The organism is Acidovorax temperans, from assembly GCF_006716905.1.
In the GTDB taxonomy this organism is placed as follows: domain Bacteria; phylum Pseudomonadota; class Gammaproteobacteria; order Burkholderiales; family Burkholderiaceae_C; genus Acidovorax; species Acidovorax temperans.
On record NZ_VFPV01000004.1, the window covers coordinates 389,027 to 446,277 of the forward strand.

Sequence of the window (57,251 nt, forward strand, 5' to 3'; positions counted from 1 at the left end):
AGTAATTAGGTCTCAGGCAACGAAGAGAGTCAACCGTCATGTTCGCGTTCATACTGAAACGTATGGCAGCCGCGCTGCCAGTGATGGCTGTGGTGGCAGCCGTTGTTTTCGCCATCCTCCGGCTCACCCCCGGAGATCCAGCCGCGATCCTGGCGGGCGACTCCGCCACGCCCGAGCAGCTCGATGCGATTCGCAAGAATCTGGGCCTTGATCAGCCGATCTATCTGCAGTTCATTCAATGGGTCGGGCATATGCTGCAAGGGGATTTCGGCACGTCACTGCTGTCGGGAACACCGGTGATGGAGATGATCAGCCAGCGCATGGGTCCGTCGATTGCGCTGTGCATCAGCACCATCATCGTGGCGATCGTGGTAGCCATCCCGCTCGGTGTGCTGGCCGCCTGGCGTCAGGGCAAGCTGCTCGATCGCATGGTGATGGCCGCCTCGGTGCTGGGGTTTTCCATCCCAGTGTTCGTCACGGGCTATGTGCTAATCCTGATGTTCTCGCTGGGGCTCGGCTGGTTCCCGGTGCAGGGCTACAAGCCGCTGGAAGAGGGCATCCTGCCGTTTCTGCGGTCCATTACCTTGCCAACATTGGCGTTGAGTACGGTCTACATCGCGCTCATCGCCCGTATCACCCGAACCAGCGTGATCGAGGTGATGAACGAGGACTTCATCCGCACGGCAAGGGCCAAAGGGCTGAGTGAACGCGCGGTGCTGCTGGGCCATGCGCTGCGCAATGCGGCGGTGCCCATTGTCACCATCATCGGCGTGGGCGTTGCCATGCTGATCGGCGGCGTGGTGGTGACCGAGTCGGTCTTCAATCTTCCCGGGCTCGGTCGCTTGGTGGTAGAGGCCGTGCTGGCGCGCGACTACCCCGTCATCCAGGGCCTGATCCTGCTGTTTGCTTTGGTCTATGTGCTGATCAATCTGCTGGTGGACGTGTCGTACACCATCTTCGATCCACGGATTCGTTATTGAGGTGCTTCAGCATGTCCCAAGTTTCTTTGTCTCCTGCTGCGGCACCTGAATCTACGGCCGATTCGAGCGCTTCTCCGACGCGCGCGCATCTCATCGCCACGCTCAAGAGTTGGCCAGTGATGCTGTCGCTGGTGGTGTTGATCGGTCTGGTGCTGGTTGCCATCTGTGCGCCGCTGCTCAGTTCCATCGATCCCACCGCGATCAATCCGGCCCAGCGTCTCAAACCCATCACGGCCGAGCATTGGCTTGGGACCGATGCTTTCGGTCGCGACGTTTACACACGCATTCTGTATGGCGCACGGGTGTCGTTGCTGGTGGGCTTGGGAGTGGCCGCCTTCAGTCTGGTCGTCGGCTTGTTCGTGGGGGTGCTGGCCGGATATTTCCGCTGGGTCGATGCCATCGTCATGCGCGTCATGGACGGGCTGATGGCGATTCCCGGCATTCTGCTCGCGATTGCGCTGGTGTCGCTGTCGGGCTCCAGTCTGCTCACGGTGCTCATCGCCATCACGGTTCCCGAGGTGCCGCGCGTGGTGCGTCTGGTGCGTGGCGTGATTCTGAGCGTGCGCAACGAATCCTATGTGGAGGCCGCGCAGACACTGGGCACGCCGCTGCCCACGCTGATGATGCGCCACCTCGTGCCCAACACCATCGCACCGTTGATCGTGCAGTGCACCTACATCTTCGCGTCGGCCATTCTGACCGAAGCCATTCTGAGTTTTCTGGGCGCTGGCGTGCCGCCGGAAACATCGTCCTGGGGCAACATCATGGCGGAGGGGCGCTCCTACTTCCAGCTCTTCCCCGGCTTGGTGCTGTATCCCGGCGTGCTGCTTTCTCTGACTGTGCTGAGCGTGAACCTGCTTGGCGATGCCTTGCGCGATTCGCTGGATCCGCGCATGGCCAAACGCATGTGACTTCGTTCAAGGTTCAGGTTCAGTTCAGGGGATAAGGCAATGAATACGCAAGAGCAAACGGCAAGTAAGGTGGTTCTTTCCGTCAAGGATCTGAACATTCAGCTCAAGGGCAGCACGGACGGGACCGGACAGCCCAAGCTGCTGGTGAAGGGCCTGAATCTTCAGGTGCGCGCGGGCGAGACACTGTGCATCGTGGGCGAGTCTGGATCCGGCAAGTCGCTGACATCGCTTGCCATCATGGGTCTGCTCCCGGCCGACAGCCTGCAGGTGTCATCGGGCGCGATCGATCTGGACGGCAGGAATCTTCTACAGCTCAACTCAGGACAGATGCGCGCGTTGCGTGCGTCGCAGTTGGCCATGGTATTTCAGGAGCCGATGACGGCGCTGAACCCCGTGCATCGCGTGGGCAAGCAGATCGAGGAAGTGCTCAAACTGCACACCAACCTGAGCCCGGCGCAGCGCCGAGCAAGGGTGCTGGAGATGCTGGAGGCGGTGCATCTGCCGGACATCCAGCGCATCTACGAGTCGTTCCCGCATCAGCTGTCGGGTGGGCAGCGCCAGCGCATCGTGATCGCGATGGCCCTGATTCTGAAGCCGCGTTTGCTGGTCGCCGACGAGCCGACAACGGCCCTTGATGTGACCACGCAAAAGCAGATTCTGGCGCTGATCAGCGAGCTGCAGCATAAGCATGGCACAGCGGTGATCTTCATCACGCACGACTTCGGCGTAGTGGCCGAGATTGCGGATCGCATTCTGGTCATGAACAAGGGCAAGGTGGTCGAAACGGGCTCGCGCGATCAGATTCTGGCCGCTCCAGAGCAGGAATACACCCGCATGCTGGTGTCGTCCGTGCCCAGCCTGGTGCCGCACTCCCGTGCGCAGCCGCAGTCCGACGCGGTGTTGGAAGTGAAAGCGCTGGAAAAGCTCTATCCCAAGGCCAAGGGCTTTCTGCGCAAACCGGAAATGGTGCATGCCGCCAACGATGTGGCGCTGACCCTGCGACGCGGTGAGATTCTCGGCATCGTGGGCGAGTCGGGGTCCGGCAAATCGACGGTGGCGCGTTGCATCGTGCGACTCATCGATCCGAGCTCCGGCGAAATTCGCCTCAAGGGCGACGACATCACTACGCTCGGACGCCGTGCCTTGCTGCCACTTCGCAAGCGTATCCAGATTGTTTTTCAGGACCCGTATCGCAGCCTGAATCCACGCCGCCGCATTGGCGATTCGGTGATCGAAGGGCTCGTCAACTATGGCATGCCACGCGAAGAAGCGCTGGAAAAAGCCCGGCAGGCAATGGACATGGTAGGTTTGCCAAGGCAGGCACTTGATCGTTATCCGCACCAGTTTTCGGGCGGACAGCGCCAGCGCATCTGCATCGCCCGCGCACTGGTGATGGAGCCGGATGTGTTGGTGGCCGACGAAGCAGTATCCGCACTGGATGTGTCGGTGCAGGCGCAGGTGCTGGGCTTGCTCGAAGAGGTGCGTTCGCGGGTGGGAGTGGGCGTGCTGTTCATCACGCATGACCTGCGTGTGGCCGCACAGATCTGCGACTCCATCATCGTGATGAAGAGCGGGCGCATCGTCGAGTCGGGAGCCGTGCAGCAGGTGCTGGGCAAGCCCGAGCATGCCTACACGCAAGCCCTGATCGACGCGGCACCCGGTCGACATTGGGATTTTCAGAACTTCCGCGCGTTTGGGTCTGAACAGGCGGCGCTGGCAGGTTGATTTCGTTGATGTCACAGCATTTGTGACGCTCCATTTTTCCAAACAGAGAGGACACCATGGCGAAAATTGTGTACGGCGGTTTCCAGCACGAGACCAACACCTTTGCTCCGGATCTGGCGGACTGGGCCGCTTTCCAGGCAGGCGGCGGTTGGCCCGGAATGGTCTCCGGCGACAAGCTCTGGGACGCTATTCGCGGCTCCAACATCCCGGCGGCAGGCTTTGTCGAAAAAGCCCTCGCAGCCGGTGACGAAGTGGTCCCCACCACTTGGTGCGCAGCCAGTCCGTCCGCTCATGTCGAGCGCGAGACCTATGAACGTATCGCGCAGATGATTCTGAGCGGCATCGAAGCGGCCTTGCCGGTGGATGCCGTCTACCTCGATCTGCACGGTGCCATGGTGGCACAGCATTTCGACGATGGCGAAGGCGAATTGCTGCGCCGAGTGCGTGCTCTTGTGGGTGACAAAGTGGCTGTGGTTGCGAGTCTCGACCTGCATGCCAACGTTACCACGCAGATGCTTGAATGCGCGGACATTCTGGTTGCCTATAGAACCTATCCGCACGTCGACATGTTCGATACCGGCGTGCGTGCCTACGAGCTACTGACACGCCGTCTGAAGACCGGTCACCGGCCCGCGCTGGCGTTTAAGCGCCTGCCTTATCTGGTGCCCATCTGCTGGCAATGCACCGACATCGAACCGGCCCGCAGCCTGTATCGTCAAATGGAGCAGACGGAAACTCCAGATACCCATCTGTCGTTTGCCACAGGTTTCCCTGCAGCGGATTTTCTGGAATGCTCGCCCGTGCTCTGGGCTTACGCGGACACTAGGGCCGAGGCCGAAGCGTTGCTCACGCCGGTCGCTCAGGCCGCGCTAGACGCCGAATCACGTTTTGCGGGTAAGCTCTTCGATCCAGAAGAGGCTGTGCGCTACGCCCAATCCTATGCAGGCAGTGGCAAACCCACGATCATTGCGGATGCGCAGGACAACCCCGGCGCCGGCAGCAACTCGGACTCCACCGGCATGCTGCGCGCGCTGGTCGCCTGCAAGGCCGTCAATGCAGCCATCGGCCTGATCGTCGACGCGGACTCCGCTGCCAAGGCGCATCAAGCAGGCGAGGGCAATCGCGTGCGACTCGCGCTGGGCGGCAAGTCCGGCATTGTGGACGACACCCCCTTCGAATCAGAGTTCGTGGTCGAAAAGCTCTCGGATGGACACGTCAATGCGACCGGTCCATATTACCGAGGATTCAAGCTGTATCTGGGACTTTCCGCCTGCCTGCGCATCGATGGCGTGCGCATCGTCGTGGCATCCCAGAAGGTACAGATGGCAGACCAGGCCATGTTTCGCTTCGTCGGCATCGAGCCCACAGCGCAGGACATTCTTATTGTGAAGAGCGCAGTGCATTTTCGTGCGGACTACACGCCCATCGGCCGCGAGATCATCGTCGCCGCAGCGCCTGGGTCCATGCCTATGGTTTTGGAGAACCTGCCATGGACCAAGCTCGCGCGGGGGATTCGCATTGATCCTTGCGGGAAGGTATTTGAGCCTGCGGAAGTGTGATGACCCAGTTAAGGAAGACTTGGATTCACATGCTCCCTTGATCTCGCCTTTTGCATGGCGTCGGAGCGTATCAGTTCGGTGAACCCATATTGAATTGAGGGCGGTAATCGAGGATCGCTTCCACGAAGGAGATCGTGGAGACGATGGAACGATTGATCAATCGAGTGCGCTGGCTGCGGCGCGGTATCCGTCCGGCCACCCCATCTACCCCGAATGAGCAATTGCAAGCACCATCGTGTCCACGCAAACCATCGTGCACACCATGTCTCAAGAGATTCCCCATTCGCGCTCCTGTGTCCCCCGCACGCGCCGGGCCTACAGCGCGCAATTCAAGGCTGAACTGATCGCCGCGTGCCAGCAGCCCGGCGCATCGATTGCCGCCACGGCGCGTGAACATGGCATGAATGCCAACGTGCTCCCTTGCCGGATCTGCAATCAAATCCAAGTGCCAGCAAGATTCGTTCGACTTGGGCTGCGGTGAGAACCGGGATTCCAGCTCCCATCGTCAAGCCACCATCAATGAAGTGGTTGCGATGAACTCGCTTTCTGGCTCCAAGGCACCCTGCGATTGCAAAAGCTCGATCACTTCCGCAAGGTTAGCGCGGACCTCTTCAATCGTCTCGCCCTGAGTATGCGCCCCCGGTATGCCAGGAACTCTACCCACGAGCAAGCCCGTTTCAAGATCACGTTCAATGACTGCGTTGAAGTTCATGCTTGGAAGGATACTCACCAGCAAAGAACCTGTCACTCCGTGTGTTGATGTGTGCATTTCCCGTTTCCTTTTTGAAAGAAGACGGACACCGGCCCAAGCGGGCAACAGGTGCCCGTCTGGGTTAGTGGTTGACTACTCAGTGGTAGTCGCTTTCTCTCTGGTGCCGAATGGCGCCGATATGGACTCGACCAGCAGCCTTGATTTCAAACAGCACGACATATCCGGCTGCACCAAAAGGCACAATCAACTCTCGTACAAATGGCCCATCATCTGCTTTGCGGCAACTAAACGGGCTAATGGCCAAAAATTGGCACGCCTGTCGTATTGCCTCAATCGCATTAGTTGGATTATCAAGATCACCAGTTGGACTGTTTAGTTCTCGCTCAAAAGCGAAATCAAACAATCTTTCAAGATCCTCTTCGGCCTCGCGGCTGAAAACGATCTGATACTTCACTTGCTAAGACCCCCTTGCCGCTTTCGCGCAGCAGCAACCTTTGCCTCAAGTTTGGCCAAAACGGTCTCAGCTGGAATCCAGTCGCCTTCCGCCTCAGACCGCGCAATTGAAGCCAAGCCACGACGCACGAACTCGGTTTGATCGCGGCGACGAGACACCTCTGTTCTTACCGCACTTTCGACCAACGAAGCCATGGTTTCGCCATCGCCAAGCGCTTGCTCGATCTCTTGGCGAAATGCTGACTCGATGCGAATTGGTGGGATTGTTGCTGCTTTCATGATCTGACTGTATCGCGCTTGCGATACATAGTCAATTTGCATTTTCCGCTTCCTTTTCAAAGAAGACGGACACCGGCCCGAGGGAAAGACTAGGACAGTGGGTTGGCCATGCACAAGAAGCTCAGTGAGCAAACGGGGATTGCCGTGTACTTCTGCGATCCGCACAGCCCCTGGCAAAGAGGCTCCAACGAGAACATGAATAGCCTGGTGCGCCAGTACCTGCCCAAGGGGACGGATCTGAGCATCTACAGCCAGGAGCAACTCGATGCCATTGCCGATGAAATCAACAACCGACCAAGGAAAGGGCTGGGAGTACGATCACCGCTGGCGGTCTACCGCGAACTGCTTGTGAATAGCCCGCGGCACTCCACTCTCATTCACTGAAATCCAGGGTGCTGCACTTCACTTTTGCATCCGCCCTGCATAACAGGCCGGATATAAGACTGCAGCCCTGCCTCCTGAATCTTCACACAAACGAGTTCTTGCAATCTGGGAGGCGCCCATATAAGCGTAGCCTTAGCAGGCTGCTGAAATACTCCCCACCGACAGTCCGCGACAGCCGCCCAGCCGCGACAATCAAGCCCCCCACTGACCAGATAGACGAGCCATCCATGCGCGGAGCCGACACCTTCACCGAGAGCCTGTTCACGATGCGCCATCTCGATGACTTCGTGCCCCTTGATCACCCCCTGCGGGTGATCCGCATCATGGTCAACAAGGCCCTGGCGAACATGGACAACCTGTTTGGTCAGATGTATGCGGCTGACATCAAAGGCGGGCGTCCCAGCATTGCCCCCGAGAAGCTGCTGCGCGCCATGCTCATCCAGGTGCTCTACAGCGTGCGCTCGGAGCGCCAGCTCATGGAGCAGACCCAGTACAACCTTCTGTTTCGCTGGTTCATTGGCCTGGCCATGGACGATGCCGTTTGGGTGCCCACCGTCTTCAGCAAGAACCGCGAACGTCTGATCGAGCACGATGCGGTCATCGAGTTCTTCAATCAGATCGTGCAACAAGCCCAGGAGCAGGAACTGCTCTCGGGCGAGCACTTCAGCGTGGATGGCACCCTGATCCATGCCTGGGCGGGCCACAAGAGTTTTGTGCGCAAAGACCGCCAGGGCGACGACGATACCGACGCGGGGAACTTCAAAGACCAAAAGCGCAGCAACGACACCCACGAGTCCACAACGGACGCGGATGCAAGGCTGTACCGCAAGGGCAAGACGGCCAGTGAGTTGCGCTTCATGGGCCACACACTCACCGACAACCGCCACGGGCTGGTGGTCAGCGCCGTGGTCACACAGGCCGACGGATATGCAGAGCGCGAAGCGGCCAAGGCCATGATCAACGATGCGCGACAGGCACTGCCCGGCGATGACCCCATCACGATCACGCTGGGCGCAGACAAGGGTTACGACGCCAGGGAGTTCATCGACGCGCTGCAAGAGATGAACGTGCTGCCCCATGTGGCGCAGAACAAATCAGGGCGTCAATCGGCGGTGCCTGACAGGATCGCGGGCAGCGAAGGCTACGCCATCTCCCAGCAAAAGAGAAAGCTGATCGAACAAGGCTTTGGCTGGGCCAAGACGGTGGGGCACATGCGCCAGGTGCTGGTGCGCGGGATCAAGAAGGTTGATCAGCTGTTTGTGCTGACGATGGCGGGCTACAACCTCACGCGACTGCGCAGCTTGGGGCAAATCCGTCTGCAGGGGCAGGTGTAAAGGGAAAAGGATCAGAAACCCGTGCTGTACGGCTGAAAACACGCAGGTTTTCGGGCTGACTTCCAGCATACGGAAAGCTGCTGCGAAAAATGCGCTTGCCGCCGCTGAGCAGGTTCGGACCCACGGGAGTATTTCAGCAGCCTGTTAGTGGGGCTCAGAGCTGAACCTGCGCCTCACCAATGCCTTCAAAGACGGCGCGCACGGCATCGCCCTTTTGTGCCAACGGTAGGCCACACCAGGTGCCGGTGGTGACCACCGTGCCTGCCGGCAGCACTATGCCTTCGCGCGTGGCGTGGCGCAGCCAATGGGGCAGCAGCCAGGTCGGGTCACCCAGCGGATGGGTGCCGGTGAACAACAGTCGTTGCGTTCCGATTTGCAGCTCGCATCGCTGGCTGGCCCAATCAACCGCGCGTATGGGTTGCCAGTCACCCAGCACCAGCGCGCCGTGCGACTGCAAGTCGGCCAGCTTGTGCAAGGCTGGTGCCTCCCACCCCTGCTCCCAGCGTGAATCGACGATCTCGATGCAGACAGCCATCATGTCGATCAGCGCTGTCGCCGATGCGGGCTCAAGCCGCAGCGCCATCGATGCGTTCACCGACTGGCCCAGTCGCAAGGCGATTTCGGCTTCGATTCCGCGCCAATGAAATGGCCAGGTGCGAGCATCGGCAGGGCTCTCCCACACACCGGCAGTGGGCAAGGGCGCGTGGGTTAGCGTGGCTTCGCGCCCAGGTCCACCGGATTTCCAATATCGCGACGGTGTGCCGTCGTACCAGCCAAGGGCTTGAGCCACCAGAGCTTGAACGCGGTAGGCCTGGGCGGCATCGTGCACGGTAACGCCGGCTGCGTCGACCACCTGCCCGCTGCGTCGGGCCTGAATCAGGGCCCTGGCCACGGCCTGTGCGGCGGATTCTGAAGAAGGTGTAAGGGTAAGGGTCATGTTATTGCTTCTTGGGGGTCATGCGCCAGCCAGTGGCGCGCAATGTCTTCGCGCCGGGCCACCCAGATGTGGGGCTGGTGCCGTGCGACATGATTCATCACCGCGTCCAGCCCGCCAATGCGGGCCGGCCGGCCGATGATGCGGGTATGTAGGCCCACGGTCAGCATGCGTGCGTTGCCCGTGCCCGGAGCACTTTCGGCCAGCAGCGTATCGATGGCTGCGATCACGTAATCGGCAAAATCTCGCGCCTGCACGAAGCTGGAGCGGTCAAAAAAGCGCATGTCGTTGGTATCGAAGGCGTAGGGCAGCACCACATGCCGACCACCGTTCTTGCGAGGCAGGGTGTAAGGCAGGTCGTCGCCGTAGTCGTCGCTGTCGTAGCTAAAACCGAGGTCCTGCAACAAGCAGCGGGTGTGCACCGACCTCGAGGACTTGCAGTGCCAGCCCGCAGGGGCGCGGCCCCATAGCCGGGTGATGGTGGCCACGGTGCGTTCGATCTGCGCGCGCTCGGTTGCCTCGTCCATATGGGCGGGTGACTCCCAGCGCCAGCCGTGGCCGCACAGTTCGTGACCATGGGTCAGCGCGTCGTCGGCTACCCAGGCAGTGTGCTCCAGTGCGCGGCCACACACGTTCAATGTCAATGGCCAGCGCCGCTGTGCAAAGCGCTGGATCACGCGGTCGTAACCACAGCGCGCGCCGTACTCAAAGTGGGTTTCCATGCAGAAGTCGGGTACGCCGTGCAGGACGTTGACCACTTCGTGGACGCCCTCGTTGTGGTCGTCACCTGAAGTGATGGCGTGTTCGGCGCCCTCCTCGATGTTGAGCACAAATGACAGCGCGAGTCCGGCGCCACCGGGCCAGCGCCAGTCGGGCGGCAGCGCTGGGCGGCGTTGGAAACGGCGGGCAGTGAGGATGGGGGTGTTGGTGTTCACAGCGGCGGCCAGCGGTCAGACCAGGGGTTGTGAGCCTCGTAGGCCTGGGCCAGCGTCAGCACCACATCGTCTGCCCCGTAGGGGCCAATCAGTTGCAGACCGATCGGCATTCCGTTCGGAGTGGGTGCGGTGGGCACTGACACCGCCGGCAGCCCGGCCGCATTCACCCAGCCAGTGAATACGGCGTGGCCGCGCGGCCCCACGGGGTGGCCATCGATCACTGGCGGAAATGCCTCTTGTGCGGACCAAGGCAGTGCTGCGGCCGCTGGAATGGTGATGATGTCGAAGCGCTGGAACAACGCGGCACAGTCGCGGCGCAGCCGCTCCACCTTGTCCAGCAGTTGCCACAACGCGGGCGCGCCCAGCGCCGCGCCCTGGTCGGCCATGGCCTGGTACTTGGCCGACGCGGAACTGCGCCACTCGGGGTGCTGCGTGAACAGCGCGGCCAACCCGATTTGCCCGACCTGCGGCCACTGGGCGGTCAAGGCCGCGATGTCCAGGTCCAGCGTGCCGATGTCTACCGTGTGGCCCAGCGCGCGCAAACCCAACGCGGCGGCCTCACAGGACCGGGCGATGCTCGGGTCGACCGGGGCGTCCGCCAGTGTGGGCACATACAGCACCCGCAGTGCCCGCGGCGTTGCGGGTGCTCCGGCCAAGGTGGCGCAGGCCAGCGAGGTGCGATCGCGCGGGTCGGGGCCACGCAGGGCCTCGAACAACAGGCGTACATCCGATACGGTACGCCCCATCGGACCAACCACCTCAAAGTCGAGCAACAAGCTGGGCAGACCGTGACCCCGGGCAATGGCACCAACGGAAGGCTTGAAGCCCACCAGCCCACAGTGCGAGGCCGGCCGGCGGATGGAGCCGCCGCCATCGGTGCCCAGGGCCAGCGGCGTGCAGCCAGCCGCCACACTCGCCACCGCGCCGCCGCTGGAGCCGCCGGGCGTGAGCGCCGTGTTCCATGGGTTGCGTGTCGGCCCGAACACCGGGTTGTCGGTGTAGCCTTCCAGGGTGAACTCGGGCACATTCGTCTTGCCCACGATCAGTGCGCCACTGGCTCGCAGCCGTGCTACCGGCCACTCGTCGCCGGCGGCAGGTGGGTAGGCGCGCAGCGCCGGGCTGCCCCAGACGGTGGGCAGGTCCGCCATGCACAGGTTGTCCTTGACCGAGATCGGCACGCCGTCCAATGGCGACAGCGGCTGCCCGCTGCGGTATCGCTCGGTGCTGGCCTCGGCCTCGGCCCACACCACATCTCGCATGGCCACGAAGGCGTTGAGGGTGGGTTGCACCTGATCGATGCGCGTCAGACAGGCACGCAGCACATCCACCGGGCTGAGTCGGCCGCTGCAGTAGGCCGTGGCCAGCTCGGTGGCTGGCCACTGCCACAGCAGAGGGCGTTCAACGGCTCTCACATCTGCCCCGGCAGCCACGTGACGATGGCAGGAAAGGCGATCAGCAGGATGGTGAAGCCCAGCAGGATGAACACGTACGGCAGGGCTCCCACGATGGCGTCGCGGATCGATCCCCCGTCCGGGCGAATGCCTTGCACTACAAACAGGTTCATTCCCACCGGCGGTGTGATCAACCCGAGTTCACACATCAGCACGATGAAGATGCCGAACCACACTGGGTCGATGCCCAGCGCCACCACGATGGGGAAGGTGATGGGAATAGTGGCTACCATCATGGACAAAACGTCCATAAACATGCCCAGCAACAGGTAGAACAGGATCAGGATGAACAGCATCTGGGTGCCGGACAAGCCGAACGAGGTGACCCACTGCGTCATCATTTCAGCCACGCCGGTCAGGCTGACCGCCAGGTTGAGGATGAATGCGGCCGTGATAATGAGCAAGATCATGCCGCTGGTTTTGGCGGTTTGCACAAAGCAGTTCTGCAGCAGCGCCCAACTCAGCTTGCGGCTGTGCCACGCAAAAGCCAGCGACGCCACTACGCCCAGCGCGGCCGATTCGGTGGTGGTGGCAATGCCGCTGTAGAGGCTGCCCATCACGATCAGGAACACCACACCTGGCGGCACCAGGTCCTTGAGCAGGCGCAGTCGCTCGTTCAGCGGCACCTTGGCCTCGCGCCGGCCTTCACCGGTCAGCAGCGCATGCGCCATGATGAAGGCCATGAACAGCCCCGTCAACAGCAGGCCTGGCACGATGCCGGCGATGAACAGCTTGCCGATCGAGGTGTCGGTCAGTGAGCCGTAGACGATCATGTTGACCGACGGCGGGATCAGAATACCCAGTGTGCCGCCAGCTGCGATGGAGCCCAGTGACATCTGCATCGAGTAGCCGCGCTTGTGCAGCGAAGGCAGGGCCACAGTGCCTACTGTGGCGGCCGTGGCCACCGACGAACCAGAGGTGGCGGCAAACAGCGCGCTACAGCCCACGTTGGTGTGCAGCAGACCACCTGGCAAGCGACCCAGCCATGCGGCCAGGGCGCCAAACATGCGGTCGGCAATGCCCGAGCGCAGCAGCAACTCGCCCATCAACACAAACAGTGGAATGGAGGTGAGCATGTTGTCGTTGTGCACGCCCCAGACTACCGGGGCGATGGAGTTGATAAAGGGGGCGCCGTATGCGAACAGTCCGCCAACAATCCCCACCATCGCCATCGAAGTAGCGATTGGCAGGCCGATCAGCATCATGCCCAGCATGGCAAAAAAGCCTATGGCAACAAATGTGAGATTCATGCGGCACCTGCTTGGATAGATGGAGCGTGGTTGGAGGTCGGCAAGGTGTCGGCCGCGGTGCCGCGCTGCTGAAGGTCGTCCAGCTCTTCCTTGATCTCTTCGCGGGTGGAGCGCGGGTGCAGCATGGTGTTGAGCGCATCGCTGCGCCCGCTCAGAAGTTGCCAGGTGGCCACGGCGGCAATACCAACGGCCAGAGCGCCAAAGAGGATCAGCCCGATCAGCCAGACGGTTTGGGGGTAGACCAATGGCGTAGCCCAAGGGGTTTGCGACACGCTTTGGTAGGCGCGCGAATCCTGGATCACGTACCAGGCGAGCCAGGCCATCAGCGCCGCAAAACTGGCCATCGACACCGCCGACAGCCAGTTCAACACGGTTTGCAGCCGTCGCGGCAAGTGTTCATGAAACACGTCCACCCGGATGTGGTTGCGCCCGAGCAGGGCGAGGCTGAAGGCGATGGTGGCGCCCACGGCCAGGGCATAGCCGCCCAGTTCATCGGCGCCCTGCAGCGAAATGTTGAACAGCTTGCGCATTGCTGTTTCCACCGCCACCAGCAGCGACAGGGCCACAAAGACCAGGCCAAACACAGTGCCCAGCCAACGTTCGAGGGTGTCTTTCATGAGGACCTCCGGTCTAATTTTTTTGCAGAGAGCGCCCCGATTCGGGTCTGCACGCCCCAAGTACTCACTTAATACCCACGACCTTGCCAACGGTCGTCTTCCAGGCGGCCGAGCAGCCGGGGTTGGACTTGTCGCAGATCTCGGCCCAGGTAGGCACCGAGATGCTGGCCACCGCATTGCGCAGGGTGGCCAGGTCAGCCGGCTGCACCTGCACGTCCACCAGGTTGTACTTCTTGCCGGTAGTGCATGGTTCCTTGCCGGTGTTGCAGTTCATCGCATCTTTGGTAAGTTGTTCGGAATAGACCCAGATGTCGTCGGTCAGTGCCTTGAATGCAGTCTGCATCTTGGCTTTCTGGTCGGTGCTCAGGCGGTTCCACGCTTTCAGGGTGATGGCGTAGCCGTTGACCGCCATCTGAAAGCCGATGGGGTACTGGTGGGTGGTAACTTCAGGCCAGCCCGAGCTGTTGGCGGAGCTGGGGCCGGTAATGGCGCAATCGACCACGCCCAGCGACAGCGACTGGTGCACTTCGGTGAACGACAACGGCACCGGCACGCCACCCACGGTCTCGATGAATTTGGCCAGGTTCTGGTCGTACACCCGCACCTTCATGCCCTTGAGGTCGGCCAGCTTGCTGATGGGTTTTTTGCAGAACAGGATCTGCGGCCCAAACGGCCAGGCGCCCAACAGCTTGACCTGGAACTGCTTTTGCAGGCGCTGGTCCAGGGTGTCGAAATAAGCCTCGTACACCTTGCGCGCGGTTTCGTAGTTGGGCGCCGCGCCTACCAGATCCAGGCCCAGCAGCGTAGGTTCGTCGCGCGAGTTTTGTGACACCCGCAGCGAGACGATGTCGAACAAGCCAGCCTTCATCACCCGCAGTTGTTCGGTGTCTTTGATGCCGAGCTGGTCGATGGCTTTGTAGTCGGCGTCAATGGGCAAGCCGGTGCGCTTGGCGAATTCGTCAAAGAAGGGCTTCTCCTTGTTTTTCTGCAGCATGCCGGTGGCTGCGGGCTGACCGATCACCTTGAACGTGATGCGTTCCTGCGCTTGGGCGGCAGTGCCCAACAACAGTGTGGCGGCAGAAGCCAACGGCAGCAGGCAGCGAGAGAGGGTGCGGGTGATGCTCATGGTGAAATTCCTTGGGGAATGGAACAAAGACAGAAGGACAATGGGATAGAAGAAAACACTTGAGTTCAGCGGCGCGGCCACAGGCTGGGTGCGCCGCATGCTTGAAATCGGCCTTGACCTGGGCGGGGATGAAATTGGCCATCCCATACCACGTCGCCGCCAATCAGGGTGACGGCGGGCCAGGCGCGTAGCCGGCGGCCCTCGTAGGGTGTGTGGTCGACCGCGTGGTGCAGGTCGGCATTGCGGATGACGCGTTCGCCTTCGTCCCAGATCACCAGGTCGGCATCGGCTCCCACTGCGATCGTGCCTTTGCGCGGGTGCAGGCCGTAGGCCTTGGCGGGGTGGGTGGCGGTGAGTTCAACAAATTTTTCCAGCGTGATCCGACCGCCCAGCACGCCTTCGGAATACAGCAAGGCCATACGGGTTTCAAGCCCAGGAATGCCGTTGGGAATGTGGCGAAACGGTTGTTCTGCGCCTCCCGGCTTCTTGCCCTCCGTGCCGTCATAGTTGAAGGGCGCGTGGTCGGACGAGAACACGGTGAACAGGCCGTCGCGCAGCCCGTTCCATATCACCTCCTGGTTGGAGCGGTCGCGCGGCGGCGGGCTGCACACGCAGCGTGCGCCGTGGTAGCCGTCGTCCAGGCCCAGGTCCTCGGCAGTCAGGAACAGGTATTGGGGGCAGGTCTCCGCGTAAATCTGCAGGCCCTGCGCCCGCGCCCAGCGAATCTGCTCCACCGCTTCGCGCCCCGACACGTGCACAATCAGGATGGGCACGTCAACCAACTCGGCCAGCGAGATGGCGCGGTGCGTGGCCTCACGCTCCACCAGCATGGGACGCGACAGCGCGTGAAAACGTGGCGCTGTGCGGCCGGCGGCCTCCAGTCGCTTGGTCAGCCACTCGATACAGTCGGCGTTCTCGGCGTGGATCATGGCCATCGCACCGTGCGCGCGCGCCACCGACAGGACGTCGAGGATCTGACCGTCGTCGAGCTTGAGATCGTCGTAAGTCATGTAGATTTTGAACGAGGTGTAGCCCTCGGCAATCAGCGCGGGCAATTCGTGCTGCAGTACCTCGGGCGTGGGGTCGCTCACGATCAGATGGAAGGCGTAGTCGACATGGGCCTTGCCAGCGGCGCGGCGGTGGTAGTCGTCCACCGCCGCGCGTAGCGACTGGCCTTTTTCCTGCGCCGCAAACGGAATCACCGTGGTGGTGCCACCGCACGCTGCCGAGCGGGTGCCGGTGTCAAAGTCGTCGGCCATGCGAACCGGAGGGGCCATCGGTTGGTCCAGGTGGCAGTGGGCATCCACGCCGCCTGGGGTTACCACCCGACCAGCGGCGTCGATCTCGTGCACGCCTTTGGGTAACGATGCACCAATTTGGATGATGCGACCGGCCTGGATGCCGATGTCGGCGTTAAAACAGTCGCTGGCGGTGGCCACCCGGGCGTTGCGCAGTACAAGATCGAAAGGACCGCTCATGGTTGGCCGCCTTCTGCGTTGACGTCTGTGTCTACAAAATGGTGCATTACTGTTTGCATAGGTGTTGAAATGCAATCTGCATGCCAGGTCAACATCAGGCACGACATATGCTTGTAATTGGATATGTCATCTTTCGCCTCATTTTTCGATAATGATGGAAACACTTATGCCGACAATATGTAGATTTGCAGTCAACAATATCCGTCAACAATCAAGAACTCTATGAGCCCCACCGTTCGCCTGGGCGTGCTGACGCCCTCTTCCAACACCGCGCTGGAGCCGCTGACCAGCGCCATCGTGGCCAGCCTACCGGGCGTTAGCGCTCATTTCTCGCGCTTCAGGGTCACTGAAATCTCGCTCAGGGAGCAGGCACTGAACCAGTTCGATGACAGTCCCATCCTGGCGGCGGCCGAGCTGTTGGCCGACGCGAAGGTGGATGTGATCGGCTGGAGCGGTACCGCCGCCGGCTGGATGGGCTTTGAGCGCGACCAGCGACTGGTGGAGCGCATCCGCGAACGCACCGGGATCAACGCCACCACCGCCGTGCTGGCGCTCAATGAGCTCATCGCGCTGCAAGACATCCGCCGCCTGGCCCTGGTGTCGCCTTACACCAGTGACGTGCAACAGCGCATCGTGGCCCATTACGCCGCCATCGGCGTGGAGGTGGTGGCCGAGCGCCACCTGGGCATTTGCGTGAACCACGATTTCGGTCTGGTGCCTGAAGCCAATATCGACGCCATGCTCGACGAAGTGGCGCTCGCCCAGCCTCAGGCCGTAGCCACCTATTGCACCAACTTGCACGCCGCGCGGCTGGCGCCAGGCTTTGAGTCCCGAAGTGGCATCATCTTGCTAGACACGGTGAGCACCACCGTATGGGGCATGTTGAGAGCGGCCGGCCGCTCACCCGCACAGGTACAGGGCTGGGGGAGGTTGTATGGCTGGTGAGTGCGCCCACCGGCATGGGCTTGTCGACGAAGGGATCAAGGGGTACGTCGATAGAATCGTTGACAGCCCCAATGCGTTGACAATCCACCAGGCGCCTCCCATGCCCCGTAAAGACCGCTCCGAGCCGATTGGCCTGTTGGCCCGCGAGAACGCCAACGACGAGATCTATGAGCGCATCTGCATCGCCATACTGGAGCACCGTTTGCACCCCGGCACCAAGCTGGGCGAGGACCGGCTGGCCAAGATCTTCCACGTCAGCCGGGCCCGGGTGCGCGAGGTGCTCAACCGCCTGGCGCATGAGCAGATGGTCGAGCTGTACCCCCAGCGCGGTGCCTTTGTGGCCAAGCCCACACCCCAGCAGGCGATGGACGTGTTCGAGGCGCGGCGGCTGATCGAGCCGGCCATCTTGAAGCGCCTGATCTCGCACCTCACCCCCGACAAGGTCGCGCGCCTGCGCCAGCACCAGGAGCTGGAGCTGGACGCGCGCCGCCGCGACGACCGGCGCGCCGTGGTGCGCCTCTCAGGAGAATTCCATGTGCTGGTGGCCGAACTCGCTGGCAATGGCGCGCTTCTGCGCATCCTGCGCGAGCTGTCATCGCTCACGTGTCTCATCATTATTTTGTATGACACTCCCACCGCGATCAGTTGCCGCGCCGACGAGCATTCCGACATCATCGACGCCATCGCCAAACGCGATGCAGCCCGGGCTGAAAAGCTGATGATGGTCCACCTGAACCATATCGAAAGCAGCCTCACGCTCGACAGCACGGCCGAAGAAGTGGACCTGGAAACGGTCTTCAAGTGAGCACCGCGCCTGACCTGACAGCAGCCGTCCAGAGGCGTGTGCTGCTTGTCAATCCCAACACTTCCACACACATCACCGAGCGCTTGGCCCTGTCGGCACGTGCCCAGTTACCCGCCGGTGTGGAATTGACGGCCCTCACTGCCAGTGAAGGCCCGTTGGCTGTGCGTTCGCCAGCTGAACTGGCCGCCGCCGCCACGCGCGTGTGCGCCATGGCCGCCGCCCACCAGGCCGGCCACGATGCGGTTGTGGTCGGCATTTCACTCGACTGTGGGTTGGTCGCCACCCGCGCCGCCTTTGCTCCCCGCCCGGTGCTGGGCATGACCGAGGCCGCGTGTCATATGGCCTGCACCGCCGGCCCCCGGTTTGTATTGCTGACACTGGGGGCTGCCATGGCCGACAGCTACCGCGATTATGTGACGGACCTCGGCCTGGCCACACACCTGGCCGGCGTCGCCGCGCCAGAAGCGCCAGAAGCCTTCACCGCCGCACCGCATGAGGTGCTGCCCAGCGTGCTCGATGCGCTGGCGCATGCGTCCGCACCGCTGTGCGAGACTGATGTCGGCTCGGCGGTTCTTTCCGGCGCGGTGTTGTGCGGCTACGCGCCGGCCTTGTCACAGCGTCTGGGGTTGCCGGTGTTCGACGGTGTGGCCTGCGCTGTGCAATTGGTGCGCGCCCGCTGGTCTTTGAGCACCACCTGTTAGAACCACCCCTTTCAAGGTGTTGCCCTCCCAGCCTTGATAACCCGGGCGGTTGCCACATGCGAACGAGCGAGGCTGCCGTCCACAAACCCTTTTGGAACCTGTGGTTTGGGTGCCCGCTTGCTGGTTGTCAGCTGTCTGGGCTTGAGGCGAGCGGCCAGCAGCAACAAGCGCTCCATGAGCTGGCATGGCTGCACGTCGCCCACTTGTGGCAAATGCTCGGGCGGCAAGGCCAAAGCCATTGCTTCATAACCACTGTTGATCTCCACCGTCAGGTGAAAGGTGGACACATCCAGTTCGGGATGCGTGGCCTCGTGCGCTTTCTCAATCACCCGCTTGAGCAGGGCCAGCACGTTGTAGGCGAGCACCGGTGTTTGTCAAGATAGTTGTCCACTTTTTCAAGCCGCTTGCTGCCAGAATTCGTTGTTCTGTTGCTGCGGCCGGTCTGGGTTGAGCCATACCTCTGCGATGAGTGCCCTGTTTCGATGTCGGTGCATTGGCCCCATGGGCCACGCTCAGCCAGACGGGGATGGCGCGCATGCTCGCGCACGATGAAGCAGGCCTGGCGCTCGCTCAGGCCGCGCAGCAGCGCTTCGGTACAAAAGTGCCGGTCTGCAATCCATGCCTGCTGCGCCAGGGCGGACTCGATCAGCGTGGCCGCTGCCACGCGTTCGCTCTGGTGCGCATCCTCACACGCCACGATGTCGCGCACCAACGCACTGTCGGGGTCGTAGACCACCAGGGTGTGGCCCGGGCGAGCCGCGCCGCGAAAGCCGCGCAGCACGGCCAGCCTCTTGTCGCTGGCGGGCAAGTGGTTGCCGTCCAGTACGCGCAGTTGCCAGCCAGGCAAGCTGGCCTGCTCGGGCAGGCAGGCGGCCAAGGGGGCAAGCCGCTGCGCACTGCCCTGCACCAGCGCGCGCAGCACTGCGGGCTCGCAGCGATTGACTTTGGCGTACAGCGCCGCCAGTGACACCGGCAGTCGTTCATCGAGCTTGCGCGCTGCCGCGTGCAGCGAGGGCCGAAGGCCCAGGGATACCAGCGTCATCAGCTCCACCACCGTGGAGAACAACAACTCGCGCGGGTACTGGCGCTGGCGGGTGCTTGCTGTTCGAACCGCTCTACCACTGCTTGCCAGACCATCTTGTTTCTGATTCCAGAGAAATCAGAAGATTACGACGGTTTCCCTTTAAACATCTTGAAAGGGGTGCCTTTGAGACTGCCTCGATCTTGGACTGGTAGCACCTCAATCTCGCGCATGAAGTCCTCACTAGCATGGCACCCCGTTGACATCAGGATTGACATGACTTTGGTAAATCCAGCAGCGCTTCGGGCCGCGTACTCAGGGCAAGCTCCATCAAGCTGAGAGTTTGGTTCGGACAACCAATCTTGCACCTTTTTCCATGATCGAAAGGCTGCGAAGGCTGCGTGATCCAGTGCCATCAATCTCTCATAGTCCGGACTTCCAAATTCGCGGCCTACAGGCGCCGCATCAAGCCAAGCGACGTCCTCACTGGAATCATGGGGCGTCGAATTCCTCCGATGTTTCTGCGCTGGATTCTTTGACATATTGCCATGCTACATGCGGTGACGTTCTTTGTACAACGTCAGTAGCTGACCCATGATGGGCGACCATCTGGGGATGGCCCGCTGCAGGTTCAAGGGCTCCGATGGCATGGGCCAAAAACTGGCTGGCCATGTGCGGCATGGTGCTGGCAGAGACACCATCGGCCACAGCCACTATTACAGTATCCGTACCATCATGAAGACGCTTGGACGTGTGCGCGCGCTGCACTGGCACACAAAACTCCCCGTGTCACAACGCATCTTGCTGGGCTGTACGTATGCGTCCGGCCATCCCACTCCAGAGCGGGCCGCTGGACGCGCACACCTTCAGTCGGGTGGGATGGGCGAAAACAACTGGCGATCCCAAGGCCGACCTCGACCGACAACTGACGGTCCTGCGTCGTTTTGCTAGATCCATGCGGCCGAGAAAAAAAGGTGATGGTGAGACAAAAGCCAGGCTGCTTACTCAGCACGGGCATGGCGCCTGTCCTGCTGAAGCGACTTGGCGATCCGGGGGGCGGTCGACCCTAGAGTTTGCACGCGCCCTTCGACAAGTCCAGTGATCTGGTTGCCTGCCTTGACGTTCTGTGCCACCGCCTCGCCCACAGCCCGTTTAGCAAACTCTGCTAATTGGGCCGTGTTCAATCCGAAAAGGGTGAATGCATCTGCACGAGACATTCACGAAAGCCTATGCGGTTTGGCCGTAGTGGTCAAGCCAAGGATAAGCCTTTGGGGCACGAATCGTACCTGGCGAAATTCGTCCACGCCGCGTAGAAAATGAATCTGAGATCGTCCTGCTGCGCCTAAATTCTTGGCTTGAGCAAGACGGATAAATATGGGGTCAGCGTAGTGACATCTACGGATAGAAATCAAGGGAATTCCACCAAATGGCCCCGCCTGCGAGCCCGACGGCAAAGGCACAGATTCGAGGGATCCTCATGCATGTCAACAGTCATCGGGCGATTCAATCATCCTAAGAAAAGACAAATTAACGGTTTGGCCTATCCGATTGACATAGCGGCATGCGTCAACCTCAACGAGTGCTCGTGACTCCATGGATTCCAGGAGAATTTCATACAGAAATGGATGCTCCAGCGGAAGCCAGTGAAGCTGGATCTGCTTGCTCTTGGTCTTCAGTTGCGATCGATGTTCCTTGGTCGGCTCAATAACAGCTTTCTCGCGACCTACCATGTCTACACGAAAGCGAACGGAGACGGGGTCGGGAAGCATTGTTCTTCGCGATTGGTAGATTGGATCCACAGAGATAGTCACGCCATCGCTGGTCCGGAAGCTCGTGGTTTCTTCCCGGTCCGTAAGCAGGCGGATCAATGCTGGCGCAGTGGTGCGTATGGCATCGATGAAGTCATCAGGGCTCAAGCCCGTCGAGGTAGACAATGTTCTCAGGTGCTTCAATGCGTTAGTCGCTTGCATGACGGTTCCAGCGAGAAGCGGATCCTCGGTGGAGGATGCTGAGTAAGGCGCTTTTCTGTCCTCAAAGAGCCTGCGCTGAAGACTGTCACAGCAGGAAACCACTAACCACTGGTCAAGTTTGCCCGGGTCTACCTCCAGAGAGTAGTACAGGCGGTCCTGTTCAGACAGCTGCCCCAAGACCGTGTTCATCGTGTTCTGCACGAGCATGATCTCCCGCTGCTCCTTGGCGGGATCTCTGGCCTTTTGCACCGAGTTGATGAACACCCGAAATATTTCTTGGTCCTTACTCATGCGCATCCATTCCAATCATGCCGTGCCATACGGCCATGGAAAACATAAGGCCATGAAAAGATCCCATGCGCAATCTGGCGGATGGGCAAGGCTTGGATGTTTTGGTGAAAGGCTTTCTTGAGATCAGCATGTAGGGAGGTTGTTCGAGTTTCCGTTGGCGAACCCCTTCAATCGTGACGGAGGTCCCGAAGTACTGTCCTAGCTGATCTTGCGCACTTCTGGCTGAATCACTGCTCACAGTCGTAGCGCGAGAATGAGGATCAGCAACATGCTTCATTGGAACTCGAAGGACAATGCAGCTGCCAGGAACGGAGCCGTCGCTCAGCCAACGCAAGAGGTCGTCGGTCGATCCATCGGGTCGCAATGCAATGCTTTGCCCATCGCGGCAGTGCATCCATGAGCGCACGGCATTGCGCTGTGCAAACGTAGGAGCAATGTTTTGAGGTGCCAACTTTTGCCAGGAAGGTTCATCGGTGACCGTCGGCCGAATATCGCAATCCATAAAGATCTGAAGTAGCCGTGCAAGTTTGATCACCCGCGTGGCATGTTCGAGGATCAGGCGGCGACCACGGACACTTCCCAAGACAAGAAGCTGGTTGGCGATCAATACAGCACGATCGATCACTTCCAAGACGGTGGCCAAAGGGACACTGCAGCGAGAAGCCACAGCCTCGACTGGTATGCCAGTGTGAAGGTCGCAGAGGATCTTGCGTACATGCATCAGGCCGATTGACGCTATTGGTGGCGGCGGCAACGCCGCCAGCAGAGATGGGGGCGGCGCTTGGCGTACAGCCAGCCCAGTGGATGTCTCGAAGAGACAAGACCACAAGAATTCCGCTTTGTTCTCACTGCGTTGTTTAGCCTTTCGCAATGCGGCCGCGGAACGTCCGGTCCAGAAGGCTGCGACTTCAGCGGTAAGTGGCCTCGTCTGCCAATAGCTGTTCAGAGAGCAGCGCAAGGCCATGTCGGGTCGGTGGAAATAGTGCTGCAGGGTTGTCGGAACTTGGGCATGTCCCACCTCAGCGGCAACTTTTTGCAACCAGGAAACGGGGCTTGGACGAGAAGAAGGCTGATCCAGCTGATGGATGATGTTGCGGTTGACCCATGCGTGCCGCAGCGTATGGAAGGAAACTGATTTGTCGCCGCAGACTTGCTTAAGAGCGCGGTTGACCAGTCGGCTGCAGGCGGCAAACATGTAGGTGCGATGGCTGCTGTGGGGATCTCCAAACAGCAGAGCAGACTTGCCATGTCTGCCCTCTTCTTCACTCTTCCTGCGCTTGATCCAGCTGGCTACGCACGCCACCCACGCCGGCTCGCCGAAGCTGCGCATCCATCGCTTCGCGCTGTAGCTTTTACCTTGATGCTGCCCTCGCCGAGGGTGGTATCGGAGTTCGATGCCTTCTTCAGTGATGACGAAGTCCTCCAGGCGTAGGGCTTGTGCCTCGCCGATGCGCAGGGGAAAAATAGCGGCAAGAGCCAGCAGCGCTTGCACACTGGCGCAGATGCGTGCATCGCTGCTGGCAGTGAGGGCAAGTTCCAGGGCCCCGTGGATTTCTTGGGACCAGACCGTGTTGGCGTGCACTACCGTGGTGTTTCCGTCACCCGAAAAAAGTACCTGCACCATCGGCGGGGCGCCAAATGTCTGGATGCAAAACTGATGGAAGGAGGCAAGGGCCGGGCGTTGTGGGTCGCTGTTAACGGCATGCTTCAGTGCATCGAAGAAGGCGATCCACTGTTCATCGTCCATGTGAATTGCAGAGCACGGGCATTGAGTGTAGTTTTCGGAGATGAGCCCCGCGGTAGCGCTGACGTAGCGAGAGATTGTTGCGACGGAAGGATTCTTCAGGCGCACGCTGCCAACGCTGAGCAGGTGGTGCACCCACAGCAGGACCAGCGCATCGCCTTCTGTGCCTTGGCGTGCAATCAAGTCGGCGGTCATGGCCAACCTGCTGTACAGGCTTGTTCGCCAACGCTGATCAGAAAGCCGGATGTCTGTTGCCTGGTTGGGTAGAGTAAACAGGTCTTGAATCTCCTTCAGGCACCGAGCGCGGCGGTTGATGGGCGCCTCCATCTCAAGGAGTATTTCCAATGCTCCGTCGTGGGAGGGACTGAGAGCATCATCATCTGCAGCATCCCGCGTTTCCCAGTGCACGTCCTTTTGTCGTAGGTTCCATCGCGTAAGCACATCGCGGGGCAGTGCCGTGATGGGAATACTGCCCGTGAGCATCCCCAGACAAAAATTGGGGATGTGCTGATGTAGCCAGGCCAGCGCGTCGTGGAAGATGAGATGCCAGAGGTCCTTGCCCATCTGGGATTGGGCCATTGGGTAGTTCTTCAGCAATACTTGATGGAAGGAGTCCAGGTCCTTCTTGGGCGACGTTTCACTGGGGACTCGGAACAATGCGATGCGCGTGCGTGGATCGAGCGCCCGGCTATGCAGACGGTCCTGTTCATCTGACCATTGGACGTAGTGGCCGTCACAGGTGGAGTGCGATGACACCAAGGCATGAAGGAAGTTCGATAGCTCTGCGGATGAGCCCATGCCTTCGTAGAGGATGGCGCACAAGATCAGGGCATGCGAAGGCGCGAGTTGAGTCACCAGCCGGTCGGCCGATCGAATAAAGCTGTCGAAGCGAGCGACCCCGCCGGGAGCGCTGAAGGCCGGAATCAGGACTGGATTTCGTTTGGTTGTTGTCCAGGGTTGTGACAGAGATGTCATGGAGCGATTTCCTTGCTCAGGCCGGACCTAGGTCGGATGTTCAGGTCCAGGAGCACTTGGTCGATGCCTGAAATAAGGCGTTCGGTGCTGTGGTACTTGACGCGGTTGGAATTCAGTTCGTGCGTTGAGATTCCCGGCGAGAAATGGCGGAGCCAGTCTTGGATATCCTCGAATGGCATGCCCGCATCCAGCAAAAGATCCGGCAGAGAATGGCGACCAAAGTCCCGGTTGAGCTGGCTGGCTGGGCCTGTGAAAAGGAAATCTGAGCTCAAGGGGACGGGGGCGCCATGCGTGTCCAGCAAAAAAAGCATGGGCAAGTTCTGGAGTTCCCTGATCTGGCGGATGAGTTGAAAGGCGGCCGAAGAGCCGGGGGCTTGCAATTTCAATAGCCGCTTATCCAGCGCGGCGATGTGCGCGTGCCAAAGCTTGAGCTGCTCGGAGAGCGCTGCTGGGATGGGGATCGGTGTCGTGCCTCGCGTGGCACTCAAGGGCTTGTCTTCCATCAAGCCGAAGGTCGTGGTGCTGCTCCAAACGCTCGCACGAAAGTCGATAAGGCGGCGGTCGCGGCCTCCGACGACAAACTGCATCAAGAGGCCGACGTAACGCGCGCACGCGTTGTGGTGCTCGATCAATGATGGCAACGAGTACCTGCGACCACACTTTTTCGCGAGCAGTTCATCGCCAGCGCTTGCAAATACTTCTCTGATCCAATCCGCCGATGGTGTCAGGCGGGAGCCGATGCGGAGGTTGGAGTTGCCACCACTTTGCGGTACTGCTGGCCCCAGGCCGACGGCGTCATAGAAGTCGGAGCAGGCCTGCCAGATCTCGCGCTCGCGTGGGCAGACGTAATGGAGATCGGATTTGTTTACCAGTTCAAGGGCAAGAGTCGCGTAGGCAGAGATATCACGCCTGTCGGTGGTCTCTAATGAAATCGATCGCGCGGAGTTCATCAGTCCGGCCAACGAAGCGCTGTGATGAACCCCCGGCAACGAGATTTTTTTGCGGCTGGTTGGTTTGTTAATGCACAGATCGGCGAGCGTGCGCAACTGGCTGTTTTGCGTGTGGGCCTCTCGCAGCATGGTGGCAACACCCTGCGGCAGTGGGCGCTTCAGGATCAGCGTGGACGCTTGATGCCGCGGGCTTGAACGTTTACCAAGACCTGCCAGTGCGAATGACAAGTCCACGTATGTTGAGCCTGCAACCGGATCGATCCAGGCCATCCAGCCTTGTCCGCTTTCTCCGGAAACCAGTGGTATTCGCTTGCCGAGGTTTAGGCCGAGGCCAACGCATAGGCAGATGAGGGTGACCAGGTCATCAGAGTGACCCTGCTGTGCTTGGTCGAGAAGAAGGACGACGGTGCGTGTGAGCTCGCTGCGGCTGAGTGTTTGGCCGGTATCTACGGCCTGACGCTCGGTTTGACGTAGGGAGCTCAGTCGATTGGAAAGGCAGGAGGTCACCGCTGCGTTAAATGACAGTTGCGCGCTGTTCGTGGAGCAGGAGTGCAACGCCAGCAACTGCAGGAGCTTTTGATGTGCTTGCCCTTCAAGCTTGGTGACCTCCGCTTCGAACTGCTGGTTTGTCAGGATCTCGTCGTGCGATTGTTTGATGAGCTTGCGCAGTTTTTGAACGAAGCTCTTTTCTATGGAGACTTCTTTCAGGAGGGCCGCGACTAAATGCTTGCCGACCAAGCTCTGGAGTCGATGCGCGTAAGGAAAGCTCGCAGATACGAACCACGCCCAGGCTGGGTAATCGCTCGCGAGGCCGAGCATTGCATTGGGATGAGCAATGCAGGCGCCTGAGTCGTCGCTCAACTTGCCGAGCACCGAGATATGTTGCGCGAGATGAGATCCGGCAGCGGGAACTTCGATCAGCAGTGCCGTCAGGCAGGTCAAGGTATTTTTAGCGACTAAGCCGATGCCCGGTTGATGCGGTGGCGCCGGAATGATGATCAAAAGCAGTCGCGCAGCATCAGGCCCCTCCACGGCAACGGAGGTGTGAGCGAAAACGAAGGACGCCGGAATATTCATAGCAACTCCATAGAAAAAGCCGGGCCGAGAAAGGGGGGAGGGCCATGTAGGCGCGCGCGGATGCACCTCGATCGGCGCCAGCCGAGGTGTCGGGCATCAAGGGGGGCGGCGTGACGCCGCTGGTGATGTGGCTGCGCCGGCCCGAACGTGGTACGCGTCAGGCGGGCAGCATTGAAGGGGCGCGCGTGAGCGCGCCGCATTGATAGCCCCTAATCAGGTCAACTTTTGGGGCTTGGCTTTGCTGGCCTAATTTCCGGACATCGGAGATCGTTCAGTCGAACGCCCTCCACTGAGGTACAGGACGACCTCAAAGTGACTTTTGGCAAAAAAGCCATCGCGAGCAAAAGCCCACGAAATTTTTTTCTGCGCAAGCAGAAATATCTGGCCTAGGGGCCTTTTACTGGGATCGGGCCCAGCTTGTTCAGGGGCCCGCAAGTATTTTGGGTGCGGCGGGCTCACACCAGCAGGCCATAAGGCTAGCTCGCGCTAATCTAGCGGAGCTGATGGCTCTTTGTCAATGCCCATTGAGCGCGTCCGATCAGAAGCTGACTGCCCGGTAACTTTATGCATGTGATCAGCAACTGGTCGATGGGACAAGAGGGCTGTTCCCTTCTGCCCTGTATTCAATCATCATCAAGGGGCAGCACGCCCTGTGGCGGTGTGGGTGGCCACTTTCCTGCGCCGCCGCGCTTTTCAAACCAGCGGTGCATGGCCACGTCTTCTAGGACGTGTTGAGAATCAGCGAGAGTTGATAACCCCAGCTGCGAGATAGATCATCGCTGCGAAGCTGTTATCCGTCTTGTCGCTGCGCATTGCGATACGTTTGAACTCCTTGAGCTTGCAAAAGAAGTTCTCGATCAAGTGGCGCCATTTGTAGACCTCCAGGTCAATCTCCAGTGGCGCTCTCCTGCGGGGCATCTGTGAGATCACCACCTGCGCCCCGCGCTTACCCAACTCCTGGATCAGCCAATTCACATCGAAGGCCTTGTCGGCAAGCAAGGCATCAAAGCGCACATCGGCAATCAGCTCTCTGACCCCTTTGGTGTCGTGGCGCTGCCCTGGCATCAAGACGAACTTCACCAGATTGCCCAATGCATCCGTCAGCGCCAGTATCTTCGTGGTCATGCCGCCCCTCGAGTGGCCTATGGCCTGGCCCGAAGTCCCCCTTTTGCCCCCTGGCCGTGCCGATGCACTTTCACAATCGTGGCATCCACCATCGCATATTCCATGTCCGGCTGCTCGCTCACTGCATCGAACAGACGTTGGAACACATCGGCCTTAACCCAGTCTCTAAAGCGTTTGAACACCGTGTTCCACTTGCCGAACTCTGGCGGCAGGTCTCGCCAGGGGCTGCCTGTGCGGGCAATCCACAGCACTGCCTCAACGAAGCGACGGTTGTCTGTGCCGCTGCGCCCCGGATCACTTGGCTTGCCAAGGCAGTGCGGCTCCATCTTGGCCCATTGTGCGTCTGTCAGTACCCATCGAATGCTCATGCGCCTATTGCATCACAGCCCTCCGAGCCGTTGTGCTTGATTCTCAACAGCCCCTAGTCACCTGTTGAAAAAACACTGGCTGACTCGGCATGAGGGGCAAACGGTTGCCCACAAACTTGGCTGGCTAGGATATCACATTATATTGCAAATCATTCTCAGTTGCATTTTTCACATATTGAAGTCCAGTACGAAGCACATTCGAGACCGGCCATATCTCCTACCGCAGTTCGGCCAGCAGTTGGGCATCACCGCTGGACCTGACCTGGGCTGGCAACGGCCTTCTGCCCAAGAGTTGCCGCGTGCGAGCAGTTGACGCACATGCGAGCGCGCTAGCTCACGCTATCACTCATCTACAGTGCTTAACGACACGACGGCCAGCAACTCGGGAAAAAGATCTGCATGCCACTTGCGCAGATAGCTTTCGATGGCTGGGTGCGCCAACAGTTTGCCCACGTAGCCCTTTGCTACGACCAAGTTGAGCATGTCATCTGCGTAGGTCAACTCAGTAACTCGGTATCGGGCACGCAGGTTCTCAGTCTCCCTCTCCAGTTGATTGATTTGATCTTGGCTCGCACGAGGCGACTTTCGTCTTGGAGTGAGGAGCAAATGGTTTGGCGTGGCGGCCAAGAGGGCTTGGGCATATCGAACCGTCATACAGTTGGCAGCCACCATCATTTCTGCGCACTCGATCTGTCGACTGGGCTTCATCTTTCGCAATGAAGCGGCTACCTGCGTGGAGAACTCTCTGTCTCGAAGGACATGGAGTGCCTCCGAACAGATGCCCTGAAGCAGATGGAGCTTGGAAACGATGACCTTGATGTCGACTGCGAGTGCGTTGGCCATCCGAACCAGGTAGTCCAGGCTGTCAAACCGATAACCCTCAAGCTCAAACCGGTTGTGGTCTGCAAGGCGCAATCGGCAGCTGGCGAAGTCCAATCGCGGGAGTAGGTAGAAGTCCAATGGCTCGTCATTGGAGGGCTTCAGCCGGATGGCAACCGTGATGTCTGGATCAAGACCTGCATCCATGCGCACGCGCCAGGTATGTCGACCGGCTGGGGTACTTTCACAACGGGCTAACACCATCGAGACTGTGAACTCGCCATTGATGCTCAACAGATCAGTTCGGGCATCCCGATTCACCTGACCATGCACGCTCTCGATGACCCGGGTCGTCTCTGCCACGATCTCAGGGTGCAAGCGACGCAGCACCTTGTTGATTTCGAGATACCGATAGTCTCGCAGCGGCTGGAAACCAACCAGGGTGTAGGCACGAATCAGGCTTCCGAACCGGGAGGAATAGGCGGAGGCTGGAGGCATGCCTTCAGACTCATTGATCACGAGCCCCGAGAGGAAGCCCTTTCGGAGATATAGGGACCTCAGGCGTTCAAGTAGCTCGTCATCGGTGAAGCGCCGATACCGCCCACGAATGATCCCCTGTGCGGTGTAGAAGGTTTCCTTGTTGATGAGCGCCTCGAACGCGCCCTCTTTGCGGATCCACATCTCGGGTGCATTGACCACATGAAGCTTCTTGAGCTTGAAGGAAGTCCGATTGAAGAGGTTGTTACCGATGTACTTCTCATTGGTAAGCACCCCGTGGACCAAGCCCCTTGTCCACGTCCCTCCACCCTCAGCTGGGATACTCATCGCGTTGAGTCGTTCAGCAATATTCTTCTCTGCCATCCCTTCTTCGATGAACCAGGTGTAGATGTTCTGCACCACCTGCACCTCGGAGCTTGGCCCTGGTCTGAGGATGACGCGGTCGGTCTGCAGGCTTTTGTGCTCACCGCGGGAGAGGGCGCCCTTCTCCTTCCCGGACTGGTCCAGCAGCACACGCCTCAGGCCGTACCCGGCAGCCCCTCCCTGCCGATAGCCCATTTCGATTAGACGGCACTGGCCAGCAAACACCTTGGTTGAGAGTTCTCTGCTGTATTCGCCAGCCATGGCTCGCTTGACACCCTTGACGATCGTTGCGACGGGCGATCCATCGTTCTCGAACTGTTCGGCGCAATAGGTGACTTGAATTCCGGCCCGACGGCACACGTATTCGTAATAGGCACTCTCGTCCGCATCCTGAAACCGCCCCCAGCGACTGACGTCGTAGACGAGGATCACCTTGAAGGGCGCCTGGCCGGACTCCACCGCCCTCAGCAGGGCTTTGAGTGCATCACGCCCATCTATCCTCAAACCACTTTTGCCCTCGTCCGCGAAAGTCTGGATGACCTCCATGCCTCGCTGCTTTGCATAGACAAGGATCTTGTCCCGCTGGTTATCCGTGGAGTACTGCTGATGCTTGTATCTTTAAACCAGACCAGCGCGGTAGAGTCTGAACGCCGTTGAGGCGGCCAGACCGGCCCGTGCAGTTTGGTAGGCGCTGGGGTGATAGAGCCCGTGACTGAGTACAGAACGCATGGCCGCCGCGCTGGTCTTCGTGAAGCCCGAACGGTTACGCGCGCCTTGATTGAGCGCGCATGCACAAGCAAGGGATCTGAAGATCATGTCTGTTACCTCAGTGACGGTGGGCATCGACGTGGCCAAGGCGCACGTGGATGTCTGTGTGCTGGGTGCCAAGAGCAGCGCCCAGCGGTTTGACAACGATGCCGAAGGCCACTCGGCGCTGGCGGCTGCCCTGCAGCCCCTGGACGTGGGTCTGGTGGTGATGGAGGCCACCGGCGGCTACGAGGCCGCGTTAGCGTGTGCCCTGCAGGCCACAGGCCTGCCCGTGGCGGTCATCAACCCGCGCCAGGCGCGCGACTTCGCCAAATCCATGGGACGCCTGGCCAAGACCGACGCGGTGGATGCGCGCACGCTGGCCGAGCTGGCAGCGGTGCTGCTGCGCCGCGACGATCTGCAGCGCTTCTTGCGCCCCCTGGCCGATGAGCGCCAGCAGTGGCTCGCGGCCCTGGTCACGCGCAGGCGCCAGTTGCTGACCATGCTCCATTCGGAGCGCCAACGGCTGCAGATCACGCCCAAGAAGCTGCACGCCAGCATCGAGGCCATCGAGGCGGCGATCAAGGCGCAGCTCGATGAGATCGAAGAGCAGATGGTCACGCATGTGCGCGAGCACTTTGGGGAGCTCGACACGCTGCTGCAGTCGGCTGCGGGAGTCGGCCCGGTGAGCAGTGCCACGATGATTGCCGAGCTGCCAGAGCTGGGCCGGCTGAACCGGCGCGAGATCGCTGCATTGGTGGGCGTGGCGCCCATGGCCAATGACTCCGGCGGCAGCAAGGGCAGGCGGCGCGTACAAGGCGGGCGCTTCGAGATCCGCCGCGTGCTGTACATGGCAACGCTCACGGCCACCCGCTACAACCCGGCCATCAAGGCCTTCTACGAGCGTCTGAAGGCCGCTGGCAAGTTGCCCAAGGTCGCCCTGGTCGCTTGCATGCGCAAGTTGCTCACCACGCTCAACGCCATGGTGCGCACTGGAAAACCTTGGGACAAGTCGCTTCATTGCGCTTGACTTCGAAGACGGTTACTCAGTCGACATCCTGACGTAGGCTGCCGCAGGAATCAGGGAAGCAGGATTTTTGGGTTCAGCGTGTTGCATGTGTCCCCCAGCGAGAAGACTGCCAACCATTGCGCGATAGGCGAAGGAGCCGCTTTCGCATTCGGGCAGACGTTATCAGTGAGGGCCAATCTCGCCTATCAAGTCGTCTCTTGAGCAGCAGGGGAAGAAGACGCCAGAGCCTGAGCGCACATTTCAATCTTCAAGGTGCACGTGATGAATCCACCAGAGCTCTGGGAGCAATCAATGTCCAAGGAGGGTTCGCGAGGGGCTGCCCGTTTAGCCTTCTTCCTTTTGGGTGAGGACGCGTACTCACAGATCTTCATCAGGGCCTGCGAGATGGCTGCCGCAACATCGATGAGGGAGCATGACCCGTCGCCCCTGCTGCCGCGATAGTTCTTCCAGTAGTCCGGGTTTCGCTTGACCCAAGCCGCATGGGCTTTACTCTGATTCGCAGCGTAGTCCTTGTCACTTCGACGCTTCGTCTTCTGCCAGAGAAGCTTTCGTGCTGCCTGGCACTGCGCTTCTGAGCAGTAAGCTTGGTTAGGGCTCTGAGCCCTTGGGAAAAACTTCTTGCCGCAAGCGCTGCACCAGCGTTCGTTCATGGGGACACCTCCATCACGATAGGGACTGCACACCAACTTAACTTTTGCGTTGCATCCTTAGACTGGCTGCGGTTCCCCCTGCGGTTCCCCCTGCGGTTCCCCCTGCGGTTCCCCCTGCGGTTCCCCCTGCGGTTCCCCCTGCGGTTCCGCCCTTCGGGGGAACCGCAGGCTCACAGACTATCCGCTCTCCCCCGTCACCTCGAGGCCAAGCTATCCGAAGCGAGCCAAGAATGTCAGCGAAACGTAGAAGCCGCGGCGGACGAGACCGACGAATGGGGGAGAACGAGCGAAAAGGATGGCCGGAGATCGGACCATTGATCCTGAGGATCACTGGTGGCAGCCGAGGTGCATGCCAGGAACAAGTCTGATCCAGACAAAGGCGCCCCTAACCCAACCCTCATGCATCAGAGAGGAAGGCTTCTTGGCTCGATTTTTTGGCCCTGTGAGGCATCTTGAGAAAAGTGGTGATGCCTGGTTACCAGCGGATCAAGGTAGCCCGCCACCATCGAACTCAAAGATCAAAATTTTTGCGGTGCTGCACAAAAATGCGTCCTCAGCAAAAGCGTGGACACGGGGTACCGCTTGCACACTCAAACAGGCAAATTTCCTTTTTTGCGCGCGCGCCCGCGTGCGCGCGCTTTTCTTTTAAAGGTCTGCAACAGACCATACGTTTACGCTCACTATTGATCCGGCACGGTTTATTGCAGAGTCCCGATGCCGTTCAACTTGAGCCCGTCGAGGGGCTTCGACACCTCAGCCCGAGCAAGGTTTACGAATAAAGCCTGCCGGATCAATAACTTCTGCCTGAGAAGGGTTCAGTCGTGCCTACCCCCACCGCCACCGAACACGAAGCCCCTGCAGCGCAGGGGCTTTTTTGTTGGCCGAACGGCCTGCACACGGCGACGCTGCTGCATTCAGCGCACCAGCCAGAGGGCACCTTCTTCAAGGGCAATCACGTCACAGTTGCCGGGCACGGCCGGGCCGCCTCGGTCGATCACGAGGAAGTCGGTGGGGGCATCGAGCGCCAGCAGCGGGTGGTGCCAGGTGCCCCGCGCGTAGTTGACGCCCTGGCCGGCTTGCGCCAGAAAGCAGCGGATGGCCTGTGGGTCTGGCGCGGCGCCCGGGGGGGCCACCACCACCAGAAACGGCACCGGCGCCAGCGCCACGAAGGCCTGGCTGCCCAGCGGGTGGCGCTCCATCGTGGCAACAGACAGAGGAAAGGCGCGGGGCTTCGCCCGGAAAAGGCTGACGAGGGTGCGCCCACCTTCGGCGGCTGTGTCGATGTGGGCGAGGTCGTGGTAACGCTCGGCGAAGCCGTCGTTGATGGTGAAGTGCTGCGCGGTGTCGCTGGCTTCGATCACGTCGCCAAAGGGGCGGAAGGCCTCGGCCGTGAGCGGCTCGATCGGCAGGGTGTGGCGCGGCTGGGGCATGCCGTGCTCAGCAATCGATGTCGTGCAGATCGGGCGTGGCCCCCCTGCCCTTGCTGCCGGCGCGCTTGGCGCGCTGCGTGCGCTTGCTGAAGGCCAGGCCCATGGCCAGCGTCTGGGCCAGGCACAGGGCCGAGGTGAGCGAGCGAAAGCCCAGCAGCTTGGCGTCGTTGACTTCCAGCACCAGGTCGGCGTCCTTGGCCACGGGGCTGAGAAAGGCGTTGGTGATGGCCAGGCGCTTGGCGCCCTGCGCGCGCACCTGCTCGCACACGGCCAGCGTGTCGCTCGCGTAGGGCGGGAAGCTGACGGCGATGAGCAGGTCTTGCTCGTTGGCGCCGAAGGCCTGCTCGGCGATGGCGCCGCCCAGGCCATTGAGCTGCACGGCGGGCTGGCCGACGCGGTTGAGCGCATAGGTGAGGTAGGCCGCCACGGCATAGGAGCGGCGCAGGCCGACCACGTAGACCATGCGCGCGCTCTGAATGAGGGCGATGGCCTGCTTCAGGGGCAGCGCGGCGGCGTCGTCGGCCAGGTGCTCCAGCGAGACGATGTTGGCCTGGCTGAAGGCCTGCAGCACCTCGGCGGGATCGGCGGGGTTGTCCAGCGCCTGCTCGCCGCCGTAGTGGCGGATGCGCTCGCGAAAGGTGGGTTTCACGGCGTCTTGCAGCGGCGCGATGAAGAGGCGCTGCAGGTCGGAATAGCCGTCGAAGCCGAGGGCCTTGGCCATGCGCACAAAGGCGGACGGCGCCATGCCGGCGGCGGCGGCCACGCTGGCGATGGAGTTCAGCGCCACGTCGTTGGGGTGCTCCAGCGCGTGACGGGCGGCGTCGCGCATGCGCGGCGTGAGGCGCTCGCTCTCGCGCGCGATCAGCTCGCGCAGCTCGTCGAGGTTGGTGGGTTTGGGGGCCTTCTTGTTCGCCTTGGTCACCATGTCCGCGGGGTCTGTGGAGTGAGGGAATGGCCCGCGCTCAGAAAGCGCGAACCTCGCCGCGTGGCACAAAGCGTCCCAGGCCTTCGCGGCCGTGCCATTGCTGGCCGTCCACGATCAACTGGCCGCGCAGGAACACCTTCTCGACGCGCCCCTGCAATGTACGGCCTTCGAGTAGGGTGTAGTCGCAGTTGCTGTGCAGCTCGCTGGCGCGAATGGTCTGAGAGGCCGCGGGGTTGAAGAGCACCACGTCGGCGTCGCTGCCCACGGCGATGGTGCCCTTGCGGGGGAACAGGCCGAAGAGCTTGGCCGGCGTGGTGGAGGTGAGCTCGACGAAGCGGTTGAGCGAGAGCTTGCCGCGCATCACGCCGATGTCGAACAGGCTCACCAGCCGGGTCTCGATGCCGGGCGCGCCGTTGGGAATGAGCGAGAAGTCGTCCTGGCCGCGCATCTTCTGCAACTGGTAGCCCAGGTGGCCTTCTTTCATGCAGAAGGGGCAGTGGTCGGTGGCGATCACTTGCAGGTCGTCGTAGCGCAGGGCGCGCCACAGGTGCTGCTGGTCGTCGGGCTTGCGCAGCGGCGGTGTCATGACGTACTTGGCGGTGGCGAAGTCGTCGTTGTTGTAGACCGAGTCGTCGAACAGCAGGTAGTGGGGGCAGGTCTCGGCGAACACGGGAATGCCTTCGTCGCGCGCGGCGACGATGTGCTTGAGCGCCTGGTTGCTGGAGACGTGCACGAAGTAGATGGGGGCCTCGGCCAGTTCGGCCAGGCGAATGCCGCGGTGGGTGGCCTCGCCTTCCATGATGGCGGGGCGGGTGAGCGCGTGGTAGCGCGGCGAGGTGTGGCCGGCCGCGAGGGCTTCCTTGATGAGCAGGTCGATCACGGTGCCGTTCTCGGCGTGCAGCGCCACCATGCCGCCCTCGGAGCCCACCTGGCGCAGCATACGGAAGATGGCGGCGTCGTCGGCCATCATCACGCCCGGGTAGGCCATGAACATCTTGAAGCTGGTCACGCCTTCGTGGCGCATGGCGTGGCGCACGTCTTGCAGCACCTGGTCGTCCACGCGGGTGACGATCACGTGCAGGCTGTAGTCCACGTTCACCTGCGGGTCGGCGCTGCGCCGGGCGCGCTCGATGGCGCCCAGGGGCGAATCGACGGCGGTCTGCAGGGCGAAATCGACCACGGTGGTGGTGCCGCCAAAGGCGGCGGCCTTGGTGCCGCTGGCGAAGGTGTCGCAGGTGATGGTGGGGCCGATCACGTTTTCCATGTGCACGTGGGTGTCCACGCCACCGGGCAGCACATACAGGCCGCTGGCGTCCACCACGGCCACGTCGGGCCCCACGGCGATGTGCTGGCCGATGGCGTCGATGACCCCGTCCCGCATCAGCACGTCGGCCACGTAATCGTCGGTGGCGGTGATGACGCGCCCGCCCCGGATCAGCACCGGGCTGCCGTGGGCCAGGCTGGCCTTGGCCGAGGTGGCCACGGCGGCCACGCTGGGTGGGCGGGGGTGGCCGTGGGCCGCGTCGGTGCAGGCCGGGTCAACGCAGGCGTAGGGTCTGGGTGTCATGCGGCCTCTCCGGTGTCGGGCGCGGCGTTCACTGGATCACCTCGTCCAGGTGCTGGATCAGGCGGTCGATCTCGTCGAGCGTGTTGTAGTGGGCGATGGACACGCGCACCACCCCGCCCTGCGCCTGCAGGCCCAGGACCTCGATCAGGCGCTTGGCGTAGAAATCACCGAAGCGGATGCCGATGCCGAACCGGTCCACGTGGCGCACGATGGCCTCGGACGACTGCTGGCCGGCCACGAAGGAGATGGTGGGCACGCGTTGGCCGTCGGTGGCGCTGTCGTGGCCGATCACGCGCACCGAGGGTTTGCTGCGCAGGTAGGCCAGCAGGCGCTCGGCGAGCAGGTTTTCGTGGGCCTCGAAGGCGTCGAAGGCGGCCTGCATTTTCTGGCGCTCGGTGCCGGTGGCGCCCAGGGTCTCGCCCACGTGCACCAGGTAGTCGCTGATGCCGATGCAGCCGTAAGACAGCTCGTAATTGACGTTGCCGGGCTGCAGCTTGTAGGGCACCACCTCGGGGCCAATGAAGTAATGGTTGAGGCTGGGCAGGCCCAGCAGCAGGTCGCGCCGCAGCCAGAGCACGGCGTAATGCGGGCCGAAGACCTTGTAGAAACTGAACACGTAGGCGTCGGCGCCACTGGCCTGCACGTCCACCAGGCGGTGGGGGGCGTAGGCCACGGCGTCCACGCACATGCGCCCACCCACCGCGTGCACGCGCCGCGCCACCTCGGCCACCGGGTTCACCGTGCCCAGGATGTTGGAGGCGTGGGTCATGGCCACCCAGGTGGTGCGGGGCGAGAGCAGGCGATCGAGGTCGGCCAGGTCAAGCGCCAGCGTCTGCGGGTTCACCTCCCACACCTTCACCACCGCGCCGGCCTGGCGCAGGCGCATCCAGCAGCCGATGTTGGCCTCGTGGTCGGTGTTGGTGACCACGATCTCATCGCCCGGTTTCACGCCGGGCAACAGCGCCTGGGTGAACAGGAACATGAGCGAGGTGGTGGCACCGCCCATCACCACCTCGTCGTCGGCCGGGGCGTTGATGAGCTGGGCCACCGAGCGGCGCGCGGCCAGCACGCGCTCGCCGGCCGCCTGGCTCTGGGCGTAGCTGGCGCCGAGCTGCACGCTGCTGGTGAGCAGGTAGTCGCTCACGCGGTCGGCCACGCGCTTGAGCACCTGCGAGCCGCCAGCGTTGTCCAGGTAGACACAGCCGTCTTGCAGGGCGGGAAATTCGGCGCGGACGAGGTCGAGGTTGAGGGCGTTAAGGGACATGGGCATTCGGGGTTCAGTGGGCAAGAATGGCCTGCAGGAAGGCCTGGGTGCGGGGCTCGCGAGGGGTATCGAAGAACACCTCGGGCGGGGCCTCTTCGACCACGCTGCCCGCCTCCATGAAGATCACGCGGTCGGCCACGCGGCGGGCAAAGCCCATCTCGTGCGTGACCACCACCATCGTCACGCCGCTGCGCGCGAGGTCTTGCATCACGTCCAGCACCTCGCCCACCATCTCGGGGTCAAGGGCCGAGGTGGGCTCGTCGAACAGCAGCACCTTGGGCTCCATGGCCATGGCGCGGGCGATGGCCACGCGCTGCTGCTGGCCGCCCGAGAGCTGGCCGGGGAATTTGTGGGCGTGCTCGGCCAGGCCCACCCGGGCAAGCAAGGCACGGGCGCGCGCTTCGGCGTCTTTCTTGGGCAGGCCGCGCACGCGCAGCGGGCCCAGCGCCACGTTGGCCAGCACGCTGAGGTGGGGGAAGAGGTTGAAGCTCTGGAACACCATGCCCACCTCGGCCCGTACCTTGGCCAGGCCACGGCCGCGCACCACCTTTTCGCCGTCCACCGTCACCTCGCCCTGCTGGTAGTCCTCCAGCAGGTTGAGGCAGCGGATGAGGGTGGACTTGCCCGAGCCGGAAGGCCCGAGCACCACCACCACCTCGCCAAGCGCGATGTCGAGGTCAATGCCCTTGAGGGCCTCGAAGTTGCCGTAGGACTTGCGCAAGCCCCGAATCTGGATCAGTGCGGCCATGGTTGAGAGGAAGGGCAATGGGACATCAGCGCTGGCTGGCGCGGTGCCGGGTTTCAAAGTAGCCAACCAGCCGCACCAGCGGCAGCAGCAGCAAGAGGTAGAGCACGGCCGCGCCAATCAGCGGCGTGGGGTTGGCGGCCAGGGCCTGCGCCTGCGTGGCCTGCTTGAGCAGGTCGGGCATGGCCACCACCGAGGCGAGGGCGGTGTCCTTGAGCACGTTGATGCAGTTGCTGGTGAGCGGCGGCACGACGATGCGAAACGCCTGCGGCAGGATCACGTCGCGCATGCTGCTGAAAAAGCCCAGGCCGATGGCGTCAGCCGCCTCGAACTGGCCCTTGGGAATGGCCTCGATGCCGGCGCGAAAGATCTCGGCCGTGTAGGCGCACGACACCATGGAGAGCGCCAGCGCGGCGGCGCTGAAGGAACTCAGGCGCACGCCCACGAAGGGCAGCGCGTAGTACACCAGCACCAGCAGCACCAGCAGCGGGATGGAGCGGAACACATCGGTGTAGATGCGCGCCAGCACCTGCAGCGGCGCCGGCCCGTACAGGCGCAGCAGCGCCAGCAGCAGGCCGGACACCAGCCCCGCCACGATGCTCACCACCCCGAGCACCACCGTGACCCCAAGGCCTTCCAGCAGTAGCGGCAGGGCCTGCAAAAAGACGGGCCAGTTGAAAAAGGTGGTGATCAGGTCCATGGGCGTGGGGCTGGGGTCTCAGGTGGAAGCGGGGGGTGTCAGAGCTTGGGCACGTCCATCACCTTCACGGTGGACGAGGTCTCGGGCGGGGTGCTGCCAAACCACTTCTTGTGGATCGAGGCCAGGTAGCCCTCTTTCTTGAGCGTGGTCAGGATGTCGTTGACCTTGGCGGCGTCGGGGAAGGTCTTGGCGAACATGAAGGAATAGCGCTCGGACGTGGGGATGCGCGCAGCGATGCGGTACTGCGGCTTGTCCTTGATGTAGTACTCCAGCGCCGGGATGTCGCTGATGTAGCCGTCGATGCGACCGGAGGCCAGGTCAAGCATGGCGGGGGCCAGGCCTTCGTAGCGGCTGATCTTGGCGATCTTGAGCTTGGCGGTGTTCTCGGTGGCGTAGATGTCGCCGGTGGAGGCGGTGTCAACGCCCACGGTCTTGCCCGCCAGGTCGTCGAGCTTGTTGATCTTGGCGGCCTTCGTGACGGTCAGGGCCTGGTCGCTGTCGTAATACGGCTGGGCGAAGGCCAGGGTCTCCAGGCGCTTGGGCGTGATGGTGATGGAGGAGATGGCGATCTGGATGCGGTTGGACTGCACGGCCGGGAACAGGCCGTTGAAGGGAATGTTCTCGATCTGCACCGTCTTGCCGGCGCGCTTGGCCACTTCGTTGACCAGGTCGATCTCGAAGCCGACGAACTTGCCCGAGGCGTCCTGGAACTCCCAGGGCACGTTGCCGATGTTGGCGCCGACCACCCAGTCGGCGGCCCAGGCGGGCGTGGCGGCGGCGGCCACCGAGGCAAAGGCAAACGCAAGCCTTGCGGCCAGTGATTTCAGTTTCATGGTGAGTGACTCCAGTGGGAAAAGTGGGGGAACTTGAAAGAGAACCTGGCCTTGTGGGAGGGCGCCGGTGGCGTGCCTTGCGTGCCTGACACGCGGGTCACACGATAGCAAAATGAAACGATTAAATCAACAATTGAATCAAATGATTTTTTTATTCCAATGTGGTGCGCAGGCGCCGCCACGGTGCGTTGGCACGCACCCAAATGGGGAACTCAAGTGAGCGACGAAAAGGCGACTGCCTGGCGCAGGTGGGCCAGCCGCTCGGCACTGGGCATCGGCGCGGCCTGCGCCGCCGGTGGCAAGGCGCAGGCCCAGCGCGCGGCGGCCATGACGCTGTCGATCAGGGGCACGGGCACCTGGGCCTGCAACTGCGCGGCCACGCCCGCCAGCCCTGCCCCACCCACGATGACCGAGTTCACCCCCCAGCGCTGCTGCGCCGTGCGGCAGGCCTGGGCCAGCAGCGCACGCGCGCCCACCGGGTCGGCCGCCAGTTGCGCGCCGGTGGGGGCCACGGTGTGCACGCCGGCCAAGCGATCGCCCAGCCCCAGCGACGTGGCCAGGCGCTGCAGCATGGGCCCCCAGCGCTCGCCGCCGGTGACCACCGCGAACGGCCCCAGCCGCGCGGCCTCGTGAAAGGCCGCCTCGGCCAGGCCGCTCACCGGCACCGGGCTGCACTCGCGCAGGGCCAGCAGGCCCGGGTCGCCAAAGCAGGCGATCAACACGGCGTGCGGTGCGGGCACCGGACTTTGCAGCGCGTGCAGCCAGGCGTCCAGCACGGCATGGCCGGCCACCGCGCAGCCCACCTCGTCGCTGAGGTAAGGCGAGCCAAAGCGCGCCGTCACCGCGCGCACCGCCAGCGCGGGCGCCAGCGCCGGGGCCAGGTGCCGCACCACCAGGTCGGTGACCGAGGCCGAGGTGTTGGGGTTGATGACGAGCAGTGCGGGGGTCATGCGGGGGCAGTCGACAAGGTGTGGAGAAAGGCCGCGAGCGAGCGCCGGATGAGGTCGGGGGCGATGCCCTGGGTGATGAAGACCAGGCGCGAGCGCCGCTCGCCTGGCGGCCAGGCCGGCAGGTGCTCGGGCGGGTGAATCAGGTGCTGCACGCCGTGCACCACCACCGGCCGCTCGGCGCCTTGCACATGGAGCAGGCCCTTGACGCGCAGCACCCGCTGCCCGTGGGTGTGCAGCAGCAGGCTGAGCCAGACGCCGAACACCGTCCAGTCCACCCCGTGCTCCAGCTCCAGCGCGAACGAGCCGATACCACCGGGCGCGCCTGGCGGCGCTTGCACCAGGGAGCGGTGAACGCCCAGCGGGCCGCGCTCGGGCACCGCGTGCCGCGCGCCAGCGCTGCCTTCGCCCCCCTCATCGCCGAGCAGGGCACCGGCCGCCAGCGCCTGGCCACCGGACTCGTGCACCACGGCCAAGGCATTCAGGCAGGCCAGCCGCTCGCGCAGGGCCTGCACCGCCTCGGGGGCCGCCAGGTCGGTCTTGGTGACGATGAGCCGGTCGGCCACGGCCACCTGCTTGGCGGCCTCGGGAAAGCGCGCCAGCGTGTCGGTGGCGTTGACCGCGTCCACCGTGGTGATGACGCTGCCCACGCGAAAGTGGTGGCGAATGACGCGCTCGTGCATCAGGGTGGACAGCACGGGCGTGGGGTCGGCCAGGCCGGTGGTCTCGATCACCAGGCGCCGAAAGGCGGGCACGGTGCCGGCGTCGCGCTGCGCGTGCAGCGAGCGCACGGCCTCGGCCAGGTCACCGCGCACGGTGCAGCAAATGCAGCCCGAGGGCAGCAGCACCACCTCGCCTTGCACGGCTTCGATGAGGTGGTGGTCCACTCCCACCTCGCCGAACTCGTTGACCAGCACCGCGCAGTCGGCGAACTCGGGGCTCTTGAGCAGGTGGTTGAGCAGCGTGGTCTTGCCCGAGCCCAGAAAGCCGGTGAGCAGGTGCACCGGAATCGGCTCGTTCATGGCGCCGCCCCGCCCTGTCCGCTTGCCTCGTGCAGCCGGGCCCACAGGGCCGGGTCCAGCGGGTCGATGGCCAGGCCGCTCATGGCCTGCGCCGTGGCCCACACCTCGGGCAGGCTGTTGAGCACCTCGCGCTTGCCGGTGGGGCTGCTGAGCACCAGGGCCGAGCCTTGCCAGTCGTCCAGGCGCAGGCGTTGCAGGTGCAACAGCGCGTTGCACACGCGCACTTGGTGCTGGCGCTCGGCGCGCCGGGTGAGCGCGGCGTCCAGCCGCCCGGCGGCCTGGCTCCAGTGGGCGGGCCCGCCCAGGGTTCCGCACAGGCCACACATGGCGGCTCGACCCGGGTGGCCTCAGGCCAGGCGCGGGCAGCGCCGGGCGAAGTCGTCGGCCATTTCGTCCATGGTGACGAAGCGCACGCCGGGGTGGCGGCTCATGTGGGCGAACAGGCGCTCCAGCATCAGCAGCACCTGCGGGCGGCCGGCCACGTCGGGGTGGATGGTGATGGGGAAGACCGCGTAGTCGTGCTCGCGGTAGACCCAGTCGAACTGGTCGCGCCACATCTCTTCCAGGTGGCGCGGGTTCACGAAGCCGTGGCTGTTGGGCGACTTCTTGATGAACATCATCGGCGGCAGGTCGTCGAGGTACCAGTTGGCGGGAATCTCGATCAGGTCGGTCTCCACGCCGCGCACCAGCGGCTTCATCCAGGTCTCGGGCTTGTTGGCGTAGTTGATGTTGGTCCACTGGTCGCCCACGCGCACGTAGTAGGGCTGGAAGTCGTGGTGCATGAGCGAGTGGTCGTACTTGATGCCCTTCTTCAGCAGCAGCTCGTTGGTCACGCGCGAGAACTCCCACCACGGCGCCACGTAGCCCGTGGGCCGCTTGCCCGAGAGCTGGGTGACGAGTTCGATGCACTTGTCCAGCACCTCTTCTTCCTGGGCCGGGGTCATGGCGATCGGGTTCTCGTGGGTGTAGCCGTGAATGCCGATCTCGTGTCCGGCGTCGGCCACGGCCTGCATCTGGCGCGGGAAGGTCTCGATGGAGTGGCCCGGAATGAACCATGTGGTCTTGATGCCGAAGCGCTCGAAGAGCGTGAGCAATCGAGGGGTGCCGACCTCGCCCGAGAACATGCCGCGCGAGATGTCGTCGGGCGAGTCTTCGCCACCGTAAGAGCCGATCCAGCCGGCCACGGCGTCAACGTCGACGCCAAAGCCGCAAAGTATTTCTTTTGCCATGTTTTCTCCTGTGTTCGAGTGATCGCGGGTGCCTCAGGCTGGGTGGCCCTTGGCCTGGCGGCGGCGGAAGAAATGGGCCAGCGCCAGCGCGAGGGCCATCACCACCAGCGAAACAAAGGTGGTGACCGTGCCCAGCGCGTAGATGGCGGGCGTGGTGACGGTGGTGGTGAGGCCCTGCAGTTCCAGCGGCAGGGTGTTCACGTCGCCAATGGCCTGTGAGGTGCGGGCGATCTCGTCCCAGCTCAGGGTGAAGCCGAACATGCCCACGCCCACCACCGAGGGCGCGATCAGCGGCAGCACCACGTGGCGAAAGCCTTGCCAGGGCGTGGCCCCCAGGTCACGCGCCGCCTCTTCGTAGCTGGGGTTGAAGCGGTTGAAGATGGCGAACATGATGAGCAGGCCGAAGGGCAGCGTCCAGGTGAGGTGCGCACCCAGGGCCGACGAGTACAGGCCCAGCGTGGTGGTGAAGCTCTCTTGCTGCGCGGTCATGCCCAGGGCCTCGAAGGCCCACTTCAGCCCGGTGTCGAGCAGCCGGAACTCCAGGCCGATGCCCAGCGACACGATGATGGACGGCATGATCAGGCTGGCCACCACCACGAAGAACAGCGCGTGGCCGCCCTTCAGCCGCTTGCGAAAGGCCAGCCCGGCCAGCACCGACAAGACCACGGTGAGCACCATCACCGCCAGGCCCAGGCCCAGCGAGCGCTTGAGCGCAGCGCCAATGTCCACCACGCCCAGGCCCTCGGCGAGCTGGCGGAACCAGTGCAGCGAGAAGCCGCGAATGGGAAAGGTCAGCCCGCCTTCCGGGCCCTGAAAACTCAGCACCACGATCACCAGCATGGGGCCGTAGAGGAAGGCCACGAAGGCCGCGAAGAACAGCGCAAGGAACCAGAAGCTGGCGGGGCGTTTGTCGCGGGTCATGGCTCAAAGCTCCTTGCGCACATCGACCAGGCGAGTGAGCGCCCAGATGATCATGAGCACCAGCGCCAGCAGGATCACGGCGTTGGCGGCGGCCAGCGGGAACTGCAGGTACGAGGTCTGCACCTGAATGATCTTGCCCACCGAGGCGATCTGCTGCCCGCCCATCACGCCGACGGTGACGAAGTCGCCCATGACGATGGTGATGACGAAGATCGAGCCCACGATGATGCCGGTGCGCGAGAGCGGCACGATCACATTCCACAGGGTTTGCCAGGCCGAGGCGCCGCTGTCGCTGGCGGCCTCCAGCAGGCTGCGGTCGATGCGCATCATCGAGTTGAAGATGGGCACGATCATGAACATGGTGTAGAGGTGCACGAAGGCCAGCACCACCGAGAAGTCGGAGAACAGCAACCACTCGACGGGCTGCTCCACCAGGCCCAGCCCCATCAGGCTCTGGTTCACCAGGCCGTTGCGCCCCAGCAGCGGCACCCACGAGATCATGCGGATCACGTTGGACGTCCAGAAGGGCACGGTGCACAGCACGAACAGCAGCGTCTGCACGGTGCTGGAGCGCACGTGAAAGGCCAGGAAGTACGACACCGTGAAGCCCACCACCAGCGTGATCAGCCACACCAGCAGGCTGAACTTGAAGGTGGAGAGGTAGGTCTTGAAGGTGGTGCACAGCTCTTGCGTGTTGCCACAGCCTTCAAAGATGGAGACGTAGTTCTTGGCCGTGAAGGCCGGCAGCAACTCGTATTCGTTGAAGTCCCAGAAGCTCACCATGCCGATGAGCGCCAGGGGCAGCAGAAAGAACAGCACGAACACCGCCGTCAGGGGCAGCGCCTGCCACCAGGCGGCCAGGGCCCGGCCCGGGCTGCCGGATGACGGTGCGTGCGCAGAGACGGCGGGGGTGCTCATGGCGGGCTCAGCTCAGGTGCGCGCTCAGGCGGCGACGAACTCGTTCCACTTCTGCACCATGTACGTGTTCTCGTCCATGAGCGCGTTCCAGCACGAGATGGCGCCCATGCGCTGCTCGTAAGAGCCGCCGTCGCGCACACCACCGGCCTTGTGCAGCAGCTCGCCGTTGGGGCTCTTGATGTCTTTCTCGGCGGGCTTGCCCTCCATCCAGTAGGCCCACTCGTAGGGCTCCATCTTGGCCTTGGCGGTCTCCAGCACGGCGCTGTAGTAGCCCTGGCGGTTCAGGTAGGCGCCGGCCCAGCCGTCGAGGAACCAGTTGATGAACTCGTAGGCGCCGTCGAGCTTGCGGCCGGAAAGCGTGGTGGGCAGACCGAAGCCAGCGGCCCAGGCGCGGTAACCCTCTTTCAGCGGCTGGAAGGTGCAGGCAATGCCCTTGGAGCGCACAGCCGTGACGGCGGGCGACCACATCGACTGAATGACCACCTCGCCCGAGGCCATGAGGTTGACCGACTCGTTGAAGTCTTTCCAGAGGCTGCGGAACTGGCCGGCCTTCTTGGCCTCGATCAGGGTCTTGATCGTGAGGTCGATATCCTTCTTGGTCATGTTGCCCTTGTCGGGGTACTTGTAGAGGCCCATGGCTTCCACCACCATGGCCGCGTCCATGATGCCGATGGAGGGAATGTTCAGGATGGAGGCCTTGCCCTTGAACTCGGGGTTGAGCAGCTCGGCCCAGCTGCTGATGGGGCGCTTGATCAGGTCGGGCCGGATGCCCAGCGTGTCGGCGTTGTAGACCGTGGGGATGAGCGACATGTACTGCGTGGGCGAGGTCGCGAACTTCTTGGACTTCTCGCCTTCGAGGTACATCACCTTCTTCGGCGCGGTGCCCTGGTCGCCCACCTTCTTGCCGCCGATCTCGCCCTTGGTGAACAGCGGTGTGGTCTTGTCGGCGTTCTTGATGCGCTTGGTGTCGATGCCCTTGAGGTTGCCGGTGGGCACGATCTTCTTGAGCGAGAAGTACTCGGAGTCCAGCAGGTCAAAGCTGTTGGGCGCGGTCACGGCGCGCTTGGCCACCTCGTCGGTGGTGACGGCCACGTACTGGATCTCGATGCCGGTGTCGGCCTTGAACTTCTCGGCGATGGCCTTGTCCTGGTTCACCGCGGTGCCCAGGTAGCGCAGCACGATCTTTTCCTGCGCGTGAACGGCCGGAAACATGCCCGCCGCCAGAATGCCGGCCGTTCCCTTGAGCAGGGTGCGGCGCTGAACGTGACCGCTGGCGGCGTCGGTGTCGTGGGAAGCCTGGTCTGACATGGTGAAGTCCTCTTGCGTGGTGGGGTGGAAACAGGGGTCGTGAAAACAGGAAGGCGGGCTCAGGCGGCCAAGGGGTGCGCGGCCTCGGGCGCCCAGGCCAGTTGCACCTCGTCGCCCACCGCGAAGGGCTGGGCGGCGAAGCTGGCCTCGGGCACCATCACTGAGATCTCGGCCGTGGTGTGGGCGGACACGGGCGCGCCGGCGCTGTGCAGGCCCAGCAGCACATAGGTGCCCTGGTACTCCACGTCGGACACCACGGCGCGGCGGTTGGTGGCGGCCTCGGCCTGCGCCCGGGCCAGGGGCAGCACCTGGATCTGGTCGGTGCGCACGCCCACCTTGCCGGCGGGCGTCTGCAGCACGTTGTGGCCGCCCATGAAACGGGCCACGAACTCGCTGACCGGGAGGTTGTAGACCGCGTGGGGCGAGCCCACCTGCTCGATCAGGCCGTGGTTCATCACCACCATGGTGTCGGCCAGGGCCATGGCCTCTTCTTGCGAGTGCGTCACGTGCACGAAGGTCAGGCCCAGCTTTTTCTGCCAGCGGCGCAGCTCGGCCCGCATCTGGATGCGCAGGAAGGGATCAAGCGCCGACAGCGGCTCATCCAGCAGCAGCACCCGAGGCTGGGTGATGAGGGCACGCGCCAGGGCCACGCGCTGCTGCTGGCCGCCCGAGAGCTCGGCCGGCTTGCGCTGCGCCAGGTGCCCCATGGCCACGCGCTCCAGCAGCTCGGCCGCGCGGGCCTGGCGCTGCGCCTTGTCCACGCCTTTCATCTTCAGGCTGAAGGCCACGTTGTCCAGCGCGCTGAGGTGGGGAAACAGCGCGAAGCTCTGGAACATCATGGCCGTGCCACGCTCTGCTGCCGGCAGGTCGGTGATGTTGCGGTTGTCCAGCAAGATGTCACCGCTGGTGGCCGACTCGTGCCCCGCAATCATGCGCAGCGTGGTGCTCTTGCCGCAGCCCGAGGGGCCCAGCAGGCAGCAGTAGCTGCCGCGCTCGATGCGCAGGTTGATGCTGTCCACCGCCGGGCTGCCACCGCCATAGTGCTTGGTGAGCGCGACCAGTTCGATCGTGGAACCAGAGGGAGTGTCTTGGGCCGTCATGCCACCCTCAGTGCAAAGACCGTGCCACGCCTTAGGCGCTTGTCCGGGGTCAGGTCTGGTGCGAACCGCCTTGCGCCGTCCCCAAAGAAGTGCCGCCACCGGACGCCCCGCACCAGAATGGAAAAAAAATTCCCCAGCCCGCCCGTTTGAACCGATTGATTCAAGCATTGGCGGCACTGGGGAAGGCCAGTGAACGGCAAGGGCCCTTACGCCACGGCCGGTGCCACCTGCTCGCCCAGGTAGGCCTGGGCCAGCGCCCCGTCGGCCGCGATCTGCGCCGCCGTGCCCTGGGCCACGATGTGCCCGCCCTCGATCACGTAAGCGCGGTCCGCCAGGGCCAGGGCCAGGCCGGCCATCTGGTCCACCAGCAGCAGCGTCATGCCCTCCCGGCGCAATTGGTCGAGTGCGGCGAACAGCTCGGCGATCACCTTGGGCGCCAGGCCGAGCGAAGGCTCGTCCAGCAACAAGATGCGCGGGCGCGACATCAGCGCGCGGGCGATGGCCAGCATCTGCTGCTCGCCGCCAGACAAGAGCCCCGCGCGCTGGTGCAGGCGCTCGCGCAGGCGCGGGAAGCGCTGCAACTGCGCCTCCACCCGGGCATCGCGATCGGCCGGGTGCAGGAAAGCGCCCAGGCGGATGTTGTCCAGCACGCTCAGTTCGGGGAACACCTGGCGCCCCTCGGGCACCAGCACCAGGCCGCGCGCCACCACCTGCTCGGCCCCCAGATTCTTGAGCTCGGTGCCCTCCAGGTGAATGCCACCTTGCACCGGCCGGTGCAAGCCAGCCAGCGCCTTCATGAGGGTGGACTTGCCCGCGCCGTTGGCGCCCAGCAGGGCCACGGCCTCGCCCTGGCGCACCTGCAGGTCAATGCCGTGCAGCACCGGCTCGGCACCGTAACCGGCCACCAGCGCGCCCACGCCCAGCATCTCGGGGCGGGCGCTGTTGTCGCTGATGTCGCTGGCTTCGCTGGTGCGCGGCCCGGCCTCGCCCTGCAGCGACTCGCCCAGGTAGGCCTGCTGCACGGCCGGGTCGGCCTGCACCTGGGCGGGCGTGCCCACGGCCAGGCGCACGCCAGCGTCCAGCACCACCACCTGGTCGCTGATGCCCATCACCAGGGCCATGTCGTGCTCCACCAGCAGCACTGTCACGCCCGCATCGGCAATGCGGCGCAGCAACGCGCCCAGGCGCTCTTTGTCTTCGCGCGAGAGGCCGGCGGCGGGTTCGTCCAGCAGCAGGGCCTCGGGGTCGCTGGCCAGGCCACGCGCGATCTCCACCAGGCGCCGGTCCACGTGCGGCAGATCGGCGGCGGGCGTATCCGGGTGCCCGGTGTAGCCGCACCAGGCCAGCAGCTCGCGGGCCAGGGCGGTGTGCTCGGCGGCGTGGCGCCGGGCCGCGCCCAGCAGCGGGCCCAGGCGGCCCCGGTGCATGGCCAGCACCACGTTGTCTTGCACGCTGAGGCTGCCAAAAAGTTGCGAGGTCTGGTAGCTGCGGGCCACGCCACGCCGTGCGATGTGCAGGGCGCTCAGGCCAGTCAGTCGATCACCGCCCAGCGTGAAGCCACCGGCCGTGGGCTGGTAGAAGCCGCCCAGCATGTTGAGCGCGGTGGACTTGCCCGCGCCGTTGGGGCCGATCAGGCTGGTGACGGCGGCAGCGGGCGCGCTGAAGTGCAGGTCGGCCACGGCGCGCACGCCACCGAACTGCATGGTCAGGCCCTGGGCGGCCAGGGGCAGGCGCGCGCGCCGGGGCAGGCCGACGGCGGTGCCCGCATCGGCCGTGGTCGGTGCCGGTGCGGCGGGTGCCAGGCGCGAGCGCAGCGCGGTTTTCAGGCGCCGCACCAAGCCGGCCACGCCATCGGGCGCGGCCCACAGCACCACCAGCAGCAACACGCCGAAGAAGAGCAGGCGGTATTCCTCCATGCCGGCCAGCAGCTCGGGCAGCAGGCCCACGATCACCGCGCCCACCAGCGGCCCCGCCACCGAGCCGGCCCCCCCCAGCACCACCACCAGCACGAACAGAATCGATTGCACAAAACCGAAGGTGTGCGGCGTGACGAAGCCCGACAGCGGCGCGAACACCGCGCCGGCCGCGGCCGCGCACAGCGCCGACAAGGCAAAGGCCACGGTCTTGATGGCCAGCGGGTTCAGGCCGATCGACTCGGACGCGGTCTCGGCGTCGCGCACGGCGCGCATGGCCGCGCCCCAGGTGCCGCGCGCCAGCCAGGCATAGGCCGCCAGGGCCAGGCCAGCCGCGCCGATGGCCAGCAAGGCCATGGCCCGCTCGCCTTGCGCCACCCCGCCCAGGGCCGGGCCGGCAATGCCCATGATGCCGTTCTGCCCACCCGTGAGCGCGCCCGCCTCCACCAGGCTGTGCTCGACGATGAAGCCGAAGGCGATGGTGATCATGGCCAGGTACGGCCCCTTCACCCGCAGCGCGGGCAGGGCCAGCAGCGCCCCGGCGGCCGCGCCAACCAGGGCGGCCAGCGGCCAGGCCAGCCAGAAGCTCAGGCCCAGCTTGGTGGTGAGGATGGCCACGGTGTAGGCGCCCATCGCATAGAAGCCCACGTGGCCAAACGACATCTGGCCGGTCAGCCCGATCAGCACGTTCAGGCCCGCGCCCACCAGGGCCAGCAGGGCCACGTTGGCCAGCACGAACACCCAGTAGCCATTGAGCGTGAGGGCCAGGATGGCGCCCAGTGCCAGCACGGCCACCATGGCCCCGATCTGCAGCGGGGTGCCCAGGCCCAGCACAGCGGCGGGGCGATGAGAAACAGTCAAGGGGCTCATACCTTCTTCACCTCCGCGCGGCCGAAGAGACCGTTGGGCCGCCAGGCCAGCGCCGCGATCACCAGCGCGAAGGTCACGATCTGCGTATAGCCCGAGCCCAGCGTGGCGGTGATGGTGGCCTCCACCAGACCAAAAATGAGGCCGGCGATCATCACGCCCCAGGCGCTGGTGATGCCGCCCAGAATGGCCACGGCAAAGGCCTTCAGGCCAAACAGCGTGCCCATGTCGGAGTGCACGTTCATCAGCGGCGCGATCAGCACGCCCGCGATGCCCGCGAACAGGGCCGAGAGCGCAAACGCCAGGCCCACGGCACGCCGGATGGGAATGCCCATCAGGCGCGCGGCGGCGCGGTTCTGCACCACGGCCAGCATGGCCGTGCCCCAGCGCGTGCGGCGCGACAGGTAGTGCAGCAGCGCCGCCAGCACCAGGCCCACCACCGGAATGACGAGCTGCAGCGGGTACACCCCCAGGCCAAGCCCGCCCACTTCCAGCGGCGCCTGCGCCAGCGGCGACGGCAGGCTGCGCGGCTCTTTGCCGTAGGTGGCCATCACCAGGTTGTCCAGCACGATGCCCAGCGCCACCGTGGCCATGAGCCAGGCATCAGAGCCGCGGTTCACAAAGGGGCGCACCGCCAGCCACTCCACCAGCAGGCCGTAGCAGGCGCACAGGGCCAGGGCCAGCAGCACGGCCGCGTAGCCGGGCCAGCCCAGGGTCTGGGCGAAGGTGTAGGTGAGCACGGCGCCGAGCATCATGGAGCTGCCCTGGGCGAAGTTGACCGTGCCGCTGACGGCATAGGTCACGTAAAAGCCCAGGGCCATCAGCCCGTACATGCTGCCCAGGCCAAGGCCGCTGACCAGCGCGGATAAAACCAACATGGTTCGTCCTTTTCAAGGGGAAAGGCGGCCAGCCCCGGGGCCGCAAGGCCCGGGCTGGCGCAGGGGTGCAGGCCGCAGGGCCACAGGGCCTCAGTTCAGGCCCACGGGCACGATGCGGTTGTCGATGAACTGCGCCCACACGTAGTCGTTGGCCTGCACGGCGTCGTGCACCTCGGGCGTGAAGGGCTTGGTGTAGGTCTTGATGAGGCCCTCGAACTTGTCGATCTTGTAGAAGCCCTGGCGGATGTCGTCGCCCTTGGTGGAACCGGCGGCCTGAATGGCCAGCGCGGTGAGGTGCATGGCGTCATAGGCGTTGGCCACGCCCACGGCCGGGGAGATGTCGCCCGGGCCCTTCACGTTGGGGTACTTGGCCACCATGGCCTTGATCACGCGCTCTCCCACCGGCGACTGCTTGCCGAAGAAGCTGTAGGTCTGCACGAAGTGCACGTCTTTGGCCATGGCGCCGGCCAGCTCGGTGAAGCGGCCACCGGCCGGGCCCCAGTGCGACACGATGGGCACCTTCCAGCCCATGCGCTCCAGCGACTTCACCACCTGGGCCGAGGGGCCGACGTTGCCCACCATGAACAGCGTGTCGGCGCCCGCGGCCTTCAGGCGCGAGAGCTGGGGCACCATGTCCACGTCGTTGGCCTCGAACTTTTCCACGCCGGCCGGGGTGACGCCCTTGGCCGCCATGGCCGCCTTCAGGCCCTTCTCGTTGCTCTCGCCCCAGGGGTTGTTCACCAGGATCAGGCCGGGCTTGGCGGTCTTGAAGGCCTTCTGGGCGTAGGCCAGCATGCCCACGTCCACGATCTCGTCCACGGCCGACACGCGGAACGCAAAGTTCGGCTTGGCGCCGTTCTGGGTGATGCCGGTGCCCGCGGCCCACGGCCCCATGAAAGGCACCTTTTCCTGGTTCATCAACGGCACGATGGCCATGGACACCGGCGTGTCCAGGCCGCCGAAGACCACGGCGACCTTCTCGCGGTAGACCAGCTCACGCGCGGCCACCACGCCCTTGGCGGGGTTGGCCTCGTCGTCGCGGCGCACCAGCTCCAGCTTGCGCCCGCCCAGCAGGCCGCCCTTGGCGTTGATCTCGTCAATGGCCACTTGCATGCCGCGCGTGATGGCCTCGCCGGCCAGGGCCGACTGCCCCGACAGCGCGGTGACCAGGCCGATCTTGATGGGTTCGTTGGCCAGCGCGGGGGTGGCAGCGGCCAGGGCCAGGCCAGCGGCCAAGAGGTGGCGACGGCCAAGAGAAAACGGGGAACGGGTCATGGCAGAACTCCTGAGTTGGGAAAAGGGGCGGGTGGGCCCGCGCTCCCGTTCTGCCTTGCAAGTGGCGTGCCAGTGTCGCCACGATGGCCACTTTATTGGCAACACACAGATATTAAGATTGTTGACAAGTTGGCATGTCTTTTGCGAACACACCAAACACACGCCCAGGGCGTGCCCGCCTGGTGCATCGGGCACCAAAGCGGGGAACCCAAGAAGGAAATCACCATGTCGAGCCCCCACATGAGCCCCGCCCAGATCGTGGACGACTACCTGCGCCTGCTCATGATTCCCGACCCCGCCGCCGCCAGCCGCTATGTCGCGCCTGACCTGCGCATTCGCTTCACCGGCGGGCGCGCCATGAGCGCACCAGCAGAGTGCGCCGCCTTCAACGCCACGCGCTACCGCTGGGTGAAGAAGCGCATCGACGCCACCGAAACCGTGGCGGGCGGCACCCCCGAGCACACCGTGGTCTACAGCCTGGGCACCCTCTACGGCGAGTGGCCCGACGGCACGCCCTTCGAGGGCAACCGCTACGTCGACCGCTACGTGGTGCGCCACGGCCAGATCACCCAGATGGACGTGTGGAACGACAGCGCCGAGTGGCTGCTGGCGCGCGCCGGCCTCGCCACCCTGTAAGGACAGCCCATGCCCGCGCTCTACACCGGCCTGCTGCCCGACCACGGGCGCTTTGCCTACCGCCCCATCACCCGCCGGCCGCACTACGAGTGGCCCAATGGCGCGCGGCTGGCCGTCTACCTGGCGCTCAACCTGGAGCACTTTGCCTTTGGTGAAGGCCTGGGCGCCATGATCGGTCCCGCCTCGCCGCAGCCCGACGTGCTCAACCACGCCTGGCGCGAGTACGGCAACCGCGTGGGCGCCTGGCGCTGCCTTGAGCTGTTCGACCAACTCGGCCTGCCCTCGGCCGCGCTGGTGAACACCGCCCTCTACGACCACTGCCCCGAACTCGTGGCCGCCTGCGTGGCCCGGGGCGACGAAATCGTGGGCCACGGCCACAGCAACGCCGAGCGCCAGGGCGTGCTCGACGAGGCCAGCGAGCGCGAGCTGCTGCAACTCTGCCGCGATCGCGTGCGCCAGCACAGCGGCCGCGAGCCCACGGGCTGGCTCTCGCCCTGGATCAGCGAGAGCCGACTCACGCCCGACCTGCTGACCGAAACCGGCTACCGCTACACCCTGAACTGGTGCCACGACGACCAGCCCACCCGCCTGGCCACGCGCGACGGCCAGGGCCTGTGGGCCATTCCCTACCCGCAAGAGCTCAACGACATTCCCATGATCGTGGGCCGGCAGCTCGACGGCAAAGACTTCGCGCAAATGATCGTGGACCACTTTGACGAGATGCGGGAACAGTCGCGCCAGCAGCCCCTGGTGATGGGCATCGCCCTGCACCCCTACCTGGTGGGCCAGCCCTACCGCCTGCGCCACCTGCGCCGCGCGCTGCAGCACCTGGTGGCCGCGCGCGACAGCGGCGAGGTGTGGTTCACCACCCCCGGCGCCATCTGCCAGCACATGGACCAACTCGCCACCCAACGCCCCGAGATCACCGCATGAACGCCCACCTGCCCCTCACCGAACCCGTCTGCCAACCATTCCCCATCACCGACACCGTTGGCGCCTGGGTGCCGCACGGCCGCTTCACCCTGGCCGGCCAGCCCGGCGGGCCGCTGGCCGGCCTGCGCTTCGCCGCCAAAGACCTGTTCGACGTGGCCGGCAACCCCACCGGCGCCGGCAACCCCACCTGGCTGGCCACCCACCCCGTGCCCACCGCGCACAGCCCGGTGGTCGCCCAGTTGCTGCAAGCGGGCGCCACCCTCATGGGCAAGGTCATCACCGACGAACTGGCCTACAGCCTGCACGGCGACAACGCCCACTACGGCACGCCCCTGAACAGCCGCTACCCCGGTCGCGTCACCGGCGGCTCGTCCAGCGGCTCGGCGGCGGCCGTGGCCGCTGGCCTGGTGGACTTTGCCCTGGGCACCGACACAGGTGGCTCCACCCGCGTGCCCGCCAGCTACTGCGGCCTGTGGGGCCTGCGCACCACCCACGGCCTGCTCAGCGGCGAGGGCCTGGTGCCCCTGCACCCCCGCTTCGACACCCCCACCTGGCTGACCAGCGATGGCGCCGTGTTTGAGCGCGTGGGCCAGGTGCTGCTGCCCGCCAGCCGCTGGCGCGCCACCCGGCTGCTGCTGCCGCTGGACGCCTGGGCCCTGGCCGATGAGCTGTTCGCCGAGCCCCTGGCGCGCGCACGCGACGCCCTGGCCGCCCTGATCGGTGCCCCCCCGCAAGACCTGACCATTGCCGGCGACGAAGGCCTGGGCGCCTGGCGCCAGACCTACGCCACCGCGGGCGCCTTCGAGGGCTGGCAGGTGCACGGACCATGGATCACCCAGGCCCTGCCCGTCTTCGCCCCCGCCATCGCCGCGCGCTGGCAGGCCGCCAGCCAGGTCACGGCCGAGGCCGCCGCCACCGCGCGCGCCGCCCAGGGCCGCATCAGCGAGCACGTGCGCGGCCTGCTGGGCGACAACGGCCTGATCCTGCTGCCCTCGGCCGCCAGCCTGGCGCCCCTTCGCGACGCCGACCCCGCCAGCGTGGACGCCATCCGCCTGCGCACCATGGCCATTACCTGCATCGCCGGCCTCAGCGGTCTGCCGCAGGTGAGCCTGCCGGTGCGCACGGCGGGCGGCGATACTTTGGGCTTGTCGTTGCTGGGCCCCGCCGGCAGCGACCTGGCCCTGATCGGACTCGCCCGCCGCCTGCATGCCCAAATCGCCTGACCCCCGCCCCACCACCCGCGCCAAACGCCCCGCGCGCGCCACGCCGCCCCGGCGCCAGCCCAGCGCCGCGCCGCCGGTGAACAGCCCGTCGACCGACGACAGCGCCGACGTCGAAACCCGCCTTTACCGCGCGGTGTTCGACAGCGTGATGGGCCAGCGCCTCATGCCCGGCACCAAGCTGCCCGAGGCGCCGCTGTGCGAGCTGTTCGGCGTGAGCCGCTCGGTGGTGCGCAAGGTGCTGCAGAAGCTCGCGCACGACCACATCGTGCAACTGCGGCCCAACCGGGGCGCCATCGTGGCCGTGCCCACGCGCGAAGAAACGCGCCAGATCTTCGAGGCGCGGCGCGCGCTGGAAGCCGCCATCGTGCGCCTGGTGGCCGAGCGCGCCACCGCCCGCGACCTCAAGGGCCTGCGCGAGCAATTGCGCGCCGAGCACGAGGCCATGCACCGTTTCGACCAGCCCGCCTGGGCGCGCCTGGCCAGTGCCTACCACCTGCGCCTGGCCGAACTCTCGGGCAACCCCATCCTGCAGCGCTACCTGCAAGAAATCGTCTCGCGCTGCTCGCTCATCGTGGCCGTGCACCAGCCACCGGGCAACGCATCCTGCGAACACGACGAGCACGAACGCATCGTGGACTGCATCGCCCGCGGCGACGCCGAGGGCGCGGTGCAACTCATGGACCAGCACCTGCGCGAACTGGAAGAACACCTGATGCTGGGCTCACCCGACGACGAGCGGAACCTCGCCAAGCTACTGGGCCTGGGCTGAGGCCGGCAGACAAGCCCGTCACCACGCATGCCCCCGCTCGACCACTTTCCCCCCACCCGCGCCGAGGCCCTGCGCCGCATTGGCGCCATCCGCCCTGCCGACTACGCGCGCACCCGCAACGCCCTCGATGGCGCCGTGACCCGCCTGTCGCCCTACCTCACCCACGGCCTGGTCGATTTGCGTGAGGTGCTGCAAGGCGTGGTGGCTGGGCACCCGCTGCCCGCGCAGCACAAGCTGGTGTTCGAGCTGGGATGGCGGGCCTATTTCCGCCACGTGTGGCAGCACCGGGGCGATGGCATCCTGCAATCGCTGCACCCGGACCCTTTGCCCGACGAGGCCTACGCCCGCGAGCTGCCGGGCGACATTCGCCAAGGGCGCACGGGCGTGCCCGCCATCGACCAGGCCGTGCGCGAGCTGTACGCCACCGGCTGGCTGCACAACCACGCGCGCATGTGGCTGGCCAGCTATGTGGTGCATGTGCGCAAGGTGCACTGGCGCGCCGGGGCCGACTGGCTTTACGGCCACCTGCTCGACGGTGACCTCGCCAGTAACCACCTGAGCTGGCAATGGGTGGCCGGCACGGGCAGCCACAAGCCCTATCTCTTCAACGCCGAGAACGTGGCCAAGTTCGCGCCCGCGCCCTGGCACAGCCCTGGCACGGTGATCGACACCACCTATGAAGCGCTTGACCAACTGGCGCGCGATCCCTCGGCACGCCCCCCTCAAGCCGCCGCCGGGGCAAGCACCGAGGCGGCCGAAGAACCCGCGCTGCTGGCCGCCCCACCAGACCAGCCAGCCTGGGCATCGCCCGATGGCGCGGCCGTGGCTGGGCGCGACGTGTGGCTGGTGCACCCCTGGGCGCTGGGCGCGCTGCCCACCGACCTCTCACCCGAGACGGTGGTGGTCGGCATCGCCGTGGCCGATTTCCACCAGGCCTGGCCCTGGAACGCGTACCGCTGGCACTGGGTGGGGCAGCGCATGGGCGAACTCGGCGCGCTGCGCTGGCACGCCGACGCCCAGCCGCTGGGTCAGGCGCTGCGAGGCGCCAGGCGCGTGCGCACGGTGGCCGAGCCTCACCTGGCCGCCTGGCTCTCGGCGTGGGCCGAGTGTCTGGCGCCCGCCGACCTGTTCCCCGAGGTGGCCAAGCGCGCCGTGACCGCGCCCAACAGCTTTGACCTGCTGGACTCCGAGTACTTCTCGCTCAAGAAGATCGTGCCCACCGGCAACCTCAAGGGCATCGACACCAAGCGCATCAAGAACGCCGACAAGACCACACCGCTGTTCACCAAGGGCGAGATCGGCGGCAAGAAGGTGGGCGACCAGGGCACCGCGCCGAAGAAGGTGATGTACCTCGAAGGCGAGAAGTCCAAGAAGTTCGCGACCTCGCCCACGCAGTACATGTCGCTCATCCCCACGGTCTACAACGCCGACACGCTGGGCATCCGGCCCGACCTGATCAAGCGCCCCATCAGCAGCTGGGCCGAGCTGCTCAACCCCGAGTTCAAGGGCAAGGCCTCCATCCTGAACATTCCCTCCATCGGCATCATGGACGCGGCCATGGTGGTGGAAGCCATGGGCCTCTACAAGTACCCCGACAAGGGCAACATGACCAAGAAGGAGATCGACCTCACGATCAAGACC

General features: G+C 63.9%; 48 protein-coding genes and 5 pseudogenes (2 of these 53 running past the window's edge). 18 read left to right on the forward strand and 35 right to left on the reverse strand.

The annotated features are described in order from the left end of the window. The 6 genes from BDD18_RS20410 to BDD18_RS20435 all read left to right on the forward strand — a co-directional run. On the forward strand, positions 1-5 hold the 3' portion of the coding sequence (locus BDD18_RS20410; protein WP_420837344.1) for an ABC transporter substrate-binding protein. Its footprint begins 1,513 nt before the window's first position; 5 of the gene's 1,518 nt are visible here — the last part of the coding sequence; its start codon lies beyond the left edge, outside the window; its stop codon occupies positions 3-5. A 33-nt stretch (positions 6-38) separates the two neighbouring features. Next, positions 39-980, forward strand: a complete 942-nt coding sequence (locus tag BDD18_RS20415) for an ABC transporter permease (RefSeq protein ID WP_142085536.1) — start codon at positions 39-41, stop codon at positions 978-980. Positions 981-991: 11 nt separating this feature from the next. Continuing rightward, positions 992-1,891 carry an ABC transporter permease gene (locus BDD18_RS20420; protein WP_142085538.1) on the forward strand — a complete coding sequence of 300 codons (900 nt, stop codon included), beginning with the start codon at positions 992-994 and terminating at the stop codon, positions 1,889-1,891. A gap of 39 nt (positions 1,892-1,930) precedes the next feature. Next, complete coding sequence (locus tag BDD18_RS20425) at positions 1,931-3,616, forward strand: ABC transporter ATP-binding protein (RefSeq protein WP_142085540.1); 1,686 nt, start codon at positions 1,931-1,933, stop codon at positions 3,614-3,616. 56 nt (positions 3,617-3,672) lie between these two features. After that, positions 3,673-5,175, forward strand: coding sequence for a M81 family metallopeptidase (locus BDD18_RS20430; protein ID WP_142085542.1), 1,503 nt, complete (start codon positions 3,673-3,675; stop codon positions 5,173-5,175). A gap of 262 nt (positions 5,176-5,437) precedes the next feature. Beyond that, complete coding sequence (locus BDD18_RS20435; protein WP_142085544.1) at positions 5,438-5,656, forward strand: transposase; 219 nt, start codon at positions 5,438-5,440, stop codon at positions 5,654-5,656. A gap of 24 nt (positions 5,657-5,680) precedes the next feature. Here the strand turns inward: BDD18_RS20435 and BDD18_RS20440 are convergent, their stop codons facing one another. From BDD18_RS20440 to BDD18_RS20450, 3 genes are all read right to left on the reverse strand, one after another. Then, positions 5,681-5,887, reverse strand: coding sequence for a type II toxin-antitoxin system HicB family antitoxin (locus BDD18_RS20440; protein ID WP_142085546.1), 207 nt, complete (start codon positions 5,885-5,887; stop codon positions 5,681-5,683). 136 nt (positions 5,888-6,023) lie between these two features. Continuing rightward, positions 6,024-6,341 carry a type II toxin-antitoxin system RelE/ParE family toxin gene (locus tag BDD18_RS20445; protein ID WP_142085548.1) on the reverse strand — a complete coding sequence of 106 codons (318 nt, stop codon included), beginning with the start codon at positions 6,339-6,341 and terminating at the stop codon, positions 6,024-6,026. Beyond that, the gene (locus tag BDD18_RS20450) at positions 6,338-6,661 is read right to left on the reverse strand and encodes a YlcI/YnfO family protein (RefSeq protein WP_244939171.1); all 324 of its coding nucleotides are present in this window, start codon (positions 6,659-6,661) and stop codon (positions 6,338-6,340) included. The genes BDD18_RS20445 and BDD18_RS20450 overlap by 4 nt, the downstream gene beginning before the upstream one ends. A 60-nt stretch (positions 6,662-6,721) precedes the next feature. Here BDD18_RS20450 and BDD18_RS20455 point away from each other — a divergent pair. Then, a pseudogene (locus tag BDD18_RS20455) lies at positions 6,722-7,003 on the forward strand (IS30 family transposase); the annotation flags it as partial. A 227-nt stretch (positions 7,004-7,230) separates the two neighbouring features. Continuing rightward, on the forward strand, positions 7,231-8,337 hold the full coding sequence (locus BDD18_RS20460; protein WP_142085551.1) for an IS5 family transposase: 1,107 nt from the start codon (positions 7,231-7,233) through the stop codon (positions 8,335-8,337). Positions 8,338-8,491: 154 nt separating this feature from the next. Here the strand turns inward: BDD18_RS20460 and BDD18_RS20465 are convergent, their stop codons facing one another. The 7 genes from BDD18_RS20465 to hydA (BDD18_RS20495) all read right to left on the reverse strand — a co-directional run bounded on the left by BDD18_RS20465 (position 8,492) and on the right by hydA (BDD18_RS20495) (position 16,128). Next, the gene (locus tag BDD18_RS20465; protein WP_142085553.1) at positions 8,492-9,274 is read right to left on the reverse strand and encodes a fumarylacetoacetate hydrolase family protein; all 783 of its coding nucleotides are present in this window, start codon (positions 9,272-9,274) and stop codon (positions 8,492-8,494) included. Next, positions 9,271-10,206, reverse strand: a complete 936-nt coding sequence (locus BDD18_RS20470) for a polysaccharide deacetylase family protein (RefSeq protein WP_211360850.1) — start codon at positions 10,204-10,206, stop codon at positions 9,271-9,273. The genes BDD18_RS20465 and BDD18_RS20470 overlap by 4 nt, the downstream gene beginning before the upstream one ends. After that, positions 10,203-11,636, reverse strand: coding sequence for an amidase (locus tag BDD18_RS20475; RefSeq protein ID WP_244939172.1), 1,434 nt, complete (start codon positions 11,634-11,636; stop codon positions 10,203-10,205). The genes BDD18_RS20470 and BDD18_RS20475 overlap by 4 nt, the downstream gene beginning before the upstream one ends. Continuing rightward, complete coding sequence (locus BDD18_RS20480; protein WP_142085555.1) at positions 11,615-12,907, reverse strand: TRAP transporter large permease; 1,293 nt, start codon at positions 12,905-12,907, stop codon at positions 11,615-11,617. The genes BDD18_RS20475 and BDD18_RS20480 overlap by 22 nt, the downstream gene beginning before the upstream one ends. Further along, positions 12,904-13,524, reverse strand: coding sequence for a TRAP transporter small permease subunit (locus BDD18_RS20485; RefSeq protein ID WP_142085557.1), 621 nt, complete (start codon positions 13,522-13,524; stop codon positions 12,904-12,906). Before BDD18_RS20485 ends, BDD18_RS20480 begins: the two co-directional genes overlap by 4 nt. 64 nt (positions 13,525-13,588) lie before the next feature. Further along, on the reverse strand, positions 13,589-14,650 hold the full coding sequence (locus BDD18_RS20490) for a TRAP transporter substrate-binding protein (protein ID WP_142085559.1): 1,062 nt from the start codon (positions 14,648-14,650) through the stop codon (positions 13,589-13,591). 65 nt (positions 14,651-14,715) lie between these two features. Next, positions 14,716-16,128 (reverse strand): dihydropyrimidinase, encoded by a 1,413-nt coding sequence (gene hydA / locus BDD18_RS20495; protein WP_142085561.1) that lies wholly within the window; start codon positions 16,126-16,128, stop codon positions 14,716-14,718. Between the two features lie 222 nt (positions 16,129-16,350). Here hydA (BDD18_RS20495) and BDD18_RS20500 point away from each other — a divergent pair, with 222 nt between their 5' ends. The 3 genes from BDD18_RS20500 to BDD18_RS20510 all read left to right on the forward strand — a co-directional run bounded on the left by BDD18_RS20500 (position 16,351) and on the right by BDD18_RS20510 (position 18,579). Then, on the forward strand, positions 16,351-17,073 hold the full coding sequence (locus tag BDD18_RS20500; RefSeq protein WP_142085563.1) for a maleate cis-trans isomerase family protein: 723 nt from the start codon (positions 16,351-16,353) through the stop codon (positions 17,071-17,073). Between the two features lie 100 nt (positions 17,074-17,173). Continuing rightward, entirely contained in the window at positions 17,174-17,878 is a 705-nt protein-coding gene (locus BDD18_RS20505; protein WP_142085565.1) for a GntR family transcriptional regulator, read from the forward strand. Next, on the forward strand, positions 17,875-18,579 hold the full coding sequence (locus BDD18_RS20510; RefSeq protein ID WP_142085567.1) for an aspartate/glutamate racemase family protein: 705 nt from the start codon (positions 17,875-17,877) through the stop codon (positions 18,577-18,579). The genes BDD18_RS20505 and BDD18_RS20510 overlap by 4 nt, the downstream gene beginning before the upstream one ends. A 269-nt stretch (positions 18,580-18,848) precedes the next feature. On the opposite strand, the pseudogene BDD18_RS22630 reads toward BDD18_RS20510, so the two are convergent. The 6 genes and pseudogenes from BDD18_RS22630 to BDD18_RS20545 form a co-directional block, all read right to left on the reverse strand. After that, a pseudogene (locus tag BDD18_RS22630) lies at positions 18,849-19,672 on the reverse strand (transposase); the annotation flags it as partial. Positions 19,673-21,084: 1,412 nt separating this feature from the next. Beyond that, positions 21,085-21,861, reverse strand: a complete 777-nt coding sequence (locus BDD18_RS20525) for a hypothetical protein (protein WP_086926340.1) — start codon at positions 21,859-21,861, stop codon at positions 21,085-21,087. Then, complete coding sequence (locus BDD18_RS20530) at positions 21,854-24,580, reverse strand: site-specific integrase (protein ID WP_142085571.1); 2,727 nt, start codon at positions 24,578-24,580, stop codon at positions 21,854-21,856. The genes BDD18_RS20525 and BDD18_RS20530 overlap by 8 nt, the downstream gene beginning before the upstream one ends. Continuing rightward, positions 24,577-26,607 (reverse strand): hypothetical protein, encoded by a 2,031-nt coding sequence (locus BDD18_RS20535; RefSeq protein ID WP_142085573.1) that lies wholly within the window; start codon positions 26,605-26,607, stop codon positions 24,577-24,579. The genes BDD18_RS20530 and BDD18_RS20535 overlap by 4 nt, the downstream gene beginning before the upstream one ends. Positions 26,608-27,345: 738 nt before the next feature. Then, positions 27,346-28,100, reverse strand: a protein-coding gene (locus BDD18_RS20540; protein WP_142085575.1) for an IS5 family transposase whose coding sequence is annotated in 2 segments (ribosomal slippage) — positions 27,346-27,767 and positions 27,767-28,100 — 756 coding nt in all. Because the reading frame shifts where the segments join, the coding sequence is not laid out codon by codon here. A gap of 342 nt (positions 28,101-28,442) precedes the next feature. Beyond that, positions 28,443-30,392, reverse strand: a pseudogene (locus tag BDD18_RS20545) (plasmid partitioning protein RepB C-terminal domain-containing protein); the annotation flags it as partial. Positions 30,393-30,594: 202 nt separating this feature from the next. Between BDD18_RS20545 and BDD18_RS20555 the strand changes: the two are divergent. After that, the gene (locus tag BDD18_RS20555; protein ID WP_420837294.1) at positions 30,595-31,557 is read left to right on the forward strand and encodes an IS110 family RNA-guided transposase; all 963 of its coding nucleotides are present in this window, start codon (positions 30,595-30,597) and stop codon (positions 31,555-31,557) included. A 185-nt stretch (positions 31,558-31,742) separates the two neighbouring features. On the opposite strand, the gene BDD18_RS20560 is transcribed toward BDD18_RS20555, so the two are convergent. From BDD18_RS20560 to BDD18_RS20650, 19 genes are all read right to left on the reverse strand, one after another. Beyond that, positions 31,743-32,207, reverse strand: a complete 465-nt coding sequence (locus BDD18_RS20560; RefSeq protein ID WP_142085577.1) for a hypothetical protein — start codon at positions 32,205-32,207, stop codon at positions 31,743-31,745. Positions 32,208-33,121: 914 nt separating this feature from the next. Then, positions 33,122-33,637, reverse strand: a complete 516-nt coding sequence (locus BDD18_RS20565; protein WP_142085579.1) for an ureidoglycolate lyase — start codon at positions 33,635-33,637, stop codon at positions 33,122-33,124. Between the two features lie 7 nt (positions 33,638-33,644). Next, positions 33,645-34,562: a MurR/RpiR family transcriptional regulator gene (locus BDD18_RS20570; RefSeq protein ID WP_142085581.1), complete on the reverse strand. Its 918-nt coding sequence runs from the start codon at positions 34,560-34,562 to the stop codon at positions 33,645-33,647. Positions 34,563-34,599: 37 nt separating this feature from the next. After that, the gene (gene hydA / locus BDD18_RS20575; RefSeq protein WP_142085583.1) at positions 34,600-36,129 is read right to left on the reverse strand and encodes a dihydropyrimidinase; all 1,530 of its coding nucleotides are present in this window, start codon (positions 36,127-36,129) and stop codon (positions 34,600-34,602) included. Positions 36,130-36,157: 28 nt separating this feature from the next. Continuing rightward, positions 36,158-37,393 (reverse strand): cysteine desulfurase-like protein, encoded by a 1,236-nt coding sequence (locus BDD18_RS20580; protein WP_142085585.1) that lies wholly within the window; start codon positions 37,391-37,393, stop codon positions 36,158-36,160. 13 nt (positions 37,394-37,406) lie between these two features. After that, on the reverse strand, positions 37,407-38,141 hold the full coding sequence (locus BDD18_RS20585) for an amino acid ABC transporter ATP-binding protein (protein WP_142085587.1): 735 nt from the start codon (positions 38,139-38,141) through the stop codon (positions 37,407-37,409). Positions 38,142-38,166: 25 nt separating this feature from the next. Beyond that, complete coding sequence (locus tag BDD18_RS20590) at positions 38,167-38,838, reverse strand: amino acid ABC transporter permease (protein WP_142085589.1); 672 nt, start codon at positions 38,836-38,838, stop codon at positions 38,167-38,169. A 38-nt stretch (positions 38,839-38,876) separates the two neighbouring features. Beyond that, positions 38,877-39,671 (reverse strand): transporter substrate-binding domain-containing protein, encoded by a 795-nt coding sequence (locus tag BDD18_RS20595; RefSeq protein ID WP_142085591.1) that lies wholly within the window; start codon positions 39,669-39,671, stop codon positions 38,877-38,879. A 212-nt stretch (positions 39,672-39,883) separates the two neighbouring features. Then, positions 39,884-40,621 (reverse strand): aspartate/glutamate racemase family protein, encoded by a 738-nt coding sequence (locus tag BDD18_RS20600; RefSeq protein WP_142085593.1) that lies wholly within the window; start codon positions 40,619-40,621, stop codon positions 39,884-39,886. Next, on the reverse strand, positions 40,618-41,640 hold the full coding sequence (locus BDD18_RS20605) for a CobW family GTP-binding protein (protein WP_142085595.1): 1,023 nt from the start codon (positions 41,638-41,640) through the stop codon (positions 40,618-40,620). The genes BDD18_RS20600 and BDD18_RS20605 overlap by 4 nt, the downstream gene beginning before the upstream one ends. Then, entirely contained in the window at positions 41,637-41,966 is a 330-nt protein-coding gene (locus BDD18_RS20610; RefSeq protein ID WP_142085597.1) for a hypothetical protein, read from the reverse strand. Before BDD18_RS20610 ends, BDD18_RS20605 begins: the two co-directional genes overlap by 4 nt. 21 nt (positions 41,967-41,987) lie before the next feature. Further along, the gene (locus BDD18_RS20615) at positions 41,988-42,869 is read right to left on the reverse strand and encodes a polysaccharide deacetylase family protein (RefSeq protein WP_142085599.1); all 882 of its coding nucleotides are present in this window, start codon (positions 42,867-42,869) and stop codon (positions 41,988-41,990) included. A gap of 33 nt (positions 42,870-42,902) precedes the next feature. Next, positions 42,903-43,790: an ABC transporter permease gene (locus BDD18_RS20620; protein ID WP_142085601.1), complete on the reverse strand. Its 888-nt coding sequence runs from the start codon at positions 43,788-43,790 to the stop codon at positions 42,903-42,905. Between the two features lie 3 nt (positions 43,791-43,793). Continuing rightward, positions 43,794-44,708 (reverse strand): ABC transporter permease, encoded by a 915-nt coding sequence (locus tag BDD18_RS20625; RefSeq protein ID WP_142085603.1) that lies wholly within the window; start codon positions 44,706-44,708, stop codon positions 43,794-43,796. A 24-nt stretch (positions 44,709-44,732) separates the two neighbouring features. Further along, positions 44,733-46,016, reverse strand: a complete 1,284-nt coding sequence (locus BDD18_RS20630; protein ID WP_142085607.1) for an ABC transporter substrate-binding protein — start codon at positions 46,014-46,016, stop codon at positions 44,733-44,735. A gap of 59 nt (positions 46,017-46,075) precedes the next feature. After that, positions 46,076-47,116 carry an ABC transporter ATP-binding protein gene (locus tag BDD18_RS20635; RefSeq protein WP_142085609.1) on the reverse strand — a complete coding sequence of 347 codons (1,041 nt, stop codon included), beginning with the start codon at positions 47,114-47,116 and terminating at the stop codon, positions 46,076-46,078. A gap of 206 nt (positions 47,117-47,322) precedes the next feature. Continuing rightward, positions 47,323-49,899, reverse strand: coding sequence for a branched-chain amino acid ABC transporter ATP-binding protein/permease (locus tag BDD18_RS20640; protein ID WP_142085610.1), 2,577 nt, complete (start codon positions 49,897-49,899; stop codon positions 47,323-47,325). Next, positions 49,896-50,774, reverse strand: a complete 879-nt coding sequence (locus BDD18_RS20645) for a branched-chain amino acid ABC transporter permease (RefSeq protein WP_142085612.1) — start codon at positions 50,772-50,774, stop codon at positions 49,896-49,898. Before BDD18_RS20645 ends, BDD18_RS20640 begins: the two co-directional genes overlap by 4 nt. A gap of 90 nt (positions 50,775-50,864) precedes the next feature. Then, entirely contained in the window at positions 50,865-52,049 is a 1,185-nt protein-coding gene (locus BDD18_RS20650; RefSeq protein ID WP_142085614.1) for an ABC transporter substrate-binding protein, read from the reverse strand. Positions 52,050-52,274: 225 nt separating this feature from the next. On the opposite strand from BDD18_RS20650, the gene BDD18_RS20655 reads away from it, so the two are divergent. The 6 genes and pseudogenes from BDD18_RS20655 to BDD18_RS20680 form a co-directional block, all read left to right on the forward strand. Continuing rightward, positions 52,275-52,685: a nuclear transport factor 2-like protein gene (locus BDD18_RS20655; protein ID WP_142085616.1), complete on the forward strand. Its 411-nt coding sequence runs from the start codon at positions 52,275-52,277 to the stop codon at positions 52,683-52,685. A 9-nt stretch (positions 52,686-52,694) separates the two neighbouring features. After that, positions 52,695-53,618: a polysaccharide deacetylase family protein gene (locus BDD18_RS20660; RefSeq protein WP_142085618.1), complete on the forward strand. Its 924-nt coding sequence runs from the start codon at positions 52,695-52,697 to the stop codon at positions 53,616-53,618. Further along, the gene (locus BDD18_RS20665; RefSeq protein WP_142085620.1) at positions 53,615-54,841 is read left to right on the forward strand and encodes an amidase; all 1,227 of its coding nucleotides are present in this window, start codon (positions 53,615-53,617) and stop codon (positions 54,839-54,841) included. Before BDD18_RS20660 ends, BDD18_RS20665 begins: the two co-directional genes overlap by 4 nt. Continuing rightward, positions 54,825-55,610, forward strand: a complete 786-nt coding sequence (locus BDD18_RS20670) for a GntR family transcriptional regulator (protein ID WP_142085622.1) — start codon at positions 54,825-54,827, stop codon at positions 55,608-55,610. The genes BDD18_RS20665 and BDD18_RS20670 overlap by 17 nt, the downstream gene beginning before the upstream one ends. 27 nt (positions 55,611-55,637) lie before the next feature. Next, positions 55,638-56,228 (forward strand): annotated as a pseudogene (locus BDD18_RS22645) (FAD-binding domain-containing protein); the annotation flags it as partial. A 516-nt stretch (positions 56,229-56,744) separates the two neighbouring features. Further along, positions 56,745-57,251, forward strand: a pseudogene (locus BDD18_RS20680) (ABC transporter substrate-binding protein); its annotated part runs 171 nt beyond the window's last position; the annotation flags it as partial.

Excerpts from the sequence above, each read along its gene's own strand:
- BDD18_RS20605 (WP_142085595.1), bottom strand. The coding sequence starts at position 41,640 with ATGAACGAGCCGATTCCGGTGCACCTGCTCACCGGCTTTCTGGGCTCG.
- BDD18_RS20450 (WP_244939171.1), bottom strand. The coding sequence starts at position 6,661 with ATGCAAATTGACTATGTATCGCAAGCGCGATACAGTCAGATCATGAAA.
- BDD18_RS20590 (WP_142085589.1), bottom strand. The coding sequence starts at position 38,838 with ATGGACCTGATCACCACCTTTTTCAACTGGCCCGTCTTTTTGCAGGCC.
- BDD18_RS20585 (WP_142085587.1), bottom strand. The coding sequence starts at position 38,141 with ATGGCCGCACTGATCCAGATTCGGGGCTTGCGCAAGTCCTACGGCAAC.
- BDD18_RS20570 (WP_142085581.1), bottom strand. The coding sequence starts at position 34,562 with ATGGTGACCAAGGCGAACAAGAAGGCCCCCAAACCCACCAACCTCGAC.
- BDD18_RS20435 (WP_142085544.1), top strand. The coding sequence starts at position 5,438 with ATGTCTCAAGAGATTCCCCATTCGCGCTCCTGTGTCCCCCGCACGCGC.
- BDD18_RS20600 (WP_142085593.1), bottom strand. The coding sequence starts at position 40,621 with ATGACCCCCGCACTGCTCGTCATCAACCCCAACACCTCGGCCTCGGTC.
- hydA (WP_142085583.1), bottom strand. The coding sequence starts at position 36,129 with ATGACACCCAGACCCTACGCCTGCGTTGACCCGGCCTGCACCGACGCG.
- BDD18_RS20415 (WP_142085536.1), top strand. The coding sequence starts at position 39 with ATGTTCGCGTTCATACTGAAACGTATGGCAGCCGCGCTGCCAGTGATG.
- BDD18_RS20625 (WP_142085603.1), bottom strand. The coding sequence starts at position 44,708 with ATGAGCACCCCCGCCGTCTCTGCGCACGCACCGTCATCCGGCAGCCCG.
- BDD18_RS20525 (WP_086926340.1), bottom strand. The coding sequence starts at position 21,861 with ATGAGTAAGGACCAAGAAATATTTCGGGTGTTCATCAACTCGGTGCAA.
- BDD18_RS20620 (WP_142085601.1), bottom strand. The coding sequence starts at position 43,790 with ATGACCCGCGACAAACGCCCCGCCAGCTTCTGGTTCCTTGCGCTGTTC.
- BDD18_RS20530 (WP_142085571.1), bottom strand. The coding sequence starts at position 24,580 with ATGACATCTCTGTCACAACCCTGGACAACAACCAAACGAAATCCAGTC.
- BDD18_RS20425 (WP_142085540.1), top strand. The coding sequence starts at position 1,931 with ATGAATACGCAAGAGCAAACGGCAAGTAAGGTGGTTCTTTCCGTCAAG.
- hydA (WP_142085561.1), bottom strand. The coding sequence starts at position 16,128 with ATGAGCGGTCCTTTCGATCTTGTACTGCGCAACGCCCGGGTGGCCACC.
- BDD18_RS20560 (WP_142085577.1), bottom strand. The coding sequence starts at position 32,207 with ATGAACGAACGCTGGTGCAGCGCTTGCGGCAAGAAGTTTTTCCCAAGG.
- BDD18_RS20500 (WP_142085563.1), top strand. The coding sequence starts at position 16,351 with ATGAGCCCCACCGTTCGCCTGGGCGTGCTGACGCCCTCTTCCAACACC.
- BDD18_RS20655 (WP_142085616.1), top strand. The coding sequence starts at position 52,275 with ATGTCGAGCCCCCACATGAGCCCCGCCCAGATCGTGGACGACTACCTG.
- BDD18_RS20430 (WP_142085542.1), top strand. The coding sequence starts at position 3,673 with ATGGCGAAAATTGTGTACGGCGGTTTCCAGCACGAGACCAACACCTTT.
- BDD18_RS20670 (WP_142085622.1), top strand. The coding sequence starts at position 54,825 with ATGCCCAAATCGCCTGACCCCCGCCCCACCACCCGCGCCAAACGCCCC.
- BDD18_RS20635 (WP_142085609.1), bottom strand. The coding sequence starts at position 47,116 with ATGACGGCCCAAGACACTCCCTCTGGTTCCACGATCGAACTGGTCGCG.
- BDD18_RS20480 (WP_142085555.1), bottom strand. The coding sequence starts at position 12,907 with ATGAATCTCACATTTGTTGCCATAGGCTTTTTTGCCATGCTGGGCATG.
- BDD18_RS20490 (WP_142085559.1), bottom strand. The coding sequence starts at position 14,650 with ATGAGCATCACCCGCACCCTCTCTCGCTGCCTGCTGCCGTTGGCTTCT.
- BDD18_RS20465 (WP_142085553.1), bottom strand. The coding sequence starts at position 9,274 with ATGACCCTTACCCTTACACCTTCTTCAGAATCCGCCGCACAGGCCGTG.
- BDD18_RS20610 (WP_142085597.1), bottom strand. The coding sequence starts at position 41,966 with ATGTGTGGCCTGTGCGGAACCCTGGGCGGGCCCGCCCACTGGAGCCAG.
- BDD18_RS20665 (WP_142085620.1), top strand. The coding sequence starts at position 53,615 with ATGAACGCCCACCTGCCCCTCACCGAACCCGTCTGCCAACCATTCCCC.
- BDD18_RS20535 (WP_142085573.1), bottom strand. The coding sequence starts at position 26,607 with ATGAATATTCCGGCGTCCTTCGTTTTCGCTCACACCTCCGTTGCCGTG.
- BDD18_RS20650 (WP_142085614.1), bottom strand. The coding sequence starts at position 52,049 with ATGACCCGTTCCCCGTTTTCTCTTGGCCGTCGCCACCTCTTGGCCGCT.
- BDD18_RS20660 (WP_142085618.1), top strand. The coding sequence starts at position 52,695 with ATGCCCGCGCTCTACACCGGCCTGCTGCCCGACCACGGGCGCTTTGCC.
- BDD18_RS20460 (WP_142085551.1), top strand. The coding sequence starts at position 7,231 with ATGCGCGGAGCCGACACCTTCACCGAGAGCCTGTTCACGATGCGCCAT.
- BDD18_RS20485 (WP_142085557.1), bottom strand. The coding sequence starts at position 13,524 with ATGAAAGACACCCTCGAACGTTGGCTGGGCACTGTGTTTGGCCTGGTC.
- BDD18_RS20440 (WP_142085546.1), bottom strand. The coding sequence starts at position 5,887 with ATGAACTTCAACGCAGTCATTGAACGTGATCTTGAAACGGGCTTGCTC.
- BDD18_RS20505 (WP_142085565.1), top strand. The coding sequence starts at position 17,174 with ATGCCCCGTAAAGACCGCTCCGAGCCGATTGGCCTGTTGGCCCGCGAG.
- BDD18_RS20555 (WP_420837294.1), top strand. The coding sequence starts at position 30,595 with ATGTCTGTTACCTCAGTGACGGTGGGCATCGACGTGGCCAAGGCGCAC.
- BDD18_RS20615 (WP_142085599.1), bottom strand. The coding sequence starts at position 42,869 with ATGGCAAAAGAAATACTTTGCGGCTTTGGCGTCGACGTTGACGCCGTG.
- BDD18_RS20630 (WP_142085607.1), bottom strand. The coding sequence starts at position 46,016 with ATGTCAGACCAGGCTTCCCACGACACCGACGCCGCCAGCGGTCACGTT.
- BDD18_RS20565 (WP_142085579.1), bottom strand. The coding sequence starts at position 33,637 with ATGCCCCAGCCGCGCCACACCCTGCCGATCGAGCCGCTCACGGCCGAG.
- BDD18_RS20640 (WP_142085610.1), bottom strand. The coding sequence starts at position 49,899 with ATGAGCCCCTTGACTGTTTCTCATCGCCCCGCCGCTGTGCTGGGCCTG.
- BDD18_RS20645 (WP_142085612.1), bottom strand. The coding sequence starts at position 50,774 with ATGTTGGTTTTATCCGCGCTGGTCAGCGGCCTTGGCCTGGGCAGCATG.
- BDD18_RS20580 (WP_142085585.1), bottom strand. The coding sequence starts at position 37,393 with ATGTCCCTTAACGCCCTCAACCTCGACCTCGTCCGCGCCGAATTTCCC.
- BDD18_RS20420 (WP_142085538.1), top strand. The coding sequence starts at position 992 with ATGTCCCAAGTTTCTTTGTCTCCTGCTGCGGCACCTGAATCTACGGCC.
- BDD18_RS20595 (WP_142085591.1), bottom strand. The coding sequence starts at position 39,671 with ATGAAACTGAAATCACTGGCCGCAAGGCTTGCGTTTGCCTTTGCCTCG.